This is a genomic window from Streptomyces sp. NPDC020362 (genome assembly GCF_040642095.1).
Lineage (GTDB): Bacteria > Actinomycetota > Actinomycetes > Streptomycetales > Streptomycetaceae > Streptomyces.
On sequence record NZ_JBFAET010000050.1, the window covers coordinates 1 to 52,742 of the forward strand.

General features: G+C 71.8%; 48 protein-coding genes and 1 tRNA gene. 25 read left to right on the plus strand and 24 right to left on the minus strand.

Annotation, left to right across the window (positions count from 1 at the left end; all coding sequences use genetic code 11):
• Positions 1-47: 47 nt before the first annotated feature.
• The 3 genes from AB0H32_RS19880 to AB0H32_RS19890 form a co-directional block, all read right to left on the minus strand.
• Positions 48-710: a response regulator transcription factor gene (locus tag AB0H32_RS19880; protein ID WP_361121923.1), complete on the minus strand. Its 663-nt coding sequence runs from the start codon at positions 708-710 to the stop codon at positions 48-50.
• Positions 695-2,020 (minus strand): histidine kinase, encoded by a 1,326-nt coding sequence (locus AB0H32_RS19885; RefSeq protein WP_361121926.1) that lies wholly within the window; start codon positions 2,018-2,020, stop codon positions 695-697. The genes AB0H32_RS19880 and AB0H32_RS19885 overlap by 16 nt, the downstream gene beginning before the upstream one ends.
• A 265-nt stretch (positions 2,021-2,285) precedes the next feature.
• The gene (locus tag AB0H32_RS19890; RefSeq protein ID WP_361122056.1) at positions 2,286-2,966 is read right to left on the minus strand and encodes a 4'-phosphopantetheinyl transferase superfamily protein; all 681 of its coding nucleotides are present in this window, start codon (positions 2,964-2,966) and stop codon (positions 2,286-2,288) included.
• 281 nt (positions 2,967-3,247) lie between these two features.
• Here AB0H32_RS19890 and AB0H32_RS19895 point away from each other — a divergent pair, with 281 nt between their 5' ends.
• Positions 3,248-3,565 (plus strand): hypothetical protein, encoded by a 318-nt coding sequence (locus AB0H32_RS19895; RefSeq protein ID WP_361121928.1) that lies wholly within the window; start codon positions 3,248-3,250, stop codon positions 3,563-3,565.
• A gap of 113 nt (positions 3,566-3,678) precedes the next feature.
• Here the strand turns inward: AB0H32_RS19895 and AB0H32_RS19900 are convergent, their stop codons facing one another.
• Positions 3,679-5,859, minus strand: a complete 2,181-nt coding sequence (locus AB0H32_RS19900) for an MMPL family transporter (RefSeq protein ID WP_361121931.1) — start codon at positions 5,857-5,859, stop codon at positions 3,679-3,681.
• Between the two features lie 175 nt (positions 5,860-6,034).
• Entirely contained in the window at positions 6,035-6,475 is a 441-nt protein-coding gene (locus AB0H32_RS19905; protein ID WP_361121934.1) for a hypothetical protein, read from the minus strand.
• Between the two features lie 279 nt (positions 6,476-6,754).
• On the opposite strand from AB0H32_RS19905, the gene AB0H32_RS19910 reads away from it, so the two are divergent.
• Together AB0H32_RS19910 and AB0H32_RS19915 are read left to right on the plus strand one after the other, a co-directional pair.
• Complete coding sequence (locus AB0H32_RS19910; RefSeq protein ID WP_361121937.1) at positions 6,755-7,597, plus strand: SDR family oxidoreductase; 843 nt, start codon at positions 6,755-6,757, stop codon at positions 7,595-7,597.
• Positions 7,598-7,631: 34 nt separating this feature from the next.
• Entirely contained in the window at positions 7,632-8,372 is a 741-nt protein-coding gene (locus AB0H32_RS19915; protein ID WP_361121940.1) for an alpha/beta fold hydrolase, read from the plus strand.
• Between the two features lie 88 nt (positions 8,373-8,460).
• Here the strand turns inward: AB0H32_RS19915 and meaB are convergent, their stop codons facing one another.
• From meaB to AB0H32_RS19935, 4 genes are all read right to left on the minus strand, one after another.
• Positions 8,461-9,465, minus strand: coding sequence for a methylmalonyl Co-A mutase-associated GTPase MeaB (gene meaB, locus AB0H32_RS19920; RefSeq protein WP_361121943.1), 1,005 nt, complete (start codon positions 9,463-9,465; stop codon positions 8,461-8,463).
• A 5-nt stretch (positions 9,466-9,470) separates the two neighbouring features.
• On the minus strand, positions 9,471-11,645 hold the full coding sequence (gene scpA / locus AB0H32_RS19925) for a methylmalonyl-CoA mutase (protein WP_361121946.1): 2,175 nt from the start codon (positions 11,643-11,645) through the stop codon (positions 9,471-9,473).
• Positions 11,645-13,453 carry a methylmalonyl-CoA mutase family protein gene (locus AB0H32_RS19930; protein ID WP_361121949.1) on the minus strand — a complete coding sequence of 603 codons (1,809 nt, stop codon included), beginning with the start codon at positions 13,451-13,453 and terminating at the stop codon, positions 11,645-11,647. The genes scpA and AB0H32_RS19930 overlap by 1 nt, the downstream gene beginning before the upstream one ends.
• Before the next feature lie 109 nt (positions 13,454-13,562).
• Complete coding sequence (locus AB0H32_RS19935; protein WP_361121951.1) at positions 13,563-14,075, minus strand: MarR family transcriptional regulator; 513 nt, start codon at positions 14,073-14,075, stop codon at positions 13,563-13,565.
• A 95-nt stretch (positions 14,076-14,170) separates the two neighbouring features.
• On the opposite strand from AB0H32_RS19935, the gene AB0H32_RS19940 reads away from it, so the two are divergent.
• Positions 14,171-14,686, plus strand: a complete 516-nt coding sequence (locus AB0H32_RS19940) for a YceI family protein (RefSeq protein WP_361121954.1) — start codon at positions 14,171-14,173, stop codon at positions 14,684-14,686.
• A gap of 110 nt (positions 14,687-14,796) precedes the next feature.
• Here AB0H32_RS19940 and AB0H32_RS19945 read toward each other — a convergent pair whose 3' ends face one another.
• Positions 14,797-16,437 carry a hypothetical protein gene (locus AB0H32_RS19945; RefSeq protein ID WP_361122058.1) on the minus strand — a complete coding sequence of 547 codons (1,641 nt, stop codon included), beginning with the start codon at positions 16,435-16,437 and terminating at the stop codon, positions 14,797-14,799.
• Between the two features lie 369 nt (positions 16,438-16,806).
• On the opposite strand from AB0H32_RS19945, the gene AB0H32_RS19950 reads away from it, so the two are divergent.
• The 4 genes from AB0H32_RS19950 to AB0H32_RS19965 all read left to right on the plus strand — a co-directional run bounded on the left by AB0H32_RS19950 (position 16,807) and on the right by AB0H32_RS19965 (position 19,810).
• Positions 16,807-17,196 (plus strand): cell division protein SepF, encoded by a 390-nt coding sequence (locus AB0H32_RS19950; RefSeq protein WP_361121957.1) that lies wholly within the window; start codon positions 16,807-16,809, stop codon positions 17,194-17,196.
• A gap of 215 nt (positions 17,197-17,411) precedes the next feature.
• The gene (locus tag AB0H32_RS19955) at positions 17,412-18,782 is read left to right on the plus strand and encodes an ATP-binding protein (RefSeq protein ID WP_361121960.1); all 1,371 of its coding nucleotides are present in this window, start codon (positions 17,412-17,414) and stop codon (positions 18,780-18,782) included.
• Positions 18,779-19,123, plus strand: a complete 345-nt coding sequence (locus AB0H32_RS19960) for a nucleotide pyrophosphohydrolase (RefSeq protein ID WP_361121963.1) — start codon at positions 18,779-18,781, stop codon at positions 19,121-19,123. The genes AB0H32_RS19955 and AB0H32_RS19960 overlap by 4 nt, the downstream gene beginning before the upstream one ends.
• 201 nt (positions 19,124-19,324) lie before the next feature.
• Positions 19,325-19,810: a DUF6099 family protein gene (locus AB0H32_RS19965; protein ID WP_361121966.1), complete on the plus strand. Its 486-nt coding sequence runs from the start codon at positions 19,325-19,327 to the stop codon at positions 19,808-19,810.
• Between the two features lie 647 nt (positions 19,811-20,457).
• On the opposite strand, the gene AB0H32_RS19970 is transcribed toward AB0H32_RS19965, so the two are convergent.
• The 3 genes from AB0H32_RS19970 to AB0H32_RS19980 all read right to left on the minus strand — a co-directional run bounded on the left by AB0H32_RS19970 (position 20,458) and on the right by AB0H32_RS19980 (position 23,077).
• Positions 20,458-20,643, minus strand: coding sequence for a hypothetical protein (locus tag AB0H32_RS19970; RefSeq protein ID WP_361121969.1), 186 nt, complete (start codon positions 20,641-20,643; stop codon positions 20,458-20,460).
• Between the two features lie 662 nt (positions 20,644-21,305).
• Positions 21,306-22,226 carry an LLM class F420-dependent oxidoreductase gene (locus AB0H32_RS19975; RefSeq protein ID WP_361121973.1) on the minus strand — a complete coding sequence of 307 codons (921 nt, stop codon included), beginning with the start codon at positions 22,224-22,226 and terminating at the stop codon, positions 21,306-21,308.
• A gap of 242 nt (positions 22,227-22,468) precedes the next feature.
• A complete protein-coding gene (locus tag AB0H32_RS19980; RefSeq protein ID WP_361121976.1) occupies positions 22,469-23,077 on the minus strand; it encodes a DUF4352 domain-containing protein in 609 nt (202 codons plus the stop codon).
• 234 nt (positions 23,078-23,311) lie between these two features.
• On the opposite strand from AB0H32_RS19980, the gene AB0H32_RS19985 reads away from it, so the two are divergent.
• Both AB0H32_RS19985 and AB0H32_RS19990 read left to right on the plus strand, forming a co-directional pair.
• Positions 23,312-23,806 carry a hypothetical protein gene (locus AB0H32_RS19985; RefSeq protein WP_361121979.1) on the plus strand — a complete coding sequence of 165 codons (495 nt, stop codon included), beginning with the start codon at positions 23,312-23,314 and terminating at the stop codon, positions 23,804-23,806.
• Entirely contained in the window at positions 23,803-24,009 is a 207-nt protein-coding gene (locus AB0H32_RS19990) for a hypothetical protein (RefSeq protein ID WP_361121982.1), read from the plus strand. Before AB0H32_RS19985 ends, AB0H32_RS19990 begins: the two co-directional genes overlap by 4 nt.
• Positions 24,010-24,099: 90 nt before the next feature.
• On the opposite strand, the gene AB0H32_RS19995 is transcribed toward AB0H32_RS19990, so the two are convergent.
• The gene (locus tag AB0H32_RS19995; RefSeq protein WP_361121985.1) at positions 24,100-25,020 is read right to left on the minus strand and encodes a serine hydrolase; all 921 of its coding nucleotides are present in this window, start codon (positions 25,018-25,020) and stop codon (positions 24,100-24,102) included.
• 178 nt (positions 25,021-25,198) lie between these two features.
• Here AB0H32_RS19995 and AB0H32_RS20000 point away from each other — a divergent pair, with 178 nt between their 5' ends.
• From AB0H32_RS20000 to AB0H32_RS20015, 4 genes are all read left to right on the plus strand, one after another.
• Entirely contained in the window at positions 25,199-26,137 is a 939-nt protein-coding gene (locus AB0H32_RS20000) for a hypothetical protein (RefSeq protein WP_361121987.1), read from the plus strand.
• Between the two features lie 76 nt (positions 26,138-26,213).
• Positions 26,214-27,680: a 3' terminal RNA ribose 2'-O-methyltransferase Hen1 gene (locus AB0H32_RS20005; protein ID WP_361121990.1), complete on the plus strand. Its 1,467-nt coding sequence runs from the start codon at positions 26,214-26,216 to the stop codon at positions 27,678-27,680.
• Complete coding sequence (locus AB0H32_RS20010) at positions 27,677-30,220, plus strand: polynucleotide kinase-phosphatase (protein ID WP_361121993.1); 2,544 nt, start codon at positions 27,677-27,679, stop codon at positions 30,218-30,220. Before AB0H32_RS20005 ends, AB0H32_RS20010 begins: the two co-directional genes overlap by 4 nt.
• Before the next feature lie 768 nt (positions 30,221-30,988).
• The gene (locus AB0H32_RS20015; RefSeq protein ID WP_361121996.1) at positions 30,989-32,431 is read left to right on the plus strand and encodes a RiPP maturation radical SAM C-methyltransferase; all 1,443 of its coding nucleotides are present in this window, start codon (positions 30,989-30,991) and stop codon (positions 32,429-32,431) included.
• Here the strand turns inward: AB0H32_RS20015 and AB0H32_RS20020 are convergent.
• Together AB0H32_RS20020 and AB0H32_RS20025 are read right to left on the minus strand one after the other, a co-directional pair.
• Entirely contained in the window at positions 32,373-33,260 is an 888-nt protein-coding gene (locus AB0H32_RS20020; protein WP_361121999.1) for a hypothetical protein, read from the minus strand. The two genes, AB0H32_RS20015 and AB0H32_RS20020, sit on opposite strands and share 59 nt — an antisense overlap.
• The gene (locus AB0H32_RS20025; protein ID WP_361122002.1) at positions 33,257-34,411 is read right to left on the minus strand and encodes an SPFH domain-containing protein; all 1,155 of its coding nucleotides are present in this window, start codon (positions 34,409-34,411) and stop codon (positions 33,257-33,259) included. The genes AB0H32_RS20020 and AB0H32_RS20025 overlap by 4 nt, the downstream gene beginning before the upstream one ends.
• A 130-nt stretch (positions 34,412-34,541) precedes the next feature.
• Between AB0H32_RS20025 and AB0H32_RS20030 the strand changes: the two genes are divergently transcribed.
• The 3 genes from AB0H32_RS20030 to AB0H32_RS20040 all read left to right on the plus strand — a co-directional run bounded on the left by AB0H32_RS20030 (position 34,542) and on the right by AB0H32_RS20040 (position 38,440).
• Positions 34,542-35,765 carry an arginine deiminase gene (locus AB0H32_RS20030; protein WP_361122005.1) on the plus strand — a complete coding sequence of 408 codons (1,224 nt, stop codon included), beginning with the start codon at positions 34,542-34,544 and terminating at the stop codon, positions 35,763-35,765.
• A gap of 87 nt (positions 35,766-35,852) precedes the next feature.
• Complete coding sequence (gene argF / locus AB0H32_RS20035) at positions 35,853-36,884, plus strand: ornithine carbamoyltransferase (protein WP_361122008.1); 1,032 nt, start codon at positions 35,853-35,855, stop codon at positions 36,882-36,884.
• 110 nt (positions 36,885-36,994) lie between these two features.
• A complete protein-coding gene (locus tag AB0H32_RS20040) occupies positions 36,995-38,440 on the plus strand; it encodes an amino acid permease (protein WP_361122011.1) in 1,446 nt (481 codons plus the stop codon).
• Here the strand turns inward: AB0H32_RS20040 and AB0H32_RS20045 are convergent.
• Positions 38,400-38,852, minus strand: a complete 453-nt coding sequence (locus AB0H32_RS20045; protein ID WP_361122014.1) for an ATP-binding protein — start codon at positions 38,850-38,852, stop codon at positions 38,400-38,402. The two genes, AB0H32_RS20040 and AB0H32_RS20045, sit on opposite strands and share 41 nt — an antisense overlap.
• 296 nt (positions 38,853-39,148) lie before the next feature.
• Here AB0H32_RS20045 and AB0H32_RS20050 point away from each other — a divergent pair, with 296 nt between their 5' ends.
• The 3 genes from AB0H32_RS20050 (at position 39,149) to AB0H32_RS20060 (ending at position 42,881) form a co-directional block, all read left to right on the plus strand.
• Positions 39,149-39,976: an enoyl-CoA hydratase family protein gene (locus AB0H32_RS20050; RefSeq protein ID WP_361122017.1), complete on the plus strand. Its 828-nt coding sequence runs from the start codon at positions 39,149-39,151 to the stop codon at positions 39,974-39,976.
• 90 nt (positions 39,977-40,066) lie between these two features.
• Positions 40,067-42,328, plus strand: coding sequence for a bifunctional salicylyl-CoA 5-hydroxylase/oxidoreductase (locus AB0H32_RS20055; protein WP_361122061.1), 2,262 nt, complete (start codon positions 40,067-40,069; stop codon positions 42,326-42,328).
• Positions 42,329-42,377: 49 nt separating this feature from the next.
• Complete coding sequence (locus tag AB0H32_RS20060; protein ID WP_361122020.1) at positions 42,378-42,881, plus strand: hypothetical protein; 504 nt, start codon at positions 42,378-42,380, stop codon at positions 42,879-42,881.
• A 22-nt stretch (positions 42,882-42,903) separates the two neighbouring features.
• On the opposite strand, the gene AB0H32_RS20065 is transcribed toward AB0H32_RS20060, so the two are convergent.
• Together AB0H32_RS20065 and AB0H32_RS20070 are read right to left on the minus strand one after the other, a co-directional pair.
• Positions 42,904-43,716: a PaaX family transcriptional regulator C-terminal domain-containing protein gene (locus AB0H32_RS20065; RefSeq protein WP_361122023.1), complete on the minus strand. Its 813-nt coding sequence runs from the start codon at positions 43,714-43,716 to the stop codon at positions 42,904-42,906.
• Positions 43,717-43,731: 15 nt separating this feature from the next.
• Complete coding sequence (locus tag AB0H32_RS20070; protein ID WP_361122026.1) at positions 43,732-45,324, minus strand: AMP-binding protein; 1,593 nt, start codon at positions 45,322-45,324, stop codon at positions 43,732-43,734.
• 182 nt (positions 45,325-45,506) lie between these two features.
• Here AB0H32_RS20070 and AB0H32_RS20075 point away from each other — a divergent pair, with 182 nt between their 5' ends.
• Both AB0H32_RS20075 and AB0H32_RS20080 read left to right on the plus strand, forming a co-directional pair.
• Entirely contained in the window at positions 45,507-46,643 is a 1,137-nt protein-coding gene (locus tag AB0H32_RS20075) for an acyl-CoA dehydrogenase family protein (RefSeq protein ID WP_361122029.1), read from the plus strand.
• On the plus strand, positions 46,640-47,038 hold the full coding sequence (locus AB0H32_RS20080) for a RidA family protein (protein ID WP_361122032.1): 399 nt from the start codon (positions 46,640-46,642) through the stop codon (positions 47,036-47,038). The genes AB0H32_RS20075 and AB0H32_RS20080 overlap by 4 nt, the downstream gene beginning before the upstream one ends.
• A 6-nt stretch (positions 47,039-47,044) precedes the next feature.
• Here the strand turns inward: AB0H32_RS20080 and AB0H32_RS20085 are convergent, their stop codons facing one another.
• The gene (locus AB0H32_RS20085) at positions 47,045-47,239 is read right to left on the minus strand and encodes a DUF5999 family protein (protein WP_361122035.1); all 195 of its coding nucleotides are present in this window, start codon (positions 47,237-47,239) and stop codon (positions 47,045-47,047) included.
• 234 nt (positions 47,240-47,473) lie between these two features.
• Here AB0H32_RS20085 and AB0H32_RS20090 point away from each other — a divergent pair, with 234 nt between their 5' ends.
• Complete coding sequence (locus AB0H32_RS20090) at positions 47,474-47,905, plus strand: DUF6299 family protein (RefSeq protein WP_361122038.1); 432 nt, start codon at positions 47,474-47,476, stop codon at positions 47,903-47,905.
• 71 nt (positions 47,906-47,976) lie between these two features.
• Here the strand turns inward: AB0H32_RS20090 and AB0H32_RS20095 are convergent, their stop codons facing one another.
• The 4 genes from AB0H32_RS20095 to AB0H32_RS20110 form a co-directional block, all read right to left on the minus strand.
• Positions 47,977-48,180, minus strand: a complete 204-nt coding sequence (locus tag AB0H32_RS20095; protein ID WP_361122041.1) for an acyl-CoA carboxylase subunit epsilon — start codon at positions 48,178-48,180, stop codon at positions 47,977-47,979.
• An 11-nt stretch (positions 48,181-48,191) separates the two neighbouring features.
• Positions 48,192-49,736: an acyl-CoA carboxylase subunit beta gene (locus AB0H32_RS20100; protein WP_361122044.1), complete on the minus strand. Its 1,545-nt coding sequence runs from the start codon at positions 49,734-49,736 to the stop codon at positions 48,192-48,194.
• A 253-nt stretch (positions 49,737-49,989) separates the two neighbouring features.
• On the minus strand, positions 49,990-50,775 hold the full coding sequence (locus AB0H32_RS20105; protein ID WP_361122047.1) for a BTAD domain-containing putative transcriptional regulator: 786 nt from the start codon (positions 50,773-50,775) through the stop codon (positions 49,990-49,992).
• Between the two features lie 294 nt (positions 50,776-51,069).
• Positions 51,070-51,166: transfer RNA gene (locus AB0H32_RS20110), tRNA-OTHER, on the minus strand.
• 176 nt (positions 51,167-51,342) lie between these two features.
• Here AB0H32_RS20110 and AB0H32_RS20115 point away from each other — a divergent pair.
• Positions 51,343-52,350, plus strand: a complete 1,008-nt coding sequence (locus tag AB0H32_RS20115; RefSeq protein WP_361122050.1) for a DUF2156 domain-containing protein — start codon at positions 51,343-51,345, stop codon at positions 52,348-52,350.
• A gap of 28 nt (positions 52,351-52,378) precedes the next feature.
• Positions 52,379-52,528 carry a hypothetical protein gene (locus tag AB0H32_RS20120; protein ID WP_361122053.1) on the plus strand — a complete coding sequence of 50 codons (150 nt, stop codon included), beginning with the start codon at positions 52,379-52,381 and terminating at the stop codon, positions 52,526-52,528.
• The last annotated feature ends 214 nt before the right edge of the window (positions 52,529-52,742 follow it).

The following is a 52,742-nucleotide window of genomic DNA, read 5'->3' on the forward strand; positions in this document are numbered from 1 at the left end:
GTGCCCCGCGCCCTTCGGGACACGGGGGACCGGCCCCGGGGAGGGCCCTACTGGTCGTTCTTCCCATCGGCGCCGAGGTAGGTGAGGACGGCCCGGACCCGGCGGTTGGTGTCGTCGTCGGTGGCGAGGCCGAGCTTGGCGAAGATCGTGGTCGTGTACTTGCTGATGGCGCCCTCGCTGAGGAACAGCCGTCCCGCGATGGCCGCGTTGGACAGGCCCTCGGCCATCAGGGCGAGCACCGAGCGTTCCCGCTCGGTGAGCGTGGCGAGCGGATCGGCGCGCATGGGCCGGCCCAGCAGCTTGGCGACGACCGTCGGGTCGAGCGCCGTACCGCCGTCGGCGACGCGCTGGACCGCGTCCATGAACTGGCCGGCGTCCAGGACGCGGTCCTTGAGCTGGTAGCCGATGCCGCCGTGCCCGTCGGCGAGCAACTCGCGCGCATACAGCTGTTCCACGTGCTGGGAGAGGATGAGCACGGGCAGTCCCGGCACCTTCCGGCGGGCGGCGAGTGCGGCCTGGAGGCCTTCGTCGGAGAACGTCGGTGGCAGCCGGACGTCCACGATGGCGACGTCGGGCCGTTCGCTGATCAGTGCGTCGAGCGTGGCGGGTCCGCTGTCGACGGCCGCGACCACGGTATGGCCGTGTGCCTCGACGAGACGGACCATGCCGTCGCGGAGCAGGAACAGATCTTCGGCTACGACAATGCGCATGGTACCGCCGCGGTGATGTGGGTGGGGCCCCCGGTCGGGCTGTCGATCTCCAGGCGGCCGCCGAACGCCTTCATCCGCCGTTCGAGCCCGTGCAGCCCGGAGCCTGGTGAGGGGGTGGCGCCGCCGATGCCGTTGTCGGTCACGGTCGCGGTCAGCGTGCCTTGCGCATATCCGAGTTCGACCGTCACTTGAGAGGCCTGGGCGTGTTTGGCGACGTTCGCAAGGAGTTCCGCGACGGCGAAGTAGACCGCCGACTCGACGGGGCGTTCGGGCCGGGCGGGTACGGAGCTGTGCACGGTGACCTCGACCGTGGCGTCGAGTGCGAGGGCCCGTACCGCGTCCACCAGTCCGCGCTCGGCGAGCACGGGCGGGTTGATGCCGCGGACCAGCGAGCGCAGCTCGTCGAGCGCGGTGGCCGATGTGGCGCGCAGGTCGGCGAGGAGCGCCTTGGCGGCGGCGGGGTCGGTGTCGACGAGCTGCTCGGCGGCCCCCATCGACATCCCCATGGCGACCAGGCGGGCCTGGGCTCCGTCGTGCAGGCCCCGCTCGATGCGCTCCAGTTCGGCCGCCTGTGTCTGGGTCAGGTCCGCCCGGATGGCCTCCAGCTGCTCGACCCGCTTTCCGAGCCGCGAGCGCGGGACCGGCCCGAGGAACCGCTTCGCCACGGGCCCGAAGATCCGCCACGCGAACGGGGCCCCGGCCAGGCCTGCGGCGATCAGGGCGATGCCGTACCCGACGAGACCCGGGGCAAAGGCCATGTACACGCCGCAGGCCAGGGCGAGCAGCGGCAGGGCCGCGACCGGCAGCACGGTCACCCCGGCCACCACGGCCCACAGCCCGTCCCAGTGCAACTGCGGATCACGGAATCGGGCGTGCACCTTGGCCCGGCGGCGGGCTTCCCGCTCGGACTTGTGGTACTCGTGACCGTCCCACCAGTAGCCCGTCGCCATGCGGGTGACCGGCGGAACGGGGCGGTAGCTCACCTCGATGTGCAGGCCGAGCCAGCGCTCCGCGCAGCGGCGCGCGGCCTTGGCGAGCGACCTGCTGGTCAGCGGGTGCACGATCCAGACGGCCACGGCGATCCACAGAACCACCACGAGGGTCTCCCCGAGGGTCGCCAGCGCCCGGACGAACCCGGGTGCGGTCAACCCGTCGGACCAGGAATAGGCCACCTGGGAGCCGCCCAGTCCGACGACCACGGCAACAGCTGCGACGATGCTTGTGAGTCCGACCAGCACCAGGGACCGGTACAGCCCCGACGCGATCTCGGCACACCGGCGCAGGGGACCGCCTCCCGCGGGCAGCCTCATTCGCCCATTCCTTTCGCCACGGCGACCATTGTGCCAGCCGGGACTTGGATCCCGGCGGCTACAGGCGAACGTACGGTGCCCGACCTGCGCCGGGTATCCCGCTACGCCCCGTGGCCGGTGGGTCTAGCCCCACCCATTTCCAGCCGCCCCCGGTGCCCCGCCCGGTGGCTCGTCGAGGCCGTCGGCGCCGGACGGCCGTGTACCGGCCCGGCAGCCCGAGCGAATTCCGGACAACCCGCCTGCACCGGGGTGACCGTGGGGCCGGTCAGGTGTGCGGGACCGTCACGGCGGTGGCGACCACACCCTGGCGGACGGTCCACCGTCCTTCGAAGTGCCCGAGCCGGTGGCTGCCCACCAGCGGCCCGGGGACGAGCAGTTCGGCGCGGAAGCGGCCGAGCGGCGCCGCTCCCGGGGCCGGGTACATCTCGATGTCCGCCTCGTCGAAGCCCAGCCACTGCCCGGTCAGGGGAAACCACGCCTTGTACACGGACTCCTTCGCGCTGAACAGAAGCCGGTCCCAGTGGACGGCCGGCTGCCGTGCTGCCAACTGCGCCAGGCGCTCCCGCTCGGCGGGCAGGGCGACGGGGCGCAGGACGCCGTCCGGGAGCGGGGCATGAGGTTCGGCGTCGATGCCGAGGGAGGCCAGGTCGGTGGCGCGGGCCAGGGCGGCGGCGTGGTAGCCGTCGCAGTGGGTCATGCTGCCGATCAGGCCCTTGGGCCAGCGCGGGGCGCCGTGCTCGCCGGGCAGCAGGGGCACCGGTGACACCCCGAGCTTCTCCATGGCACGGCGGGCGCAGCCGCGGACCACGGCGAACTCGCGGCGGCGCTTGTCCACCGCCTGCGCCACGACCGCCTGTTCCTCGGGGTACAGGGGCACCTGGTCGGCCTCGTCGTCACCGTGTGTCTCCACGGCCACCACCGAGTCCGGCAGCAGCTCCTCGATCACCGGGTACGGACCTCCATCGGCAGGATCGGACGCGCCGGCCCCGGCGGTTCCGGGGTGCTTGCGCCACTCGCGGGGACGTCCCACGGGCATCTCTTCGAAGCGTACGCCCTCGTGGCACGCGGTCCGCGGGATTTCGGGTGGGGCTAGGCCCACCGGCGAAGGGGCGTAGCCGGATACCGGGCGTGGGCCTGCCGCCCCTACGTTCTCCAGGGTCGGCATTCTCGTCTCTTCGCCAGGATCGTTCTCATGGCCGGGCGCCGCTCGGGGATCGGAATCATTCAATGCGTCGCTCCGCACGTGCCGTTGCCTGCGTTCTCGCTCTCGTTTCCCCGCTGCTCGCGGTGAGCGGCTGTGGCTTGCCCGATCAGGTCGATTCGCGCTGTGAGGGAAGCTCCTGCACGGTTCACGTGCGCTCCGGGACATCGATCAAGGTCGAGAACCTCAAGCTGGACATAGAAGAAGTCAGCGACGACTCCGTCACGCTCAGTTCGCACGGTGTGAGCCTGAAGCTGGGCAAGAAGCTGGATCTCAGCCTGGGGAGCCACAGGATTCACCTGGTGGGGACGCAGGACGGGGCGGCAGACATCCAGATCAAGTAGAGCGACCGTGCGCAGAACCGGCACGGGGCACGACATGACCGCCACCTCCTGGGAGGTGGCGGTCATGTCGTTTCGTCGTCCCTGCTCGGGACGGGACCTGTGCGAGGCCGGAGCTACCTGCCGAGCCCCGAGGTGTCGTGCGCGACCTTGTCCTGGTCCTCGTCGGCAACGGGCTCGTCGGTGGTGGTGGTGGGGGTTGGGTGGGTGGCTCGGTCGGCGTGTCCGGGCCACCAGGCGGCGTGGCCGATGAGTGCGGTGAGGCTGGGGGTGAAGAACATGGCCATGACGAAGGCGGCGATGGCGATGCCGAAGGAGACGGCGAAGCCCATTTCGGTGAGGAGGGCGTTGCCGGCGAGCATCATGGTGGCGAAGGTGGCGGCGAGGATGAAGCCGGCTGCGGCGACGGTGGGTCCGGCGTGTTTGAGGGCCATGCCGGCTGCTTCGCGGGGGGTGCGGCCTTCGCGGGCTTCTTCGCGGAGGCGGGCGATCATGAGGATGTTGTAGTCGGTGCCGATGGCGACGACGAACAGATACATGATCACGGGGAGGAGGAACATCAGGCCGGAGTGTCCCTGGCCCTTCTGGAAGATCCAGACGGTGGAGCCGAGGGTGGCGCCGAAGCCGAGGCCGACGGAGGCGATCAGGTACCAGGGGGCGACGATGCTGCGCAGCAGCAGTCCGAGGATGACCATGATCAGGAGGGCGGCGACGGGGAAGACGGTGCGGTAGTCGTGGTTGACGGCGGTGTCGATGTCTTTGTAGATCGAGGAGAGGCCGCCGACGACGGCGCGGGTGCCGGTGGGGGCGTCTGTGTGGGCGGTGTCGCGGACGCGCTGGACGGTGTCGATGGCCTGGTCGGTGGAGGCCTCGTATTTGAGGGTGACGGTGAAGTCGGCTGTGGTGCCCTGCTGGTTGACCTGGGCGAGGCGGGCGGCGGCGACGCCGTCGACGGCGGCGAGTTTCCTGGTGTAGGCGGTGAAGGTGTTCTTGTCGAGGGGGGTGCTGCTGGTGCTGGTGAGGTAGACGTCGGTGGGTGCGGCGGCGCCGGCGGAGTAGGCCTTTTGCATCTGGTCCTGGACGACCATGGACTCCTTGGTCTTGGGCATGGAGCCGGAGGCGAGGTCGAAGGTGGCTTTGTAGCCGAGGGTGCCCAGGGACAGGGCGAGGAGGATGAGGCCGGAGACGGCGGCGGTCAGGGCGGGGCGGTTTTGGACGCCGCGGCCCAGGGCGGCGAAGCGGGCGTTGGAGGGTTCGCTCTTCCAGGACTTGGAGGGCCAGAAGACCCTGGGGCCGATGAGGGAGACCACGGCGGGGATCAGGGTGAGGCCGGCGACGAGGGTGGCGCCGACCGCGATGGCCAGGGCGGGGCCCATCTGGCGCAGGAAGCCGAGGGTGGACAGGGTCAGGGCGAGGAAGGCGATGATGACCGCTCCGGCGGCGGAGGCGATGGCCTCGCCGACCCGGGCGACCGCTTCGGTCATGGCCTGCTTGGGTTCGTCGCCGGCGCGCAGGCGTTCGCGGTAGCGGAACATCAGGAACAGGAAGTAGTCGGTGCCCACGCCGAACAGGACGACGATGAGGATGGAGGAGATGGAGCTGTTGGCCTGCAGGTCGAACAGTTTGGTGGCGTAGGCGATCAGTCCGTTGGCGATGGCGGAGACCACGCCGATCAGGACCAGGGGGAGCACGGCGAGGATCGGTGCGCGGAAGATGATGAGCAGGGTGACCAGGATGATGGCGAAGGTGCCGATGCCGATCAGTGCGTCGCCGCGTTTGGAGGAGTCCTGCTGGTCCAGTGCCTGGGCGGCGGGTCCGCCGACCCTGACCCGGAGGTGGGTGCCGTGGGCGAGTTTCTTCGCGTCCTGGCGCAGGACTTTCGCGGCGTCGGCCTGTTTGGGCTGGCCGGCGGTGCGGTCGTCCATCTGGACCAGGGTCATCGTGTACTTGCCGTCCGCCGAGGGCGGGCCGGCCACGACCTTCTGTACCTGGTCGATGTGTTCCTTGCCCAGCTGCGCGGTGATCCGGGCGACGTCCTGCTTGTCACCGGCGGTCAGCGGGCTGCCGTCGGTGCGCTGGTAGAGGGCGATCGCGGACGGGGTGAACGCGGCCGGGAACGCCTTGTCCTGGACGGTGGCCGCTTTGATGGACTCGTAGCTCTTGGGCAGGAAGCTGCTCTCGTCGCTGTTCGAGGGAAGGCTCGGAGCCGTGGCGACGATGGCCACCGCCGCGATCAGCCAGGCGACTATCGTCCAGACGGGATGACGGACGACAGCTGTTCCAATACGTCGGAACATTCGGGGGGTCCTCCTGGGTGGGACGTTCACCGCGGTCCGGGGAGTGTCCCGGCGTCGGCGACTCCGACCGGCATACGCCAACAGGTCGGTCGAAAGGTTGTCTTGAGATGGGGTGCGTCGAGGCCTGATCGGTGTGACCCCGCAGGGAACGGAACTCCGTCGGGGGGAACTGCCCTCAGGCACCCTTGGGGAACACGGCGCGCAGCGTGGATCCGCGGGTGACGACAGCGGCGCGGATGACGGGCAGCGCGCAGACGCCCTGCAGCACGGCGAACCAGAGCGGGCAGACACCCGGGATCAGGTCGACGCCGATGATCGCGATGGGCATGATGGCACTCAGCGTCTCGACGCGGTCGAAAGCCTTTCGATTTCCCTGCGAGGCGGTGACGGCCATCCGGTGGATCACCACGGCGACCGCCAGCAGCACGACCGACCGGACCCACATGAACGTGGTCACCGAGTGACCGGTCATCGCGACCACGGCGATCACGACGATCGCCGCAGCGGTGAGCGCGCCGTAGAGCTTGATGGAGCTCTTCACCGTCTCGAACGCCCCCTGGACACGGGGGTCCGTGAGCTGCGTCGCATTCACCGTGGCGTCCTTGGTCTTGGCCATGTCTGTCTTCCTCCGTCTCGTGGTGATGCCGACGCTACGGAGTGCGGGAGGGCCACGGTATGGGCCTGGACGTACGGGTGGGTGGGGCCAGACCCACTCCCGGGCCGATCCGGCGGAAATGAGACAGACCGGTGCACGACGAGGCGAGTTCAGCCTGCCCCGCTGTGGGGCGCTCACACCTCGGACCGGCACGGGGCGGGTCCTGAAGTCGTCGGCGAAGGATCACCGGGTTCTAGGCTCGGAGGTGTCCGGTGATCTCGACGAAGGGGCTGAACTGCAGTGACGGACAAGCGGGTTGTCATCGTGACGGGTGGCGGTACGGGGATCGGTGAAGCCACCGTACGGCTGTTGCGCGAGCAAGGACACCACGTGGTCGCCTCCGGCCGGCGGGCCGAACCCCTGCAGCGGGTCGAGCGGGAGACCGGGGCGCTCACGTACCCGTCCGACATCGGGGACCCGGATGCGGCCGAGGGGGTCGTCCGCGCGACTCTGGCCGCGCACGGGCGACTCGACGGGCTCGTGCTCAACGCGGGCATCGGCCGCGGGGGAGCGGTCGGTGACATGTCGTTGCAGGACTGGGAGGAGGTGATGCGCACCAACGTCACCGGCCCGCTGCTGCTTCTGCGCGCGGCGATCCCGCACCTGCTGCAGGCCAAGGGGGCGGTGGTCGCCGTCGCCTCGGTGTCCGCCCTGCGCAACGGCACGAGCAACGCCCCGTACGCCACGTCCAAGGCGGCCCTGCTCCAGCTGTGCCGTTCCGTCGCCGTCGACTACGGGCGGCAGGGTGTGCGGGCCAACATCGTGTGCCCGGGCTGGGTGCGGACCGAGATGGCCGACCGGCGCATGGCGCGCTTCGCCGAGGAAGCCGGACTGTCCGGAGAACCGGGCGGCGGCGTGGCGGCCGCCTACGAGGAGGCGACCAGGCCCCTGCCCCAGGGCAGGCCCGGTGAACCGCGCGAGGTGGCGCAGGCCATCGGCTGGCTGCTCTCCCCGGCCGCGTCGTACGTCAACGGCGCGGTGCTCACGGTCGACGGCGGGGCGACGGCCCTCGACCCCGGGACGCTCGGGTTCGACTTCCGCATGACCCCGCGGGGAGACGGCCCGGCCGACGGCGGAGAATGACCTAAAGACAGAAGAGAAGGGACGCCACCCGCACATGACGGAGCCCACATCCCTGCGCCGCCCCCGGCCGCGCCCCGAGGCCCGCTTCCAGTTGGTCTGTCTGCCGCACGCGGGCGGCTCGTACAGCGTGTACACCGCATGGGCCAAGCGGCTGCCGCCCGAGGTGGAGCTGATCGTCGCCTGTTACCCGGGGCGGGTGCACCGGATCGGCGACCCCTGGCCCGCCTCCATCGCGGCACTCGCCGCGGATCTGGCCGCGGACCTGCGTACGGTGCTGGACCGCCCGTGGCTGGCCTTCGGACACAGCATGGGCGCCTCCGTGGCGTACGAACTGGCCCTGGCCCTGGGGGAGTCGGGAAACCTGCCCGAGCGGCTGTTCGTGTCGGCGCGGGAGGCCCCCGACTGCCCCGCGCCCCGGCGCCTGCATCAGCTGGACGACGACGAGTTGTGCAAGGCGCTGATCGAACTGGGCGGAACCGAACCGGAGTTGCTGGAACTTCCGCAGATGCGGAGCCTGATCCTCCCCGTGGTGCGCGGCGACTACCGGCTGCTCGCCGAGTACACGCCCCGCCCGGACGCCCGGCTGACCTGCCCGGTGACGGCGTTCACCGGTCGCGCGGACGACAGGCTCTCCCCGGACGGGGTCGCACGATGGCGCGAGTGGACCTCCGGTCCGTTCGACTCCGTCGAGTTCTCCGGCGACCACTTCTACCTCTTCGAGGAGACCGACCGGGTCATCGGCGAACTGACCGCCCGCCTCCCCGCCCGCGCCTGACCGGCGCCCCGCCGACGGGACCGGCACCGTCCCGCGACGTTCCCGGCCGGGGACCGCACCGCCCGGTGCGACCCCGGCCGCCGACGTGTCACGGGGCGGACGTGCCCCGCTCGCCGGCGCCGAACGCCCGCAGGATGCGCTCCGCGGCCAGGGTTGCCGTCAACGAGCCGTCCCTGACCTGCTGTTCGAGGGCGGGAGCCGTCTCGCGCACCGCGGGGTCCGCGTGCAGCCGGCCCAGGAGTTCGTCGCGGACCATCGACCAGGTCCAGCCGACCTGCTGGTCCCGGCGCTTGGCGGTCAGCCGCCCGGTGGAGTCGAGCAGGGTGCGGTGCTGCTCCAGGCGCTCCCACACCACGTCCAGGCCCATCGACTCACGGGCACTGCAACTGAGCACCGGCGGAGTCCAGAACGCGTCCTTGCCGTGCATCAGCCGCAGTGCGCCCGCCAGCTCCCGTGCCGCCGCCCGCGCGTCGCGCTCGTGCGGGCCGTCCGCCTTGTTGACGGCGATCACGTCGGCCAGCTCCAGGACGCCCTTCTTGATGCCCTGCAGCTGGTCGCCGGTGCGGGCCAGGGTCAACAGGAGGAAGGAGTCGACCATGTCGGCCACCGCGGTCTCCGACTGGCCGACGCCGACGGTCTCGACGAGGATCACGTCGTAGCCGGCCGCCTCCATGACCACCATCGACTCGCGCGTCGCCTTTGCGACCCCGCCCAGCGTGCCCGCACTGGGGGAGGGCCGTACGAAGGCGCCCGGGTCCACCGCCAGGCGCTCCATCCGGGTCTTGTCGCCCAGGATGGAGCCGCCGGTGCGTGTGGAGGACGGGTCCACGGCGAGTACGGCCACCCGGTGGCCGAGCGAGGTCAGCAGCGTGCCGAACGCGTCGATGAACGTCGACTTGCCCACGCCCGGCACCCCGCTGATGCCGATCCGCCGCGCCCGGCCGCTGTGCGGGAGCAACTCGGTGAGCAGCTCCTGCGCCAGCGCCCGGTGCTGGGGGCGGGTGGACTCGACGAGTGTGATGGCGCGGGCCACCAGGGCCCGCTTCCCGTCGAGCACACCTTTCACATACGTGTCGAGATCGATCGCTGCCATGCGGATCAGAGGTCGTGGCCGAGATCGGCCGACAGCCGCTGCACCAGGTCGTACGCCGCGTCCGGGATCACGGTCCCGGGCCCGAACACGGCCACGGCACCCATCTCCAGCAGCGTCGGCACGTCCTGCGGCGGGATCACCCCGCCGACCACGACCATGATGTCCTCCCGGCCCTCCTCGGCGAGTGCCTCGCGCAGCGCCGGTACGAGGGTGAGGTGACCGGCGGCCAGCGAGGACACGCCGACCACGTGGACGTCCGCCTCGACCGCCTGGCGGGCGACCTCCTCCGGGGTCTGGAACAGCGGGCCGACGTCGACGTCGAAGCCGAGGTCGGCGAAGCCGGTGGCGATCACCTTCTGGCCGCGGTCGTGGCCGTCCTGGCCCATCTTGGCGACCAGGATGCGCGGCCGGCGACCCTCGGCCTCCTCGAAGGCGTCCACCAGGGCACGGGTGCGGTCCACGGACGGGGACTCCCCTGCTTCGTTGCGGTACACGCCGGAGATCGTACGGATCTGGCTCGCGTGCCGGCCGTACACCTTCTCCAGGGCGTCCGAGATCTCACCGACGGTCGCCTTGGCGCGGGCCGCACGCACCGCCAGCTCCAGCAGGTTCCCGTCGCCGTCCGCGGCCCGGGTCAGCGCGTCCAGCGCGTCCCGGCACGCGGTCTCGTCCCGCTCAGCGCGCAGCCGCCGCAGCTTCTCGATCTGCTGGGCGCGCACCGAGGAGTTGTCGACCTTGAGGACCTCGATCTGCTCGTCGCTCTCCACCCGGTACTTGTTGACGCCGATCACCGGCTGGCGGCCGGAGTCGATGCGGGCCTGCGTGCGCGCGGCCGCCTCCTCCACGCGCAGCTTCGGAATACCGGCGTCGATGGCCTGCGCCATACCGCCGGCCTGCTCGACCTCCTGGATGTGCGCCCAGGCCTTGCGGGCGAGGTCGTACGTCAGCTTCTCCACGTAGGCGCTGCCGCCCCACGGGTCGATGACCCGGGTGGTGCCCGACTCCTGCTGGATGAGCAGCTGGGTGTTGCGGGCGATGCGCGCCGAGAAGTCCGTGGGCAGCGCGAGGGCCTCGTCCAGGGCGTTGGTGTGCAGCGACTGGGTGTGGCCCTGGGTCGCCGCCATCGCCTCCACACAGGTACGCGTGACGTTGTTGAAGACGTCCTGCGCGGTCAGCGACCAGCCCGAGGTCTGCGAATGGGTGCGCAGGGACAGGGACTTGGTGTTCTTCGGCTCGAACTGGGAGACCAGCTTGGCCCACAGCAGCCGCGCCGCCCGCAGCTTGGCGACCTCCATGAAGAAGTTCATGCCGATCGCCCAGAAGAACGACAGCCGGGGCGCGAACGCGTCCACGTCCAGGCCCGCCTCGCGCCCGGCGCGGATGTACTCGACACCGTCCGCGAGGGTGTACGCCAGCTCCAGGTCGGCCGTCGCGCCGGCCTCCTGGATGTGGTAGCCGGAGATCGAGATGGAGTTGTAGCGGGGCATCCGCTGCGAGGTGAAGGCGAAGATGTCGGAGATGATCCGCATCGACGGCTTCGGCGGATAGATGTAGGTGTTGCGGACCATGAACTCCTTCAGAATGTCGTTCTGAATGGTCCCGGCCAGCTTCTCGGGCGGTACGCCCTGCTCCTCCGCCGCCACGATGTAGAGCGCCAGCACCGGCAGCACGGCGCCGTTCATCGTCATCGACACGGTCATCTTGTCCAGCGGGATGCCGTCGAAGAGCTGCCGCATGTCGTAGATCGAGTCGATCGCGACGCCCGCCATGCCGACGTCGCCGGTCACCCGCGGGTGGTCGCTGTCGTAACCCCGGTGCGTGGGCAGGTCGAAGGCGACCGACAGGCCCTTCTGGCCGGCCGCCAGATTGCGCCGGTAGAACGCGTTGGACTCCTCGGCGGTGGAGAAGCCCGCGTACTGACGGATCGTCCAGGGCTGGTTGACGTACATCGTCGGGTACGGGCCGCGCAGATACGGCGTCATGCCCGGGTAGGTGCCGAGGAAGTCCAGGCCCTCCAGGTCACGGCCGGTGTACAGCGGCTTGACCCCGATGCCCTCCGGGGTCTCCCACAGCGGCTCCGCGGCGCCCGTCGCCCGCTCGACGGCCCGGCGCCACTCCCCGTCACCACCCTCGGTGACCGGGGCCCCCAGCTCGATGCCGGAGAAGTCGGGGATTCCCATCAGGACACTCCCATGCGGTCGAGGGTCGCGGAGAGTACGGCGACGGCGTCGCAGCCCGCGAAGACGTACGAGTCGATGCCGGCGTGGTCGGCCGGGCGCCCCGCGAGGAACACATGTCGGGCACCCGAGGCGCGCAGTGACTGGGCTGCCTGCCCGGCCTGTTCGGCGTAGAGCGCGTCGCTGGAGCACACCACGGCCTCGGGCGCGCCGCTGTCCTCGAAGCGGCCCTCGGTGACCGCCTCGATCCCGCCCGCCTGGAACAGGTTGGCGGCGAAGGTCGCCCGCGCGGTGTACTCGGCGGCCGAACCCAGGGTCGCCACGAAGATCCGGGGGCGGGAGCCGGTCGCCGCCCGGTGGGCGTCGGAGCGGGCGCGCAGCGCCTCGTACGCCTCGTCCCGGCGGACCCGGGGCAGCCCGCCGGAGGGCGGCTCGGGCGCCGGCTCGCGCTCGACCGGCTTCTCGGCGAGCAGCGGGAACTCGCTGACACCGGTGATGGGTTCGCGCCGCTTGGCGAGCCGCTTGGAACGCTCGGCCCAGGTCGTCGCCAGGTCCGTACGGAGGCGGCCGGAGCGCAGCACGGCCGCCTGGCCGCCGTCCCGCTCGATGGTGCGGAAGAACTCCCAGGCAGCATGGGCGAGTTCGTCCGTGAGCCGCTCGACGTACCAGGAGCCGCCCGCCGGGTCGATCACCCGGGCCAGGTGGGACTCCTCGACCAGGATCGTGGAGGTGTTGCGGGCGATACGGCGGGCGAACGCGTCCGGCAGCCCGAGCGCATGGTCGAACGGCAGCACGGTCACGGAGTCGGCGCCGCCGACCCCGGCGGCCAGGGTCGCGACCGTCGTACGGAGCATGTTCACCCACGGGTCGCGGCGGGTCATCATCACCGGCGAGGTCACCGCGTGCTGAACCTGCGCCCCCGCTCGGGGCGCCCCGGACACCTCGGCGATCCGCGCCCACAGCCGGCGCGCCGCGCGCAGCTTGGCGATGGTCAGGAACTGGTCGGCGGTGGCCGCGTAGCGGAACTCCAGCTGGGCGCAGGCCGCTTCGACCGTGAGGCCGGCCTCGGTCAGCTCGCGCAGGTAGGCCACACCGGTCGCCAGGGAGGCGCCCAGCTCCTGCGCGGCCGAGCCGCCCGCCTCGTGGTACGCCAGCGCGTCCACGGTCAGCGCGCGCAGGCCCGGGTAGCGCTCGGCGCAGCGCGCGGCGAGGGCGGCCACGGGCGCGAAGTCCAGCGAGGAGCCGGTGCGGGCCTCGTACCCGAGCGGGTCCGCGCCCAGGCTGCCGCGCACGGCCTCCGGGGCGACGCCCCTGTCCTCGTACAGCCGCAGCAGCTCGGCCGCCGCGGCCTCCACGTCACGCCCGGCGTCCAGGACCACCGGGGCCAGGTCGAGGTAGACGCCGTCGAGGGCGCGCGCGATGCCGGACACCGGGATGCCTCCCCGGCCCACGAGCAGCCACAGCGAGGTGACGCCGTTCTCCAGGTCGGCGAGGACCGCGCCGTCGGCGAGCGCCGCGTGCTGCTGCCGTACGTCCCAGCCGCCCGTGGTGTTGCCCTCGGGGCGGCTGCCACGCACGAACGGGGCGAAGCCCGGCAGGCCGGGGTCGGGCGCGCCGTCGCGCGCGGTGTACAGGGGCCGGGTGCGCAGCCCGTCCTCGAGCATCGTGGACAGGGCGTCCTCAGCTGCCGTACCCGAGACTTCCTTGCCCGACTTGCGCAGCACACCCTCGACCAGGCGTTGCCACTGCTCGTGTGTCGCGTCAGGGAACTCGGCGGCCAGTGTGAGCCCGTCGTCAGGCAGGACCGTCATGGCTCGGATGCTAGGGCAGCAGCAGTGAGTGACGGCACATCGCGGCCTGTGAGGTTTCCCTCCTTGCGTCAGTGACCTGGACCGCTCACGCCCTCAAGAGCCCGATTTCCTACGGTTCCTGCGGCTGCCGAGGTGCGTCGACGAGGTCGGGGACCAGCGCGCCCAGCGCCTCGCGCTGCTCGGGTCCGACGAACCGGGAGAGCGCCTCGCGCACCGTGTCCGCGAGCGTGCCCGAGGCCTCCCGCAGCCGCTGCCGGGCCTTGTCGGTGAGCGCCACCTCGATGCCCCGTCTGTCCCCGCACACGGACTCGCGGGTGACCAGACCGGTCCGCTGGAGGCAGGCGATCTGGTAGGTGAGCCGGGTCTTGGGGCGGCCGAGGAGTTCCGCGATCCGGGTCATGCGCAGGCCGCCCCGGGGCTGCTCGGCCAGCAGGCACAGGATGAGGAACTCGTCGTGGGAGACGTCGAGGGACTGCTTCACGACCGTGCGCAGCCGCTGCTCCACGGCGCCCGTGGCGGCCAGCAGGAGCATCCAGGCGCGCAGCTCGCCCGGGAGCAGCCCGCCGCCCCCGGCGGAGGGGCAAGGGGGCTGGTCGGCGGGGTTCTCGTCGCAGGCGGCCATGGATTCGAGTCTACCTGTTGTCCAAATTTGGATAGTGGGTTAGCGTGAGGTCATCCAAATTTGAACCATTGATCTCATCGAACAGGAGGACGGTCATGACCGTCGCCGTGGAAACAGGCACCTGGCAGCTCGACCCGACCGCGTCCACCGTGGGCCTGCGGCACAAGACCTTCTGGGGCCTGGTCACCGTCAAGGGCACCTTCGCCGCCGTCACGGGCGAGGGCGAGGTCCGTGCCGACGGCTCGGCCACCGGCACCGTGCGACTCGACGTGGCCTCCCTGGACACCGGGAACACCAAGCGGGACACCCACCTGCGCTCGGCCGACCTGCTGGACACCGGCAACCACCCGGAGATCACCTTCGCCGCCCGCTCCGCCGACCGCCTCGTCGGCGACAGCGTCCGGGTCGCCGGTCAGCTGACCGTGCGGGGCATCAGCCGGCCGCTGACCGTCACCGCGCGCCTGACCTCGGCGACGGCCGAGGCGCTCGCCCTGGAGGCCGAGTTCACCGTGGACCGGGACCAGTTCGGGGTGACCTGGAACCAGCTGGGCATGATGCGCGGCCTGACCACGGTGACGGCGGGGCTGCGGTTCACCCGCGCGGCGGCCTGATGCGGTGCAGCCTCGCGGCGGGCTGAGGAGCCGACCGCTTCCGGCCCGGCCTTCCGGCCCGGCCTTCCCGCTCGGCGTCTCCGCTCAGCCCTTTCGCTCAGCCCTTTCGATCAGCCTTGCCGGCCGGCCTTCCGGTCCAGATCGGCCGGTCCTACGTCAAGGGTGGAGAGCGTCTGCGGGTCCGCCGTGAAGGCACGCAGCCGGAAACGGGCGCTCTTCTTGGCGGACAGCGGGAACCGTCCTCCGGGCGCCCGGAGTTCCACGGTCGCCGTGGTGTGGGCGGGGATCGTGGCCGGACCGTGCCCCAGGGACCAGTACTTGCTCATGCCCTGGCCCGTCGTGAACATGTAGTGCGGGGTGAGCGGGGCGCTCCCGGTGTTGGTCACGCGCACGGTCAGTGCCGACAGCGTGTGCCCCGGGGCCCGGCGGGCCGCCGTGACGTCCATCCGCAGCGGCGGCCGACCCGACACCGCGAGGGTCGCGCTCACCAGCGCGGGCAGCACCAGCAGTACGACCGCACCCACCAGCGCCGGGCGGCGGCGCGGACCCGTGAGCCACCGGGGGCGCGGCTGCCAGGCGCGCGTGAAGTCCGACAGGGGCACGGTGACCGCCGCCGCGAGCCACAGCGGCGTCATCATCAGGTAGTAGCCGTCCTGGGAGCGGGTCGCCAGGTAGAAAGCGCACCACGGCAGCACGGTCGCGGCCGGGCCCAGCCGCCGTACGAAGAGCACGAACAGGCCCAGCAGGGCCGCGGCGAGCAGCACGCTCGCGTGGCCGTACCAGTCGAGCCGGTCGCTGCCGTGCGTGAAGTACAGGGAGATGTCCACCAGGCCCTGGCCGTGCAGCACCGCGCCCTGGGTCAGCGGCAGGGCGATCCCGCCGAGCCAGGGGCCCGGCTCGTGCACCACGAAGTACGCGTTGATCAGCAGCCAGGCCGCCGCAGCGATCCCGAGGATCCGCAGCACCACCGCCCAGGCCGCCCGCCCGCCCAGCTCCCCGCGGCGCACGGCGTAGATGCCGGCCAGCAGGAACGGTGTCACGAACCAGGGCAGTTGCTGGGTCGCACACGCGGCGCCCAGGCACACGGCCCGTGCGATCCCGGGGGCGCCCAGCCGGCCGCCGACGCCGATCCGCGGCCAGCGCACCACGACCGGCACCAGCAGGGCCAGGGCGACGATCGCCGGGTAGCCCTGGCGGGCGTACGTCGGCAGGAAGCTGAAGCCCAGGCAGAGCATCGTCGCCGCCGAGCGCCACGGCATCGGCAGCATCCGCCACAGCACCACCGCGCACGCGATCAGCGCGAGCGTCGCCGTCGCCGTCGCCGGGACGCCGCCGTGACCCAGCCACAGCAAGGGCGCGGTCAGCAGCGGGGCGAGCGGGGGATAGCCGTACGTGTAGTCGTAACCGCCGTCTATCGTCGCCGTCAGCGCCACACCCTTGGTGTGGAACAGCCAGGGCCACGGCTGCCCGTAGACCTGGTGACCGGCCAGCATCTCCCGCGCGGCCTGCGTGGTGAGGACGGCCTCGTCGCCGCCGGCGTGGTTCAGCGCCCACGTGCACAGGGCGAGCGTGACCGCGGTCAGCAGCACCACCAGGTCCAGACGGGCCAGCGAGCGCGCCCGTCGGACCGTCAGGGCGAGGACGCCGCTGATCAGGATCGAGACGTAGCAGACGGAGATCACCGCCGCGAGGGCCAGGCGGTGACTGGCCGCCTGGTTCCACACCGACCGGGTCCCGATGAACAGGCTCATGTCCGCGAGCAGGGTCAGCACCCGGTGCCACTGTGCGGGAGCCTCCGGGGCCGCCGCGGCCGCCGCGCGGGCTCCCGGGACGGCGGACACCGCCGACTGCGTCCGCCGGCCGGGTGTCACCTGCTGTGTTTCTGCCAAGTGCACGACACCGGACGCTAACGGTGGCCGGTGAGCGGGGCGTGGCGGCAGGTGAAGAGTCCGGTGTGAGGGCGGTAAGAAACGGGCGTATTTGTACATTGCCACTCGGCGGGGCGGACGGAGTGGCCGGCGAGCCCGTGGCGCTTCGTGTCGCTGTTGGGCCGAACGGGTGACTTGGCGTAAGAATTGGCTGGTGCAGGCATTGAGTGCGAGTCAGGTCGGGGGGAGCCGGTGAGCCGTTACGACGTCACCGATGAACAGTGGGAGGGGCTCGCCCAGGTCGTGCCGCTGCGGGGCCGGGACGCGTGGCCGTCAGCGGTGAACCACCGCTCGCTGCCCGACGCGGAGACCGAGACCCGCCGCCGGTTCGTGGTCCTCAGGGTCAACGTCTTCGCGGACGCCCGGGAGGTCGCCGAGACGCTGATGGCCGGGGCGCCGGTCCTGCTCGACCTGTCGAGCGCGGAGAACGAGGTCGCCAAGCGGGTCCTCGACTTCAGTACGGGCGTCGTCTTCGGCCTGGGCAGCGGGATGCACCGGGTCGACCGCAACGTGTTCCTGCTGACCCCGCCCGGTACGGAGGTCAGCGGACTGATGGAGGACGCGGGGGTGTCCGGCGGCTGATACGGGTGACGGCGCGGCCGGTGCAGGGGCACCGGCCGTCCCCCGATCGTAGGAAGGCCCGGCGGGCAAAACGGTTCACCGGTTCCGCGCAGACCTACGGTCCGCATATGGCTGTGCCTTCCGTGTCCGCCGGGCCCTCCGCGTCGTCCGGGTCCTCTGCGGTCCCCGCCCCCTCGACGCCCGCAGCGCCGACGTCCCCCGCCCCGGCTGTGACGATGTCCCCCGCCCCGGCGGTGGCCACGCCTCACGCCCCGGCAGCGACGACGTCTTCCGCCGTGCCGGCCCGGCCCGCCAGGGTGGCGGGCCCCTCGGCGCGGGTACCGCAACCGGCGGGTCCCTGTGACGACCTCCCGCCCGCGAGGACGCCGCGGACCGTCCGGGCGCCGGGGCACCCAGGGCACACGGCACCCCCGTCACCCGGGCTCCCTTCCCGGGCGGCCCCGCCCGCCACCGATTCCCCGGGTACCCCTGTCGACGTACGCGCCCGCATCACCGAGTTGCGGCTGTCCGCGTTCGCCGGGCACCGGCGCGCCGTGTTTCCACTGGACGCCGTCACCCTGTTCGCCGGACCCAGCGGGGCCGGGAAATCGACCGCGCTCGGTGCCTACGAGGCGCTCGCCAGTCTCGGGGGAGGGGCGGCGCTCGCGGAGGTGTTCCCGGACCCGCTCGCCTGTGTGCCGGAGCGGGCGCGGCCCGACGGCGAGGGGCGGCGGGGGTTCCGGATCGGGTGCACGGCCGACGGCGCCGAGGGGCCGGTCCGGCTCGACGTGGCCGTCCAGGCCGAACCCGAGCTGCGGATCGTGGGTGAACGGCTGACGGCCCGGGGGGTCGTCCTGCTGGAGACCGCCCTGCGCGATCCGGGGCGCCGGGCCGTCCAGGCCGCCTGGCACACCGCGGGCGCCTCCCCGGTGACCCGTGCTCCGCTGCCCGACGACCGCCTCGGCACCGCTCTGCTGCCGCTCAGGGTGGCGGGCAAGACGGAAGGGCAGCGGCAGGTGCTCGCCGCCGCCGAGCAGATGGTCGTCGCCCTGCGCTCCGTCTTCGCCTGCGACCCGCGCCCCGAGTACATGCGCATCCCCGTTCCGACGGGCTCGGGACGGCTGATGCCCGGCTGCGACAACCTCGCCGACGTCGTATGGCGCACCCGGTTCGAGTGCGGCCGCCGGCATGCCCATCTGGTCGAGACGCTGCGCGCGGGCTGCGCCGGCCCGGTGGCCGACCTGGTCGCCGAGCCGATGGCCGACGGCACCGTCCGGGCGCTGCTGGACCGTGGCGACGGCTTCCGTACCGATCTGGCCCGGCTCGGCGACGGAGAGTTGCGCTATGCCGCGCTGGCGCTGGTGCTCCTCACCGGGCCCGGCGTCCTGGACGTCGACACGCCGGGAGAGGTGCCCGATGCCCTGCGCAGCCTCACCGTGCTCGCCGACGGCTTCGACCGCGGCCTCGACCCCGGCCAGCGCCGGGAACTCCTGCGGACGGCGGTGCGGATGGGCGAGCGCGGGCACATCCGCTGCGTGGGCGCGGTGAGCGACGCCTCGTGGGCCAAGCGGGTCCGGGGCGTCACAGTGGTACACCTGAACCCGTGACGGAACACCCTGACCTGGCCGGACTCCAGCGCAGGCTGGCCGAGTTCGCCGCCGCGCGCAACTGGCAGCCCTACCACACCCCCAAGAACCTCGTGGCCGCGCTCAGCGTCGAGGCCTCCGAACTCGTCGAGATCTTCCAGTGGCTGACCCCTGAGGAGTCGGCCCGCGTGATGGACGACCCGGAAACCGCGCACCGCGTCACGGACGAGGTCGCGGACGTCCTCGCCTACCTCCTCCAGCTCTGCGAGGTCCTCGGCATCGACCCGCTGACCGCCCTGTCGGCCAAGATCGACCGCAACGAACACCGCTTCCCGGCTTCGGCACCGGACGACACCCCCTGACGCGCCAGCCGACCCCAACGGGCGGAGTGCCAAGCTCCGTTATTACTCTTCGCAGTCGAATTTCCCGCCGAATCCGAATTGTTGTCCGCAGATTTCCGTCTTCCTCTGGCTTTTCGTCCCACGGCACCTCACGCTGGGTAGTGGACAAGGGAGTTCGGACGGACGTGCGGGAACGCACGGTTGACGGGACGGGGGCAGCGCATGGATGCGGTGCGGCTCATACTGACCAGCAGGCGTGCCCTGGCGGGCGGCGCCGACGAGCCCGAGATCATGGCGGAGGTGTGGCAGGCACAGGCCCTGGCCCAGGCGATCGGCAGTCGGCTCGCGGTCTCCGGCCCGCCGGAGCTGCGGGGCGAGGCACTGGGGCTGACCGAGCTGGCGGGCCGCGGCTGCGGCGTCCTGGACCCTCCGGAAGTCGACCCCAAAGACCTGCGCGCCGCACAGCTCACCGAGCTGGCGGACGCCCGGCAGACCCTGCTCAGCCTCGACGGCCTGCTCGGCGAGGTCGGCATGGCCCTGGTCGGCATGGCCAGCACCGCGGCCGACGAGGCGACGTACTGGCAGTGCATGGAGGCCATCGACGCGGCGGACGAATCCCGGGACCGGGTCCTGGAGATGCTGCGCAAGCTGGCGGCGCGCGAGGAGGCGTTACCGGAGAACGCGAAGGACAGCCCGACCGGCGTCTGACACGAGCACCACGCCGCCGAGCCCGACGACCACCCGAGACGACGCCGGCCGCACCGGGACCTCGGAGGCGAACGGCACACGGCCCGGCCCTGCCGTCCCTGCCGACACTTGAGGACGAGCGGCCACATCACTCAGCCCGTGCGGTGTTCGAGGACGGGTGACCACACACCGTCCACCCCGTCCGGAGATCGAGGACAGGCGGCCACACCGCCCACCCGGCCCGTGCAGTGCTCGGGAGCGGCGACCACACCACCCGGCCCGTGCAGTGCTTCGGGAGCGGCGACCACACCACCCGGCCCACGCGGCCTTCGAGGACGGGCGACCACACCCCCGGCTCGCGCGGCATCCCATGGATGAGCGGCCACACCCTCGGCTCGCGCGGCGATTCGTGGACGGGCGACGACACCCCCGGCTCGCGGCGCGTCTCACGGATGAGCGGCCACACCCTCGGCTCGCGTGGCTTTTCGTGGACGGGCCACGACACCCCCGGCTCACGCGGCGTTTGTTCGGTGAGCGACCACATCCCCAGCCTGCTCGGCATGGTGAGGACGGGCGTCCACATCACTCGGCCCGTCCGGCGTTTGAGGACGAGGCCGTTCAGGCCGATGCGGGGGTCTGGGGGCGGCAGCCCCCGGTGCAACGGCACATCACCCCAGCTCAGCCTCTTCGGCCGGCCCCCACTTCGACCCCCCGGCCGACTGCAGATCCGCATCCAGCGCCGACAGATCCGCGTTCAGCGCCGCCATCAGCTCCTCCATCTGCTCGAGCAGCCCCTTCGGCCGACCGGCGGAGCCACCCTGAGGGGGAACGGACTCCACGGACTCTTCGGACATGACGGCCTCCTCGGCCCCCGGCCCCGGGGAGGACCGGGGCGATGACGCGCGAGGACGATGGCCGTCCGGCGCGGGTGCCGGACGGCCCGGCTCCGACCGCCCAACGATCACTGCGGTTGCCGGTCACTGGCCTGCCCGGCCCCCGCGGACACGGTTGACGATTTTCACCCCGACCGGGGATGGCCGCGCCTGGCGGTACCAGTGAGGTTGACGGGGCGCGAGCCGTGCAAAAAGGAAGCCAGGAAGCACAGCTCGACCACGTCCGGCAGAGCATGCAGGAGCTGCACGAGCACCGCTGCAAGGGGCTCTACCAGGGTGCCAAGGGCCCGCCGCGTTGTCGGTAGCGTCTTGAGGGAGCGACGAGGGCGGCTGTGCGGCTCGCTGCCGCCCCGCCCGTGCCTCGCGGACGTCGCCGCAGTCGCCTCGTCCTCCACAGGTCTTTGCGGTGACGGTGTGGGGTTCGATTCCCCCTGACCATGGTGGCGAAGAGGCAGGGGTGCCCCGACGATCCGCGCAGGTCGGTTCGACTCCGGCCCCGTTCGCCGACGAGCCGGAGCGCTGCGCATGCTTGCGCGGTGGCTGGTTGGCGCAGCGCCGGCCCTCGCATGCAGTGAGGACCTGCCGGCTCTGGGGTTCGAGTCCCCGCCGCGACGGTCCGTCCGTCAGACCTGCGGCATGACCTGCGCAGCGATCAGCTCCAGATGGGCCAGGTCGTCAAGGTCCAGGAACTGGAGATAGACGCGCTGCGACCCGACGGCCTTGTACCGCTCCAGCTTCTCGACCACCTCCGCCGGGGAGCCGGCCAGGCCGTTGGCCTTCAGCTCGTCCACGTCACGGCCGATGGCATCCGCCCGACGCTTCACCTCGGCGTCCGTCTTTCCGACGCACGCGATCAGGGCGTTGGAGTAGACGAGGTCGTCACCCTTTCGGCCGTGCGCCTTCGCAGCGGCGCGTACCCGGCCGAACTGCCGCTCACTGTCCTTCACTGAGGCGAACGGGATGTTGAACTCGTCGGCGTACTGCGCCGCCAGAGCCGGCGTCCGTGTCGCACCGTGACCACCGATGAGGACGGGCACCTTGGCCTGAGCAGGCTTCGGCAGCGCCGGTGAGTCCTGGAGCTGGTAGAACTTCCCGTCGAAGTCGAAACGCCGGCCGGTGGGAGTCTTCCAGAGCCCCGTGACGATCGCGAGCTGTTCCTCCAACCGCCCGAACTTCTCCTTCGGGAAGGGGATGCCGTACGCCTTGTGCTCCTCCTCGAACCACCCGGAGCCCAGACCGAGCTCAACCCGTCCGCCGGACATCTGGTCGACCTGGGCCACCTGAATGGCCAGGACGCCGGGGAGGCGGAAGGTGCCCGCCGTCATGAGCGTGCCCAGACGGATGCGGCTGGTTTCGCGTGCGAGGCCTGCAAGCGTGATCCACGCGTCCGTGGGGCCGGGCAGACCGGAGACGCTGCCCATGTGCAGGTAATGATCAGACCGGAAGAACGCCCCGTAGTGGAGTTCTTCAGCGGCCTTTGCGACGCGGAGGAGCGTCTCGTAGGTCGCCCCTTGCTGGGGCTCGGTGAAAACTCGAAGATCCATATCTCCATCATGCACGTCAGTGCTCCGGCGCAGATGCCCACGCATCCGCGGAGAGGACGTGGCTCCGTTGCCGCCACCATGGCGCGACGTCCGGCATCACCCGGGCCTCGAGGTCCGGACGTGCCTCCGTGGCTCGGCTGCAAGGCGAGCGTCCTCGTGAGGCGCAGGTCGCGCGATCGAGCCGCGCCGGGGCTCCGGTGCCGGGAGGAGGCGGCGGCACGGGACGCGAAGGGGGAGTGGCCCTAGTTCGGTAGCTTCACCATGAACGGTACTTCGCCGTTCGGGTCGTCGGTGTACGTGTAGCTCAGGAACCCGCCGCGCCGGGCGACGTCGAGGACGAGCGTCCCCGTCAGGCCCTGGCCCGGCTTGTACGTCGTGTCGAGGCCCGGTCCGTCGCCGACTCGTTCGAGCGTGGTCGCGTCCTGCGCGGCCGCCGACGAGTCCTCCCACAGCAGGTTGCCGTACGTCTCCACGTGCGCCGGCGCCTTGCCGACGTTCCTGAACGTGAGCGTCAGCTCGACGTACTGCCCCTTCGGCCTGTCGGTCGTGTCGATCTCCGCAGGCGTCACGTACTTCGCGCTCACGACAGTGACGGACATCTTCGTCATCACCTTGTGGTTCGCACCCGCACCGTCCGTCTCTCCGACGTCGTACGTGCCCGTCTGACCGACGCTCAGCGCCGACACCGGGGCGGACGGGGACGCCGACGGCGAAGGCTGAACGGTGGACCTCTCCTGCGTGTCGTCGACGACGGTCTTCGACGGCGAGGCTTCGGCGTCGCCCCCTGACGACGTGCACCCCGTCAGCACGACGGCAGTGACCAGAACAGCCGGCACAACGGCACGGCGCATACATGTGCGCATGGCGCAGTCCCCCATGAATCAGTGGCCTCCCCGGCCACGCAGAGAGGCCAGCGTAAGGACAGGTGCAGGCGGCATGTTCGGTAGCGAGGTACTCAGGTACCGAGCTGTGACACGGCGTCGCGCCCGAGGAGGCCGGGTGTCCCCGGAACCTGTGACCGTCCTGTGGCCGGAACTATGGCCTCCGCCACAGCCAGGCTCACCGGCTCCTGATGATCTCGTCCGATGGACGACTCCTGGCTCGGCACGTTCTTCACCTTCCTGTGCATTCCGGCCGTCTTCGCCGTCCCGGTCTGGCTGATCGCCGTCGCCGTCAAGCTCCTCTCCGTCGCCGCGCCCGGCCGGCGGCCGGACTGGCGGTCGGATCTGCTGCGCTGGTCCGCGTGGATGACCGGCTCGGGCGCCGTGATCCTGTATCTGCTCGGCGCCGGGGCGGTCGCGTTCGCCGTGCACGACTCCTCCTCGGGCGCGGACTCCACGCCGTCCCACGACTGCCGCGACGACTACCGGGCCGACCACCTCGTCGGGCAGACGGCCTCCTGGCTGCCGCTGCGCTTCGACTGCGTCCTGGACGACGGCGGCACCTATCCGAGCAGCCCTGCCTATTTCTGGATCAACACGCTGGTCACCGTGCTCGGCCTGGCCACGATCGCGCTGGTGGTGGCGCAGGGGTACGCCGCCGAGCGCCGGGCCCGGGCGAGCGCCGGCGGAGAGCGATGAGCCACCCCTTCCCCGTGCTGAAGTTCCGCGAGGGCGAGCCGGTTCCGATGAAGGAGGCGGCGATCCGTGAGGTGCTGGGTCCCGTCACCGTGGGCTGCCTGCCCGACCGGGGCCTGTCCGAGTGGTGGAACCTGCGGGCCCCGGACGGCGAAGGGGCGGAGGTGTACGGCGGCGCCACAGGCCTGGCGTTCACTCATGTCTGAGGCCGCCTCGTCCTCGACACTCTCGAGGCGGTGGGGGCCGAGGAGTCGGTGAGGGCGGACAGGTGTCCGCCCGGCCCTCACCGCCGTGCCTCAGCCGCGCTGCGCGAAGCCGTAGTCGAGGATGTTCTTCGCGTCCTTGAACCGTTCGTCGTCCGTCGTGTCCGCGAGCACCGTGCCCACGACCGTCCTGCCGCCCCGGGTCGCCGCGAAGACCAGGCAGAACTTCGCCTCGGGGCCCGATCCGGTCTTCACGCCGATCGCGCCCTGATAGGTGTTCAGCAGGGTGTTCGTGTTCTTCCACGCCTCCATCGCGTGCGTGCCGCCGCCGGGCCGGTACGACTGCATGTCGGGGTACACCTTGGTGCCGACGACCTTCTTGAACGTCTTGTTCTTCAACGCGACCCCGGCCAGCTTGGCCAGGTCCCGCGGGGACGCGTGGTTCTTCCCGTTGGACACCCCGTCGAACGAGTCGAAGTGGGTGTGCGTCATGCCCAGCTCGTGCGCCTTGCTGTTCATCTTCGCGATGAACGACTTCGTCCGCTGGGCCGTCGTCGATCCCGATCCGTACGTGTCCGCCAGCGCGTACGCCGCGTCGCACCCGGACCGCAGCATGAGCCCGTACAGCAGGTCGCCCACCTTCATCGAGTCGCCCAGGATCAGCTTCGCGGTGGAGTACCGCAGCTGGTGGGTCTTCGGGTCGACGACGTAGTCCGTGTACTCCTTCTTGATCTTCACCTTGCGGCCGAGGTCCACGTTCCGCTGCGACAGCACCACGAGCGCCGTCATGATCTTCGTCGTGGAGCCGGTCCGCAGCTCGGTGTCCGCCGCCTTCCCGAACAGCGTCCTGCCGGTGGCGGCGTTCATCGCGTACGCGCCCTGGGCCGACACGGTCGGCGCCGACGGAGCGGCCTGTGCGGGAGCGGCCGTGAGAACCCCCGTGGACAGCACGGCGCCGGCCGTCGCCGCGATCGCGGCCCGTCTGCCCATGCGCGTGCCTGTGCCGATGGTCATCGTTGTTCCCGTTCTGTCAGTGGTCAGTTGACGGTTCATCACTTCACCAGGAGCCGGACCGAAGGACCATGGTGGAGATCACAGATGGCCGAGCAATGTGGTCGGCCTGTGGACTTCCGGTGCCGGAACTGTGGGCTCCGTCACGGCGCACATGATGCGGGCCTGATCGGATGGCCGGGTGCGCAAAGGTCTCCCTCTCGTCGTCACCGGCCTGCTGGCTCTGACGGCCTGTCAGCTCGTCGGCCAGGACGATGCCGCCGCCGACACCCGCAGCCTGAACACCATGGAGGCGTTCCCGCTCCACCCCTACCTGACGGACTCGTCGTCGGACGGGGGGAAGGCCATCGGGACGGCGCAGTGGATCCTCGCGAAGAAGTGCATGGTCCGGCTCGGCTTCGCGGGCTTCTCGACGCTGAACACCAGGACCGTCGAGTCGACGTACCCGGTCCGGCGGGGAACCCTCGCGAGCCGCGCCATGATCGGTGACGACAGTCCTTACGGGGTCGACGATCCCGACCGGGCGGCGCAGCACGGCTACCACGACCGGAAGCAGGAGGAGTCCTCCCGGCCCCTGGAGTGGCCGGCCGACCAGTACGTCGCCCTCACCGGCTCGTTCGACTCCGGCGACAGCCACCGTGCCCACGGGCACTCCATCCCCGACGGCGGTTGCCTCGGGCAGGCCCTGCGGACGGTCTACGGCTCCGCGCCCAGGACGGAAAAGGTCAACGGCATCAGGGTCACCGGCTACTTCTCGCTGGCTCTCGAACTGTGGAACGAGTCCCGCGGGGCGGCACGCAAGGACCCGGCCTGGAAGAAGGCCGACCGCGCATGGTCGGCCTGCATGAAGGAGAAGGGCTTCCGCTACCCCGACCCGGACGAGGCATCGCTCGACAGCGCGTGGTTCGGGACGGAGAAGCCGTCGAGCAGGGAGCGGAAGACAGCGGCTGCCGATGCCCGGTGCAAGCTCGACACCGACTACATCGACACCGTCCACGCCGTCGAGGCCCGTACCCAGAAGAGGGCCGTCAGCAGGCGCAAGAAGGATCTGGACGCCCTGCGCGCAACACAGGAGCGGGGTGCCCAGAACGCCCGGACGATCATCGCGAAGGAGAAGTGAGCGGGGCGGTCCGCACACCCCGCGCCGCGTCTAAACCGGTGGTCACTGCGGTGCCGGCCCCTGGATACTGGGACATGTGTTCCTGACGATATCCACGAGCGGCACCGCCGCCCTCCCGGCAACCGACCTCGGGTTCCTGCTGCACAAGCACCCCGACAAGGCGCAGCGATTCTCCACCTCCTACGGCACCGCGCACGTCTTCTACCCGGAGGCGGACGCCGAACGCTGCACGGCCGCGCTGCTGCTGGAGGTCGACACGGTCGCGCTGGTCCGCCGGAGCAAGAGCAAGGGCCGTGGCGGAGCACCCGACGCGGCACTCGCGCAGTACGTCAACGACCGCCCCTACGCGGCCTCCTCGCTGCTCGCGGTCGCCCTGAGCGGCGTGTTCTCCAGCGCCATGCGGGGCGTGTGCAACGCCCGCCCGGAGCGGGCCGCCGCGCCCCTGCCGCTGCGCATCGAGATACCCGCACTGCCCGCCCGCGGCGGACCCGAGCTGGTGCGGCGGCTCTTCGAACCGCTGGGCTGGGCGGTGACCGCCGAACCCGTCCCCCTCGACACCGAGTTCCCGCAGTGGGGCGCCTCGCGCTACGTCCGCCTCGTCCTGGAGTCAGAGGCGCTGACCCTCGCGGACGCGCTGCGCCACCTGTATGTGCTGCTGCCGGTTCTCGACGACGCCAAGCACTACTGGGTCTCCTCCGACGAGGTCGACAAGCTGCTGCGGGCCGGCGAGGGCTGGCTGCCCGGGCACCCCGAGCAGAAGCTGATCACCAGCCGCTATCTCTCCCGCCGCTGGTCGCTGACCCGGCAGGCGATGGAGCGCCTGGAGCTGGTGCGCCTGGCCGAGGCGGACGACAGTGAGGTCGAGGCGATCGACAACGCGGTCGAGGGTGACACGGAGGCGGAGGAGAAGCCGACACCGCTCGCCGTGCAGCGCCGCGAGGCGATCGTCGCCGCCCTGCGCGCATCCGGTGCCGCCCGGGTCCTCGACCTCGGCTGCGGCCAGGGACAGCTGGTGCACGAGCTGCTGAGGGACGTGCGCTTCACCGAGGTCGTCGGTGTCGACGTGTCGATGCGCGCGCTCACCATCGCCTCCCGGCGGCTGAGGCTGGACCGCATGGGCGAGCGGCAGGCATCCCGCGTCCAGCTCTTCCAGGGCTCGCTCGCCTACACCGACAACCGGCTCAAGGGGTACGACGCGGCCGTGCTCAGCGAGGTCGTCGAGCACCTCGACCTGCCCCGGCTGCCCGCTCTGGAGTACGCGGTGTTCGGGCACGCACGCCCGAAGACGGTCCTCGTGACCACCCCGAACGTCGAGTACAACGTCCGCTGGGAGACCCTGCCCGCCGGCCATGTCCGGCACGGCGACCACCGCTTCGAGTGGACCCGCGAGGAGTTCCGCACCTGGGCGGCGGCGGTCGCCGAACGGCACGGATACGGGACGGAGTTCATACCTGTCGGGCCGGACGACCCCGAGGTCGGGCCGCCCACCCAGATGGCCGTGTTCCACCGCAACGACACCGAGAAGGAGGCGAAGGCAGCATGACCGAGACGCAGAACAAGGGACGGGTCCTCCCCGTCACCGACCTCTCCCTCGTCGTCCTCGTCGGCGCCTCCGGCTCCGGCAAGTCGACCTTCGCCCGGCGGCACTTCAAGCCCACCGAGGTGATCTCCTCCGACTTCTGCCGCGGTCTCGTCTCCGACGACGAGAACGACCAGAGCGCGTCCCGGGACGCCTTCGACGTCCTGCACTACATCGCGGGCAAGCGCCTGGCCGCCGGCCGCCGCACCGTCGTGGACGCCACCAGCGTTCAGCAGGACGGCCGCCGCCAGCTCATCGAGCTGGCCAAGAAGTACGACGTGCTGCCCATCGCCATCGTGCTCGACGTGCCCGAGGAGGTGTGCGCCGAGCGCAACGCGGCCCGCACCGACCGCGCCGACATGCCCCGCCGGGTCATCCAGCGCCACATCCGCGAACTCCGCCGCTCGCTCAGGCACCTGGAGCGCGAGGGCTTCCGCAAGGTGCACGTGCTGCGCGGGGTCGAGGAGGCCGACGGCGCCACCGTCGTCACCGAGAAGCGGTTCAACGACCTGACCCATCTCACCGGCCCCTTCGACATCGTCGGCGACATCCACGGCTGCTCCGCCGAACTGGAGGCGCTGCTCGCCAAGCTGGGCTACGCCGACGGCGTGCACCCCGAGGGCCGTACCGCCGTCTTCGTCGGCGACCTGGTCGACCGCGGCCCCGACACCCCGGCCGTCCTGCGGCGCGTGATGTCCATGGTCGCGTCCGGGAACGCGCTGTGCGTGCCCGGCAACCACGAGAACAAGTACGGCCGTTACCTCAAGGGCCGCAAGGTCCAGCACACCCACGGGCTCGCCGAGACCGTCGAGCAGATGGAGGGCGAGAGCGAGGAGTTCAGGGCCGAGGTGCGCCGGTTCCTGGAGGGGCTGGTCAGCCACTACGTCCTGGACGGCGGCAGGCTGGTCGTCAGCCACGCGGGCCTGCCCGAGAAGTACCACGGCCGCACCTCCGGCAGGGTGCGCTCGCACGCCCTGTACGGGGACACCACCGGCGAGACCGACGAGTTCGGGCTGCCCGTGCGCTACCCGTGGGCCGAGGACTACCGGGGCCGTGCGGCCGTCGTCTACGGCCACACCCCGGTCCCGGAGGCCACCTGGCTCAACAACACCATCTGCCTGGACACCGGTGCCGTCTTCGGCGGCAAGCTGACCGCGCTGCGCTGGCCGGAGCGCGAGCTGGTCGACGTACCGGCCGAGCGGGTCTGGTACGAGCCGGCCAAGCCGCTGCGCAGCGAGGCGCCGGGCGGGCAGGACGGGCGGCCGCTGGACCTGGCGGACGTGCACGGCCGCAGGGGCGTGGAGACCCGGCACGCGGGCCGGGTCGCGGTCCGCGAGGAGAACGCGGCCGCGGCCCTGGAGGTCATGAGCCGCTTCGCCATCGACCCGCGTCTGCTGCCGTATCTGCCGCCGACCATGGCACCGACGGCGACCTCGCAGGTGGAGGGCTACCTGGAGCACCCGGTCGAGGCCTTCGCGCAGTACGCGGCCGACGGGGTCGAGCGGGTCGTGTGCGAGGAGAAGCACATGGGCTCGCGGGCGGTGGCCCTGGTGTGCCGGGACGCGGACGCGGCACGGGAGCGGTTCGGGGTGGACAGCTCCACCGGATCTCTCTACACCCGTACCGGGCGCCCGTTCTTCGACGACGAGAAGGTGACCGAGGAGATCCTCGGCCGTCTGCGCTCGGCCGTCGGGGAGGCGGGCCTGTGGGAGGAGCTCGACACGGACTGGCTCCTGCTGGACGCCGAGCTGATGCCCTGGTCGCTGAAGGCCTCGGGTCTGCTGCGCAGCCAGTACGCGGCGGTGGGCGCCGCCTCCGGAGCAGTGTTCCCCGGCGCGCTCGCCGCGCTGGAGGCCGCCGCGGCCCGCGGAACCGACGTGGCCGGCCTGCTGGAGCGGCAGCGTGAACGCGCGACCGACGCGGCCGCGTTCACCGACGCCTATCGCCGCTACTGCTGGACCACGGACGGCCTGGAAGGCGTCCGCCTGGCCCCCTTCCAGATCCTGGCCGCCCGCGGACGCAGCCTGGCCGCGCTGCCGCACGACGAGCAACTGGCCCTGATCGACCGGCTGGTGGAGCACGACGGCACGGGACTGCTCCAGACCACCCGGCGGCTGTGCGTCGACACCGGTGACCCCGAGTCGGTCCGGGCCGGCGTGGACTGGTGGCTGGAGATGACCGGCCGGGGCGGCGAGGGCATGGTCGTCAAGCCGGTGGGTGCGCTGGTCCGCAGCCCGGAGGGCCGGCTGGTGCAGCCCGGCATCAAGTGCCGGGGCCGCGAGTACCTGCGGATCATCTACGGTCCCGAGTACACCCGGCCGGACAACCTCGCCAAGCTGCGGCAGCGGTTCCTGAACCACAAGCGGTCGCTGGCGATCCGTGAGTACGCCCTGGGCCTGGAGGCCCTGGACCGGCTCGCGGAGGGCGAGCCGCTGTGGCGGGTGCACGAGGCGGTGTTCGGGGTGCTCGCCCTGGAGTCGGAGCCGGTGGACCCGCGCCTGTAGACCGGCGCACCGGAGCCGGCGCACCGGAGCCGGTGGACCGGAGCCGGTGGACCGGCACAGAACACCCTTGTGTCCCTCGCGCACCTGTCCATGTGATGGACGGCTGTGCGGCACAAGGGTGTTCGCATGTGCGGAGTGAGGGTGGACATGGAGATCAGGAAGATCGTGGTCCGCGAGGAGCGGAGCACCAGCCGCCGGCCGGCGATCCTGGAGAAGCGGCCGACCCGCTGAGCATGCACGTTCACCTGGTCACGATGCCCTGGCATCCCCTCGACCTGCCCTCCCCGCAACTGGGCCTGCTGAACCGGATCGTGCGGCAGGCCCGCCCCGGCGACCGGGTGACCGAGTTCCACGGCTCCCTGCGCTGGGCGGAGTTCCTGCTGGAGCACTCCGGGGGCCGGCTGCGTCCCGGCGACTGCGTGGCGGTCGGCAGCGACGCGATCTTCCACGGCCTCGGCGACTGGGTCTTCTCCGGCGTCCTGTACGACGACCCGGGCTGGGGCCTGGCCCGGCTGCGGGACTACGCAGCCGACCGGGAGGTCTTCGTCGACACGGCCGTCGCCATGCGTCCCTACGCCGCCGGATTCATCGCCGCCCGCGCCGCCGAGGTGCTGGCGGCCGAGCCCGACGTGGTCGGGTTCACCACCACGTTCATGCAGAACGTGGCCTCCCTCGCGCTCGCCCGCGAACTCAAGCACCTCAGGCCCGGGTTGACGGTCGTCTTCGGCGGCAGCAACTGCGAGGGCCCTGCACCGCAACCACCCCTTCGTGGACCGTGTGGTGCGCGGCGAGGCCGAGTACGCCTTCCCCGCCCTGCTGGAGCACATGGAGGAGGGCACCCCGCCAACGGACGTGCCCGGCCTGTGCTGGTGGGACGGCCACGGGTCGCGGGCCAACACCGAGACCCGGCGGACCGTGGCGCCCGCCGGCATCCCCGCGCCCGACTACGACCAGTGGCAGGCCGCCCTGGACGCCTCACCGGTGCAGGAGTACGTCCACCCCAAGCTGGTGGCCGAGGGTGCCCGCGGCTGCTGGTGGGGCGAGAAGCACCACTGCGCCTTGTGCGGGTTCAACGGCTCCGCGATGGCCTTCAGGGCCAAGCCGGGCGAGCGGCTGTGGCAGGAGATCGACCGGCTGGTCCGCCGTCACCGCCTCCTCGACGTGGTCACCGTCGACAACATCATCGACATGGCCTACTTCCGCGACCTCCTGCCCCGCGTCGCCGAGAGCGGCTGGGACCTGCGGCTGCACTACGAGGTCAAGTCCAACCTCACCCCCGGGCAGCTCCGGCTCCTCGGCGAGTCCGGCACGGTCCACATCCAGCCCGGCATCGAGAGCCCGGGCAGCCGGGTCCTCGACCTCATGGACGAGGGAGTCACCGGCGCCCGCAACGTGCGCACCCTGCGCGAGTGCGAGAACCATGCCCCGACCTGCTCCTGGAACCTCCTCCACGGCTTCCCCGGCGAGACGGCGGACGACTACACGCCCGTCATCGACCAGCTCCCCGCCCTGGTCCACCTCCAGCCGCCGAGCGGCGCCCACCGCATCCAGCTGGAGCGCTTCAGCCCCCACTTCACCGACCCGGCGCTCGGCTTCGGCAAGCGCTGTCCGGCCGAGACGTACCAGCGCGTCCACGACCTGCCCGAAGGCGAACTCGCCGACCTCGTCTACCTGTTCGACACCGAGGACGCGGGCATCCGCGGCCCGGTCGAGCAGCGGCTCAGGGGCGCGCCGGCCGCATGGCGGGCCGGACACGCCGACTCACGGCTGCTGTTCGAGGAGTCCGGCGAGGAGCTGCTCGTGGTGGACCGGCGGCACGGCCGCCCACCCGCCACACACCGCTTCACCGGCCGGCGGCGGCCCTGCGCCTCCTGGAGGGCGGCCGCAGCGCCGCCGCCCTGCACCGGCTGCTGGCACAACGCGGCCATGACGTGCCGGACGGGCCGGGAGGCCGTCGGCCTGCTCGCGGCCGAGCGGCCGGCCCTGGTCGGCGGCGGCTGGGCGGTGGCCCTGCCGCCGCGCATCCGGCGCCGGCCGGTCCCCTGCACCGCGATCCGACCCGCGGCTCAGGCCGGCGGGAGCCGCTGTTCGCACGTCCCGACCCGGGGCTCGGGCCGGCCGGGGCCGGTCTCCGCGTCCCCCGCTGCGGGGTTCAGGCCAGCCGGAGCCGCTGTTCGCACACGCCGACCCGGACGGTCTGTCCCCAGGTGAGCTGGAGCGCGTCGCTCTCGATGCCGTCGCCGAAGGCGATGAGCCGGTCGGACTCCACGGTGACCGTCAGGGATGCCGAGGCCGCCAGTTCGCCCGCCAGCAGGGCCGTGCCCGTCGCCGGTGACGGCCAGGCCTCACGGACGAACCACACCAGCCGGTCCTCGGTGGGGGAGGGCAGCGGAAGCCGGCTGCCCCGCTCCTGCCACACCGAGCGCAGCCAGCCGGTCGCGCCGGTGCCGGTCCCCACCAGCACCCCGGAGGAGGCCTGGGCCTCGACGGCACCCCCGTCGTCGTCGAGGCCCAGGCGGTAGCGGGCGGTCTGGTGGCCCGGTGTGCCCAGGTAGATCTCGTTGAGCGCCACCAGCCGCTGGGTGTCGTCGGCGACGGCCTCCACCATGGTGAGTTCGTCCACCGTGCCGCCCCGCGCCGTCAGGATCTTCGCCGCGTCCTGCGGGCGGTGCCGTACGAGCACGCCGGGGTTGCGGCCCGGGTCGGTGTCGATGCCGATCACCGGCTGGCCCGTCAGGTACTTGGCGACGTTCGCCACCAGCCCGTCCTGGCCGACCACCACGACCACGTCCTCCGGCGCGAACAGGAAACGGTCCAGGTCGGACCGCTCCACCTGGGCCTGACGCCAGGTCAGCGGTACGGCGGAGACGACCTCGGCCAGGGCCCGGCGGGCGCGGCGGTGGCGTTCGGCGACCTCCTCGACGTCCCGGCCGCGGGAGGCGAGGAAGAAGGCGGCCTGGCCGTGTGTGCCGTGCCGGGCCACCAGCTCCTCGTACTCCGTCGTGCGGCGGACCAGGACGGCACGCGGCGCGAGGCTCACCGCGCCGCCTCGGGCGGGCCGCCGCCCAGCTTCGCGAGCAGCCCGGTCAGCACGTCCGGCGAGACGGTCACGCTGTCGATCCGCGGCAGGTTCTCCGCGAGGCGGGTGGCGGTGAGCGCCTGCAGGGTCACCGTCCCGTCGATGCCGGCCTCCGCGTGCACCCGCAGCCAGGCGGCCTGCGCCTGCGCCCGTGCCTCGCCGACCTCGCGCGCGCCCTCGGCCTCCGCGCGGGCGATGCGCTCCGCCCGGGCGGCCTCCGCCTCGGCGAGCTTCAGGGACCGCGCCGCCTCCGCCTCGGTGAGCTTCAGCGTCCTCGCCGCCTCGGCCTCGGCCAGTTCGACCGAACGGGCGGCCTCCGCCCTGGCCAGCGTCACCGACCGCTCCGCCTCCGCCCGGGCGCGCACCGCGTCCGCGGCCGCCTGCTCCTCGGCCTCGCGGCGGGCGTTGGTGCCCCGCTGCTCGACCAACTGCTCCTCGCGGCGGGCCAGTTCGATCCGGCTGGCCAGCTCGTTCTCGGCGATGGTGCGCTCCCGCTCGACCGCCACGGCCCGCCGTTCGTAGGTCGCCCGGTCGGCCTCCTGCTGGATCAGCTCGCGGGCCGGGGTGCGCAGCGCCCGCTCCACCTCCGGCTCCGGCCGCAGCGCCATCACGCGGACGGCCACCACCTCGATGCCGGTGGCGGGCAGCCGTGGTTCGGCGCCGAGGCCGGCCGCGACCCGTTCGCGCACCGCCGTGACTCCGTCGGCGAGGGCTGCCGACAGCGGCGTACGGGCCAGGACGTCCAGCGCGTGCTGCTGGGCCGTCTCGGTCAGCAGCGTGCCCAGCTGCTCCAGCGGGGTGCCCCGCCAGGCGCCGGTGTCCGGGTCGACCGAGAAGTCCAGGCGGGCGGCGGCGACGGCCGGGTCGGCGATCCGGTAGGTGACCGTCGCCTGTACCGACACGTCCTGGAAGTCGGACGTGCGGGCGTGGAAGGTCATCGCCAGCTCCCGGTCGTCGACCGGCACTTCGGACAGCGCGGCGGTCAGCGGACGGAACCAGAAGCTGAGCCCGGGACCGTCGTGCACGAGCGTGCCGGAGCGGTGGTGGCGGATGTGCGCCGTGGGCGCGCCGCGCAGATGGCGCCAGCCCAGGCGCCGGGTGATGTCGGCCATGGAACCCCTCGCTTTTCGTCATCGCGACGATAATCCGGAGGTCCTGTTCTCGTCAATAGGACGAAAACAGGAAGCGCCAGAAATGGCCGAGAAGCGCGTGAAGACGGGCGGGGATGGCCAGGATGGAGGCATGGCATACCACGTCGACTCCGAGGCCGGGCGGCTGCGCCGGGTGATCCTGCACCGGCCCGACCTCGAGCTCAAAAGGCTCACCCCCAGCAACAAGGACGCCCTCCTCTTCGACGACGTGCTGTGGGTGCGCCGGGCGCGCGCCGAGCACGACGGGTTCGCCGACGTCCTGCGCGACCGCGGGGTCGCCGTCCATCTCTTCGGCGATCTGCTCACCGAGACCCTGGCCGTCCCCGGGGCCCGCACCCTGGTCCTCGACCGGGTCTTCGACGAGAAGGAGTACGGCCCCCTCGCCACCGACCACCTGCGCGCCGCCTTCGACGGGATGGGCCCGGACGAGCTGGCCGAGGCCCTGGTCGGCGGCATGACCAAGCGGGAGTTCCTGGACGCCCACGCGGAGCCGACCTCGGTCCGCTTCCATGCCATGGACCTGGACGACTTCCTCCTGCGCCCGCTGCCCAACCACCTCTTCACCCGCGACACCTCGGCGTGGATCTACGACGGCGTCTCCATCAATGCGATGCGCTGGCCCGCCCGGCAGCGGGAGACGGTGCACTTCGAGGCGATCTACCGGCACCACCCGCTGTTCCGCGACGAAATGTTCCATGTCTGGTCCCGCGGGCAGGCCGACTACCCCTCCACCATCGAGGGCGGCGACGTGCTGGTGATCGGCAACGGGGCCGTGCTCATCGGCATGAGCGAGCGCACCACCCCGCAGGCCGTGGAGATGCTGGCGTACAAGCTGTTCGCGGCCGGGTCGGCGCGTACGATCGTCGCGCTCGACATGCCCAAGCGGCGGGCCCTCATGCACCTCGACACCGTGATGACCATGGTCGACGGCGACACCTTCACCCAGTACGCGGGACTCGGCATGCTGCGTTCGTACACCATCGAGCCGGGCGTCGGTGAGCGGGAGCTGAAGGTCACCGACCATCCGCCGGAGCACATGCACCGCGCGATCGCCGCCGCCCTCGGGCTCGGCGAGATCCGGGTGCTGACCGCCACCCAGGACGTGCACGCGGCCGAGCGCGAGCAGTGGGACGACGGCTGCAACGTGCTCGCCGTCGAGCCCGGTGTCGTCGTCGCCTACGAGCGCAACTCCACCACCAACACGCATCTGCGCAAACAGGGCATCGAGGTGATCGAGATCCCGGGCAGCGAGCTGGGCCGGGGCAGGGGCGGCCCCCGCTGTATGAGCTGTCCCGTCGAGCGCGAAGCGGTGTGACCGAACCGACCGCCGGCTCCTGAATATAAATGCCGACGGTCGTATAGAATTCCAAGGTCCTTTCAGTCGTACCCCTGGAGCGCCCTCATGGCGACAGTCCCGACCGCCCTCGCCGGCCGCCACTTCCTCAAGGAGCTGGACTTCACCGAGGAGGAGTTCCGCGGCCTGGTCGAGCTGGCCGCCGAGCTGAAGGCCGCCAAGCGGGCCGGGGCCGAGACGCAGTACCTGCACGGCAGGAACATCGCGCTCGTCTTCGAGAAGACCTCGACGCGCACCCGCTGCGCGTTCGAGGTCGCCGCCGCCGACCAGGGCGCCCACACGACCTACCTCGACCCGGCCGGCTCGCAGATCGGGCACAAGGAGTCCGTGAAGGACACCGCCCGCGTCCTCGGCCGGATGTTCGACGCCATCGAGTACCGCGGGCACGGCCAGGGAGTCGTCGAGGAGCTGGCCACCTACGCCGGGGTCCCCGTCTACAACGGCCTCACCGACGAGTGGCACCCCACCCAGATGCTCGCCGACGTGCTCACCATGACCGAGCACACCGACAAGCCGCTGACCCGGGTCGCCTTCGCCTACCTCGGCGACGCCCGCTACAACATGGGCAACTCCTACCTGGTCACCGGCGCGCTGCTCGGCATGGACGTCCGCATCGTCGCGCCCCGGCTGCTGTGGCCGGACGAGACGATCATCGAGTTGGCCCGGCAGCTCGCCACCGCCTCCGGCGCCCGGATCACGCTCACCGACGACGTGAAGGAGGGCGTGCGCGGGGCCGACTTCATCGCCACCGACGTCTGGGTGTCGATGGGCGAGCCGAAGGAGGTCTGGGACGAGCGGATCGCCCTGCTCGGCCCCTACGCCGTGACCATGGACGTGCTCCGCGCCACCGGCAACGACCGGGTGAAGTTCCTGCACTGCCTGCCGGCCTTCCACGACCTCGGCACCGCCGTCGGCCGCGAGATCCACGAGCGGCACGGACTGACCGAGCTGGAGGTCACCGACGAGGTGTTCGAGTCCGAGCACTCCGTCGTCTTCGACGAGGCGGAGAACCGGATGCACACGATCAAGGCGATCCTCGTGGCCACCCTCGCCCGGCCTGCGTCACACAGCATTGTCTGACCTGCCTCACCAGGCCTTATCCTGACCGGCGGCCCGGCACCACCCCGGCCGAGGCCGCCATTGCGACCCACCGATGGTCGCCCGCACCACCAGAAACGAGCACCACCCGCATGCCCGCTCCCCGCATCAAGTCCCCTGGCGCGCTGATAGCCGAATCCGGCGCGGACCGTGAGGGCCACGGTCTCAAGCGCACGATGGGCCTCTTCCAGCTCATCTGCTTCGGCGTCGGCGCCATCGTCGGCACCGGCATCTTCGTCGGTCTGTCCGACTCCGTCGCCCAGGCCGGCCCGGCCGTCGTGGTCTCCTTCGTCCTCGCCGCGATCACCTGCGTCTTCACCGCCCTGTCCTTCGCCGAGCTGGGCGGCGCGATCCCGGTCTCCGGGTCCTCCTACTCCTTCGCCTACGCGGGCCTCGGCGAGTCCACCGCCTTCCTGGTCGGCTGGTGCCTGCTGCTGGAGTACGGCATCTCCATCTCGGCCGTCGCGGTCGGCTGGAGCCAGTACGTCAACGAACTCCTGCACAGCCTCACCGGCTGGCAGCTCCCGCAGGCGCTGTCCGCCGGTCCGGGCGACGGCGGGGTCGTGAACCTCCCCGCCGTGATCGTCATCGCGATGGCCTCCGTGCTGCTGGTGCGCGGGGTGCGCGAGAGCGCCCGGGCCACCGCCGCCATGGCCGCCGTGAAGCTCGTCATCCTGCTCGCCTTCTGCGCCATCGGCTACAGCGCCTTCAAGGACGGCAACCTCACCCCGTTCTCCCCGGCCGGCCTCGGCGGCATCGGCGCGGGCACCACCGCCGCGTTCTTCTCCTACATCGGCTTCGACGCGATCACCACGGCCGGCGAGGAGGCGAAGAACCCGCGCCGGGACATCCCCGTGGCGATCCTCGTCTGCATGGGCCTGGTCACCCTCCTGTACTGCGCGGTCGCGGTCGCCGCGATCGGCGCCATCGGCGGCGACCAGGTCGCCGGCCGCCCCGCGGCGCTGTCGTACGTCGTCAACGAGGTCACCGGCTCCGCCGTCGGCGGCGGGGTCATCGCCTTCGGCGCGGTCGTCGCCATCGCATCCGTCGTCCTCGCCGTGATGTACGGCCAGACCCGCATCCTGATGTCGATGTCCCGGGACGGCCTGATCCCGCGCGTCTTCGAGAAGGTGTCGCCGCGGACCTCCACCCCGGTCGCCGGCACGCTGATCGTCGCGGTGGTCTTCGCGGTCCCGGCGGCCTTCGCCTCCCTGGACGCCGTGATGAACCTGTGCACCATCGGCACGCTCGCCATCATGGCCGTCGTCAACATCGTCGTGATCGCGCTGCGCCGCCGCGAGCCGGGCCTCGCCCGCAGCTTCCGGGTGCCGCTCTACCCCGTCGGCCCGCTGCTCGGCGTCGGTTTCTGCCTCTACCTGATGTACGAGACCGGCTGGCAGACCTGGATCCAGTTCGCGGTGTTCCTCGCGGTGGGACTGCTGATCTACGTCGCCTACGGGCGCCGGCACTCCACGCTGGCCAAGGCGTCCCGCGAGGTCACGCCGGACGCCGCTGAGCAGGAATTGCAGGCAGTCTGAACCACACCGCCTTGCCCGACGGGGTGGGGCGGTGACCACAGGACGAACTGAGGGCGCGGATCAGCAGCAGACCGCGCCCTCCCTCCTGCCAGGGGTCGGGCTGCTCGATCACCGGACGGGTCAGATGGCCGGGTGGCGCCGGGTCCGGGTCGTGCACCTCGACCTGGCAGCCGCTGGGCTGCAGCTCCACCACCAGCTCTATCGGGCCGCGCCCCGCGGTGTGCTCCACCGCGTTGGCGACCAGCTCGGCCGTGAGCAGCTCGGCGGTGTCGCTGCACGCCGCGTGCTCCACCTCGGCGAGAGCCGTCCGCACCAGGGCACGCGCCACGGGCACGGCCGCGGTGGTGTGCGGCAGTGCGATGCGCCAGGAGGCCGATTCGGCGGGGCGTTCGTGCAAGGCGAGTCCGTTCATGGAGCAGGATGTCCTGCTTTCAGCTGTAGGAATGGTACGGGCCCGGCCACGGAGGCCGTCGTCGGGTGCCGCCCGGGACCTTCCGCCCCGGTACCGGGCGGCTTACCCCGGACAGCGCCCCGCCTCGCACGGCCGTCCCCACTGTTACCGCGCTGTGGACGATCGGTGACGCGCGTGACGGGACCCGGCCGTCCCGGCAGGCTGCTGTCGCGCCCTCGTGACGACAGTCACAAACAAGTGATAGCGTCATGGGACAGCGCAACGTGAGGCACCGCCCCCCTAGGAGGCCGCACGTCATGAGTCCCTTCACCGGCTCCGCCGCCCGTACCCCCGAGTGGGAACACCTGCGGGTCGAGCTCGCCGACGGGGTCGCCACCATCACCCTGGCCCGCCCCGCCAAACTCAACGCCCTCACCTTCGGTGCCTACGCCGACCTGCGCGACCTGCTCGCCGAGCTGTCCCGGGAGCGGTCGGTCCGCGCCCTGGTGCTGGCCGGCGAGGGGCGCGGCTTCTGCTCCGGCGGCGACGTGGACGAGATCATCGGTGCCACCCTCGCCCTGGACACCGCCCAGCTGCTCGACTTCAACCGGATGACCGGGCAGGTGGTTCGCGCGATCCGGGAATGCCCGTTCCCGGTGATCGCCGCCGTGCACGGCGTGGCGGCCGGCGCGGGCGCCGTACTCGCCCTCGCCTCCGACTTCCGGGTCGCGGACCCCTCGGCGCGGTTCGCCTTCCTCTTCACGCGCGTCGGCCTGTCCGGCGGCGACATGGGGGCGGCCTACCTGCTGCCCAGGGTGGTCGGCCTCGGCCACGCCACCCGCCTGCTGATGCTCGGCGAGCCGGTACGCGCGCCCGAGGCCGAGCGGATCGGCCTGATCAGCGAGCTGACCGAGGAGGGCGGCGCGGACGAGGCGGCCGCCGCCCTGGCCCGCCGCCTGGCCGACGGCCCGGCCCTGGCGTACGCCCAGACGAAGGCCCTGCTGACGGCCGAGCTGGACATGCCCCTGGCCGCATCGGTGGAACTGGACGCCTCGACCCAGGCCCTGCTGATGAACGGCGAGGACTACGCGGAGTTCCACGCGGCGTTCACGGAAAAGCGCCCGCCGAAGTGGCGGGGGAGGTGACCTACTGTGCCGACCTCAGGGGCGCGGGGAACTGCGCGACGAGCCGCAACGCACCCGCACCCGCAGAACGACGCAGGCCACCCCCAACGCATCGCGATCATCGGCGGCGGCCCGGGCGGCCTCTACGCCGCGGCGCTCCTGAAACGGCTCGACCCCGCCAGGGAGATCACCGTCTGGGAACGCAACGCCCCCGACGTGACCTTCGGCTTCGGAGTGGTCCTCTCCGACGAGACCCTCGGCGGCATCGAGCACGCCGACCCCGTGGTCTACGAGGCACTGCAACGCGACTTCGTCCGCTGGGACGACATCGACATCACACACCGGGGAACCTGCCGGACCTCCGGCGGACACGGCTTCGCCGCACTCGGCAGGAAACGCCTCCTGGAGATCCTGCACGAGCGCTGTCGCACCCTCGGCGTGGAGCTCCGCTTCCGCACCGAGGCACCGGACCCCGAGCAGCTCTCGGCGACCCACGACCTCGTCATCGCCGCCGACGGAGTCAACAGCACCACCCGGGCGGCCTACGCCGAGGTGTTCCGCCCGCAGGTGGCCGCGCATCGCTGCCGTTACATCTGGCTCGCCGCCGACTTCGCCTTCGACGCCTTCCGCTTCGAGATCGCCGAGACCGAGCACGGCGTGATGCAGCTGCACGGTTATCCCTATGCGGCCGGCGCCTCCACCGTCATCGTCGAGATGCGCGAGGAGGTCTGGCGGGCGGCAGGCTTCGAGGACCTGGACGAGGCCGAGTCGGTGGAGCGCTGCGCCAAGATCTTCGCGGAGGCCCTCGGCGGACGCCCCCTGCGCTCCAACAAGTCCGCCTGGACCACCTTCCGCACGGTGGTCAACGCGCACTGGTCGCACGGCAACGTCGTCCTCCTCGGCGACGCCGCCCACACCGCCCACTTCTCCATCGGCTCCGGCACCAAGCTCGCCGTGGAGGACGCGCTCGCGCTGGCGGCGTGCCTGGAGGAGCAGCCCGACGTCCCGTCGGCACTGGCCGCCTACGAGGAGGAGCGCAGACCCGTCGTCGCCTCCACCCAGCGCGCCGCCCGGGCGAGCCTCGAATGGTTCGAGAACCTGCGGCTGTATCTCGAACAGCCGCCGGGCCAGTTCGCCTTCAACCTGCTCACCCGCAGCCGCCGCGTCACCCATGACAACCTCCGGCTGCGCGACGCCCGCTTCACGGAGGCCGTCGAGCGCGAGTCCGGCTGCCCGTCCGGCACGCCCCCGATGTTCACGCCGTTCCGGCTGCGCGGACTGACCCTGCGCAACCGGGTCGTCGTGTCCCCGATGGACATGTACTCGGCCGTGGACGGCGTCCCCGGTGACTTCCACCTCGTCCACCTCGGCTCCCGTGCCCTCGGCGGGGCGGGGCTGGTGATGACCGAGATGGTGTGCGTGAGCGAGCAGGGCCGGATCACGCCCGGCTGCACCGGCCTCTACACCGGACGCCAGGGCGAGGCCTGGAAGCGGATCACCGACTTCGTGCACGCCCAGGCACCCGGTACGGCGATCGGCGTGCAGCTCGGGCACTCCGGCCGCAAGGGCTCGACCAGGCTGATGTGGGAGGGCATGGACGAGCCGCTGCCCGACGGCAACTGGCCGCTGGTGGCCGCCTCTCCACTGCCGTACGGACAGGGCAGCCAGACCCCGCGCGAGCTCTCCCGCGCCCAGCTCACCGACATCCGCGAGCAGTTCGCCGCGGCCGCCTGGCGGGCCGCCCGGTCCGGCTTCGACCTGCTCGAACTGCACTGCGCCCACGGCTACCTGCTCTCCGGCTTCCTGTCCCCGCTCACCAACCACCGCACCGACGCCTACGGCGGCTCGCTGGACAAGCGGCTGAAGTTCCCGCTGGAGGTCTTCGACGCGGTGCGCGGGGTGTGGCCGGACGAACGGCCCATGACCGTCCGGATCTCCGCCACCGACTGGAGCGAGGGCGGCACCACGGCCGAGGACGCGGTGGAGATCGCCCGGGCGTTCGCCGCGCACGGCGCCGACGCGATCGACGTGTCCACCGGACAGGTGGTGGCCGAGGAACAGCCCGAGTTCGGCCGTTCGTACCAGACACCGTTCGCCGACCGCATCCGCAACGCGGCGGGCATCCCGGTGATCGCGGTCGGCGCCATCTCCTCCTGGGACGATGTCAACTCCCTGATCCTGGCCGGGCGCACCGACCTGTGCGCCCTCGCCCGCCCGCACCTGTACGACCCGCACTGGACCCTGCACGCGGCCGCCGAGCAGGGCTACGAAGGTCCCGCAGTGGTCTGGCCCGCGCCCTACCGGGCAGGCAGCCGCCGCCCCCAGACCGGCCGCACCGACGCCCCCAAGCCCCGCCTGACGCTCGGCGGCTGAGGCCCGTCTGCTGTACTCGCGTGCGAGACGGCGAGACGACGGAGAGACCATGAGCACGCTGTACGACTATTTCTGGGCGGCCGACCGGGCCACGGCGGTCGACTGGGCCATCGGCCCGGACGGGGACTGGCTGAAGGGAGGGTCGCTGGACAAGGAGTGCGCGGACCGGCTGGAGGTGAAGCGCCTGGACCCGAACCTCGTGCTGGGCAAGCTGGTCTCCTTCGCCGCGGGCATACCGTTCGGCAGCGTCGTGGATCCGGAACTGGTCTGGCCCGACCCGGAGGAGTGGCCCTACGGCCGGCAGCCCGCGCCCGGCACGGCGTACCCCTGGGACAGCGGTCTCGTCCTCCAGGAGCTTCCCGAGAGCTGGCTCGACACACTCGCCGGGGTCACCGAGGACGCGGTGCCCATGCTCGCGCTCCAGTGGCTGGACATCGAGGAGATCCGCTTCGCCGACTACCTGGACGCGGAGGACCACGTCCGCACGTTCGTCGGAATGGCCCGCCGGGCCAAGGCGGCCGACGGGCGGCTCTACTGCTCCTTCTGTGTGTGACCGACCCGGACCCTGGGCCTCCTCACACCCCCACGAACTCCGCCCCCGCGTCCCGCAGCCGCGCGTGCAGGGTGCGGAACACCTCCGCCGAGCGGACGCCGGGCCAGTCGGCCGGGAGGAGGGGGGCGGGGAGGCCGGGGTCGGAGTACGGGAGGTGGCGCCAGGAGTCCAGCGCGAGGAGGTAGTCGCGGTAGGCCTCCTCGGGCGGGGTGTCCGTGCGGTGCTGCCAGGCGTGCAGGACGGGGGCGTGCGCGTCCAGGAAGCGTTCGTGTTCCTTGGCGATCGCCGTCAGGTCCCACCACCGGGCGACGGCCTCGGGGGTGGGGGCGAAGCCGAGGTGCTCGCCGCGGAAGAAGTCCACGTACGGGTCCAGGTGCAGGCGGCCCAGGGTGTGCCGGGTCTCCTCGTAGAGGCGGGCCGGGGCGATCCACACCCCGGGCGCCGCCGTGCCGAAGCCCAGACCGGCCAGCCGGGAGCGCAGCACGTGCCGCTTCTGCCGCTCCGACTCGGGGACGGAGAAGACCGCGAGGACCCAGCCCTCGTCCCCGGGGGGCGCCGTGGCGTAGATGCGGCGGTCGCCGTCGTCCAGCAACTGGCGTGCCTCGGCGGAGAGTCCGTAGCCGGCCGCGCCGGTCTCGGTGCGGGCCGGCAGCAGCAGGCCGCGCCGTTTGAGCCGGGACACCGAGGACCGCACGGACGGCGCGTCCACGCCGACCGCGGCCAGGAGCCGGATCAGTTCGGCGACGGGCACCGGGCCGGGCATGGAGCGGCCGTACGCCCCGTAGAGCGTGACGATGAGGGACCTGGGGGCGTGCTGCTCGGACACGTTGATCATTTTAGGTCGTCGGCATCACTGCTGGTCACCTTGGGTGCGCAGACGGAACCGCTGCAGCTTGCCGGTGGCCGTGCGGGGGAGTGCGTCGAGGAAGACGAACTCGCGCGGGCATTTGTAGGGCGCCAGTTGCGAGGTGAGGAAGGCGCGCAGGGCCTCGGGGTCGCGCCGGGCGCCGTCCCGGAGCACGGTGTACGCCACCACCACCTGGCCGCGCGCCTCGTCGGGCCGTCCGATCACCGCCGTCTCGACCACGTCCGGGTGGCGCAGCAGCGCGTCCTCGACCTCCGGTCCGGCGATGTTGTACCCGGACGAGATGATCATGTCGTCGGCGCGGGCCACATAGCGGAAGTAGCCGTCGCTCTCGCGGACGTAGGTGTCGCCGGTGACGTTCCAGCCGCCGCGCACGTACTGCCGCTGCCGGGGGTCGGCGAGGTAGCGGCAGCCGACCGGGCCGCGGACCGCGAGGAGGCCCGGCTCGCCGTCCGGTACCTCCTTGCCGGTCGCGTCCTGCACACGCGCCTGCCAGCCCGGCACAGGGACGCCCGTCGTGCCGGGTCTGATCCGTTCGTCGGCCGCGGAGATGAAGATGTGCAGCAGCTCGGTGGCGCCGATGCCGTTGATGATGCGCAGACCGGTGCGCTCGTGCCAGGCCCGCCAGGTGGTTGCGGGCAGGTTCTCGCCGGCCGACACGCAGCGCCGCAGCGACGAGATGTCGTGTCCGGTCAGCTCGTCGAGCATCGCCCGGTAGGCCGTCGGCGCGGTGAACAGGACCGAGACCCGGTGCTCGGCGATCGCGGGCAGCAGCTGCCGGGGGCCGGCGTGTTCGAGGAGCAGGGAGCTGGCACCGGCCCGCATCGGGAAGATCACCAGTCCGCCGAGGCCGAAGGTGAAGCCGAGCGGGGGACTGCCGGTGAAGACGTCGTCCGCGTGGGGGCGCAGCACGTGCCGGGAGAAGGTGTCGGCTATGGCCAGCACGTCCCGGTGGAAGTGCATGCAGCCCTTCGGGCGGCCGGTGGTGCCGGAGGTGAACGCGATCAGGGCGATGTCGTCCGCGGCGGTGTCGACCGCGGCGAACGGGGTGCCGGGCGCCGGACGGCGCAGCAGGTCGTCGGGGCCGTCACCGCCGTACGTCGTGATGCGCAGCCCGGGTGTCTCGGCCTTCGCCAGGTCGTCCACGGCCCGGATGTCGCACAGCGCGTACCGGACCTGGGCGATCTCGCACACCGTGGCCAGCTCGTGCGGGCGCTGCTGGGCCAGCACCGTGACCGCGACCGCGCCCGCCTTCAGCACGGCCAGCCAGCATGCGGCGAGCCAGGGGGTGGTGGGGCCGCGCAGCAGGACCCGGTTGCCCGGTACGACGCCCAGGTCACCGGTGAGGACATGGGCGATGCGGTCGACGCGGGCGCGCAGCTCGCCGTAGGTCCAGGCGGGGCCGTCCGGGGTGTGGAAGACGGGGCGGGCGGCGTCGGCGTGGCCGAGGAGTTCGGCGGCGCAGTTGAGCCGTTCGGGGTAGTTCAGCTCCGGCAGGTCGAAGCACAGCCGGGGCCACTCGTCCGGCGGAGGCAGATGGTCGCGCGCGAAGGTGTCGACGTGGGCCGAGACATGCATGGCGGTTCGTTCGCCCCCTTGCCGTGACAAGCGTCGAGACGGGCGTCCTGATGACCACGGGCGTCCTGGTGGGCTCGCACATCGAGCGTATCGTGTTGGTGACGGCAGTCAACTGTGCGCGATAACGTCGGAGGGTGACGAGAGCGGATCACGACGGTCCGTCTCGGAGGGAGGACCGGCAGATGACCGCATTCTCACTCGAACCGGAGCAGGTCGCCTGGTGTGCCGAGCTGCGCTCCATGGCCGCCGAACGGCTGCGCCCGCTCGCCGACAAGGGCGAGCCGGGCCGCGTCAACCGGCCGCTGCTCGCCGAACTCGGCCACCTCGGGCTGCTCGCCCGCCTGTTCACCTCCGGTGCCCTGGATCTGTGCCTGATGCGGGAGTCCCTGGCCCAGGACTGCACCGAGGCCGAGACCGCGCTCGCCCTCCAGGGCCTGGGCGCCCACCCGGTGCACGCGCACGGCAGCGCCGCCCAGCGCGAGCGCTGGCTGCCCCGGGTGGCCGACGGCAGCGCGGTGGCCGCGTTCGCGCTGAGCGAGCCGGAGGCGGGCTCGGACGCGGCCGCCCTCGCCCTCGCCGCCGAGCCGGACGGCACCGACGGCTGGCGGCTCACCGGGGCCAAGTGCTGGATCTCCAACGCCCCCGAGGCCGACTTCTACACCGTCTTCGCGCGCACCACCCCCGGCGCCGGAGCCCGCGGGGTGACCGCCTTCCTCGTCCCCGCCGACCGGCCCGGACTCACCGGCTCCGCCCTGGAGATGATCTCGCCGCACCCCATCGGCGCCCTCGGCTTCGACGCCGTACCCGTCACCGCGGACGACGTACTCGGCGAGACCGACCGCGGTTTCGCCGTCGCGATGGGCACCCTCAACCTCTTCCGGCCCAGCGTCGGGGCCTTCGCCGTCGGCATGGCCCAGGCGGCGCTGGACGCCACCCTGGAACACACCCGCGGGCGGGACGCCTTCGGCGGCAAGCTGATGGACCTCCAGGCCGTCGCCCACCAGGTCGCCGAGATGGCCCTGCGCACCGAGGCGGCCCGGCTGATGGTGTACGCGGCGGCGACCGCGTACGACGACGGCGCCCCCGGTGTGCCGGGGCGGGCCGCGATGGCCAAGCTGCTCGCCACCGAGACCGCGCAGTACGTCGTCGACACCGCTGTCCAGCTGCACGGCGCCCGCGCCCTGCGTCGCGGCCACCTCCTCGAACACCTCTACCGCGAGGTCCGCGCCCCACGGATCTACGAGGGTGCGAGCGAGGTCCAACGGGGCATCATCGCCAAGGAGTTGTACGCCATGTCACGCAACGGGGAGGCCCGGTGACGACCGAGCGCATCAACCCGCCCGAGCTGTCCCCGCCCACGGGCTTCTCGCACGCCGTCGTCGCGGCCGGCTCCCGCGTGGTCTTCCTGGCGGGTCAGACGGCCCTCGACACCGACGGCAAGGTCACCGGCGCCACACTGCCCGAGCAGTTCGAGAAGGCGCTCGCCAACCTGCTCACCGCGCTCGGCGCGGCCGGCGGCACCCCCGCCGACCTCGCCCGGGTCACCGTCTACGCCACCGACGTCGCCGACTACCGCCTCCACGCCCGCCAACTGGGCCGGATCTGGCACAGGTTGGCCGGACGCGACTATCCCGCGATGGCCGTCGTGGAGGTCGTACGGCTGTGGGACGAGCAGGCGCTGGTGGAGCTGGACGGCTTCGCGGTGCTGCCGTAGCCGGTGTCAGGCCGCCACGGCGAGCCGCTCGGCCGGGACCCGGCGCGGCGGGACCACACTGCCGTCCGGGTGCAGCTCCCCGGTGTCGTCGAAGACGATCGAGCCGTCGCACAGCAGGGTCCAGCCCTGCTCGGGGCGGGCGGCCACGGGGTGCGGGGTACCGGCGTCGGACGCGGGGCACGAGGTTCGGTAGCAGCACATGGCGCACCTCCACATCGGATGTGAGGCGGGTCGGCGGGATCGGCCGCCGCCCGGCATACCCAGACCATCCTCCTGTCGTGAACGGCCCGGAACCGCCTGCGGTGAAGCGTGACAACTTGCGGACAACTCCCGGACGGTTCCATGACGCGCCACCGATGGAGTGACGGTCACGTCCGGCGCCGCGGCCACCCGGTACCAGTGGAGGCCCCACCCCACGGAACCGGGAGATATCCCATGCCTGTACGCCCCGCCCTCGCCGCCGTGTTCGGCGCCACGGCCCTGCTGTGGACCGCCGTCGGCCCGGCCGCCGCCGACCCGGCCGAGACCGAGACCGTGAGCGTCGACCCGGCCGGCCGTATCGCCCCGGACGGCACCATCACCCTGTCCGGCACCTACCGCTGCACCGGGACCACCGGGCCGGCCTTCGTCAGCTCCTCGGTCGGGCAGGACGAACCCGGCGTGCAGCACGGCATCGGCGGCAGCGTCGCCCGGTGCGACGGAGCCGAACACCGCTGGGAGAACTCGGGCAGGATCACGCCGAACCCCATCAAGGCCGGAAAGGTGCATGTGCAGGCCACGATCACGGAACTGCGTCCCGGCGACCTCCTGCTGCTGCCGGCCTTCCACGCCGTCAAGGACCAGGACGTGAAGCTGACCCAGCAGTGAGGTGCCCGTGTCCGCCCGGTGACCCGGCACACCGGTCGGTGCCGGGCCGTCCCGTGTGCGGCCGTGAGGCGTCAGGAACGCTGCCAGCTGTGCGGAGCGTGGAAGGCGTGCGGTCGCCAGGAGGTGGTGCCGGGGGACACGGCCTCGGCGCCGTTCCCGGCCAGGGCACTGCGGCTGAGCAGCAGCACCGCGATCGCGGCCAGCTCCTCGTCCGTGGCTTCGCCCTTCTCGACGCGGATGGGGGCGGTGAGGGACGCGGGGGCTGTGGGGGACATCGGGACCTCCGTCACTGAGGGGGATTGCCGTGCTTGCGGGCGGGGCGCTCGGCGTGCTTGGAGCGGAGCATCGCCAGTGCGGCGATGAGGGTGGACCGGGTCTCGGCCGGGTCGATGACGTCGTCCACCAGACCGCGCTCGGCCGCGTAGTACGGGTGCATCAGCTCGGCCTTGTACTCCTTGACCAGCTCGGCCCGCTTGGCCTCCGGGTCGTCGGCCTCGGCGATCCGGCGGCGGAAGATGACGTTTGCGGCGCCCTCCGCGCCCATCACGGCGATTTCGTTGGTGGGCCAGGCGTAGGTGAGGTCGGCGCCGATCGACTGGGAGTCCATGACGATGTAGGCACCGCCGTAGGCCTTGCGCAGGATCAGGGAGATCCGGGGGACGGTCGCGTCGCAGTAGGCGTACAGCAGCTTCGCGCCGTGCCGGATGATGCCTCCGTGCTCCTGGCCGACGCCCGGCAGGAATCCGGGCACGTCGAGCAGGGTGACGATCGGGATGCTGAACGCGTCGCACATCTGCACGAAGCGGGCCGCCTTCTCGGACGCCTCGATGTCCAGCACGCCGGCCAGGGCCTGCGGCTGGTTGGCGACGATCCCGACGACCTGGCCGTCCAGGCGGGCCAGCGCGCAGATGATGTTGCGCGCCCAGCGCTGGTGCACCTCCAGGTACTCGCCGTCGTCGACGACCTCCTCGATGACCCCGGCCATGTCGTAGGGCCGGTTGCCGTCGACCGGCACCAGGTCGGCGAGCGCCTCGCAGCGGCGGTCGGCCGGGTCGTCGCAGGGCACCGCGGGCGGGGTCTCCCGGTTGTTGCGGGGGAGGAGGGACAGCAGGTACCGGACCTCCTCCAGGCAGGTCTCCTCGTCGTCGTGGGCGAAGTGGCACACACCGCTGGTCTCCGCGTGGACGTCGGCGCCGCCCAGGCCGTTCTGGGTGATCTCCTCGCCGGTGACGGCCTTCACCACGTCCGGGCCCGTGATGAACATCTGGGACGTCTCGCGGACCATGAAGACGAAGTCGGTGAGCGCGGGACTGTAGGCGGCGCCCCCGGCGCACGGGCCGAGCATCACGCTGATCTGCGGGATGACCCCGGACGCGGCCGTGTTGCGCCGGAAGATGCCGCCGTAGCCCGCCAGGGCGGTGACCCCCTCCTGGATGCGGGCGCCCGCACCGTCGTTGAGGGAGACCAGGGGCGCGCCCGCCGCGATGGCCATGTCCATGATCTTGTGGATCTTCGTGGCGTGGGCCTCGCCGAGGGCGCCGCCGAAGATCCGGAAGTCGTGCGCGTAGACGAAGACGGTCCGGCCCTCGACCGTGCCCCAGCCGGTGACGACGCCGTCGGTGTACGGCTTCTTCTCCTCCAGCCCGAAGCCGGTCGCCCGGTGCCGGCGCAGCGGCTCGACCTCGTGGAACGAGCCCTCGTCGAGGAGCAGGCCGATCCGTTCGCGCACGGTGAGCTTGCCCTTGGCCTGCTGGGCGGCGGTCGCCCTGGCGCTCGGGCCGGCGAGTACGCGTTCGCGTATGCCGGCCAGTTCCTCGACGCGGGACCTCATGTCTCCCCCTGGGTGGGTGAAGTGATGGAACCTCGGTTGGTGAGCCGGCGCGGTCCGCTCGTCCGGAGCGAGGCGCACGCCGCCACGACGGCCGCCTGCGGCACGGTCCACACCGTGCCGACGGCGGTCGTGCCGAGCCGGCCGACGCCCGTCGGGTTCCGCCGGTGTTCGCGTTCCGCTGGCCCGTCGAGCGTGACAAGGCCTGCTGACCGGTGGCTGACGGACCGCTTACGCGCACCGGCCCGGCCGCACGTCAGACGGGCTGGAGGTGGAGGTCGCCGGTCAGGGCGGGATCGTGGGCGAGGATCGCGTTCTCGACCCGGCGCAGCGCGGGGGAGGGCTGGATGCCCAGCTCGTCGTCGAGGAGGCGGCGCATCCGGCGGAACACGTCCAGGGCGTCGGCCTGCCGTCCCGAGCAGTACAGGGCGATCATCAGCTGCTCGCAGAATCGTTCCCGCAAAGGGTGGTTGGTGTGTGCCTCGGCCAGCTCGGCGAGGACGGGGGCGTGCCGGCCGAGCCGCAGTTCGGCGTCGAAGCGCAGCTCCATGGCCCGCATCCGGTACTCCTCCAGCCGGGCGCCCGCCAGCTGGCACAGGGTCCCGGCCGCGAACCCGCCGAAGACCGGGCCGCGCCACATCGCCAGCGCCTCGCGCAGCAGTCCCGCGGTGTGGACGGCGTCGTCCGGTCCGGCGGATTCTGCGAGCCGCACCGCGCGGATGAACTCGGCCGCGTCCAGCTCGCCCTCGCCCACGCTCAGCCGGTAGCCGGACGGGTGGATCGTCAGCCGGGAGGCCGGCCGGTCCGGCTCCAGGTCGCGCAGCCGCCGGCGTAAGCGGCTGACGTGCGCCTGCAAGGCGTTGGCCTGGTGGTCGGGGGCGGCGTCCCCCCACATCTCCTCGGCCAGGCTCTCCCCGGAGACCGGCTGGCCCTCGCTGACCAGCAGGGTCTGCACCAGAGTGCGCTGCAGATCGCCGGAGATGTCCGCCGGGCCGACCGTGGTGAGTATCTGAAGTGCCCCGAGAATGCTGAACCTCAGCATGTCTTCCCCCCTTGGTGGCAATTCCTTGGCGAGATGTTTCTTTCTGGTTGCGCAGCGGTGAAATAAAGAGTGACCGAACGCGCCGCGCCCCGGCGGGCTCGACTCCTGGACGGCCCGCCGGGGCGGTTGCTCCGCCGGGACGGGGGGCGCCGGCGGTTCCTGGGAATCCGGTACTGAGTCGCCTTCGGCGCAGTCCCGGTATGGGTTGGTGCATTCCGTGCGGTGGGTCGGTGAATCAGAGGTCACCGTGCACGGAATTCCGGTCCGACGATGCTCCGGCCAGCGCTCCGCCGGTGGCGGAGAGGGCAGGATTTGAACCTGCGTGGGCCCTTGCGGGCCCGACCTAGAGGCGTGCTCATGGTCCCCGATCAGCCACTCCGGGCACCTCTCCTCGCTCCCGGCTCCGGGATTACCGCGCCGTTCACGAGAACCACAGTGGCAGCACCCGCTGACGGAATGCTGACACGCTTCTGACGCAGGCAATGAATTCCTTTCGGCCCTTTTCCAGGACGTCCACTCGGTGCTGTACTCCCCTCGTTGGAAAACGCTCCCGAAAGGGGTACGGGAATGACCGCGACCACCACCGAAACCGTCACGAACAGCCCGGTTCTCGACGCCATACGCACCCACACGGCAAGCGAGAACCCGAGTTCGTTCCTGACGCTCAACAGCGGAAACAGTACGTTCACCGTCCCGGGTGCGGACGGTGTCGTCGTCTACCGCCGCACCGGCCGCTTCGCCGTGCAGTTCGGCGGCCCTTTCGCCGCCGAGCAGGACTACGGCACCCTCCTCGACGCCTTCCGCAGCCACGTCCGCGCCGAGGGCCTCACCCTGGTCGGCGTCCAGCTGCAGCGCGCCGACGCCGAGCGCTACGCCCGGCTCGGCTTCACCGTCAACCAGGTCGGCGCCTCCTGGGCCGTGGGCCTCGCCGAGTTCACCCTGCGCGGCACCAAGTTCATGCAGCTGCGCAACAAGATCTCCCGCGCGCTGCGCAACGGCCTCGTGATCAAGGAGGCCGACGCCTCCGAGGTGCAGGACGCCATCGACACCATCGACCGGGCCTGGCTCGGTTCCAAGGGCGGCGCCCAGCAACTGGAGTTCCTCGTCGGCCAGATCGGCGGCGCCGCCCAGGCCCACCGCCGGCTCTTCGTCGGCAGCATCGACGGAGCCCCGGTCGCGTACATCTCGTACTCGCCGGTCTACGGCAGCAGGGCCGGCTGGATGCACGACCTCAGCCGTCGCATCCCCGAGGGCTCCCCGGGCCTGATGGAGGCCATCAACGCGCACGCCATCGAGGTGTTCCGGGCCGAGGGCGTCGAGTGGCTGCACTTCGGGTTCACGCCGTTCACCGGCCTGGACGCGAGCCACGAACTCGACGGCCACAGCCCCGCGTTCCAGTGGCTGATGCACGCCCTGTGGGCCGAGGGCGCGGCCCTGTACCCGGCGCAGACGCAGCTGTCGTACAAGCAGAAGTGGGCCCCCGACGTGCTGATTCCCGAGTACGTCGCCTTCGACGGACCGCAGGCCTCACTGCCCGGCTTCGCCCACGTCTTCCGCGCCTGCAACGCCTTCTGATCCCTCGTCACCGACAGGAGAGCACGACATGAGCCAGTCCACCGAAGAACTCCAGCACGCCATGGTCGAGCAGCTGATGGCCGTCATCGGCGCACCCGACGACGAGGCGGTCGCCGAGGCCGCCGACACGGTCGTGCGCGCCCTCGACGAGCGGCTGCGCACCGGGGCGGCCGCCTGAGCCGAGCCGTCGAAAGCGCACCGCGCACCCGATCAGACCGGCATCAGTGTCACATCAGCGTTCCACGGAACGCTGGACGCACGTTCGCCCGGCGGTCCGGGCCCGGGAGCACCGCACTGTGCCCCCGTCGCCCGGGTCCGCCGGGCGGACCCGCCCGCGACGGTGACCGCACGCGGGAGCCTTGTCGACGCGCGGCGCCCGCAGGGCCGCGGGG

Coding starts and splice junctions, on each gene's coding strand:
- AB0H32_RS19995 (WP_361121985.1), bottom strand. CDS start 25,020: ATGACCATCGGCACAGGCACGCGCATGGGCAGACGGGCCGCGATCGCG.
- AB0H32_RS19965 (WP_361121966.1), top strand. CDS start 19,325: ATGGATGCGGTGCGGCTCATACTGACCAGCAGGCGTGCCCTGGCGGGC.
- AB0H32_RS20090 (WP_361122038.1), top strand. CDS start 47,474: ATGCCTGTACGCCCCGCCCTCGCCGCCGTGTTCGGCGCCACGGCCCTG.
- AB0H32_RS19945 (WP_361122058.1), bottom strand. CDS start 16,437: ATGAGCCTGTTCATCGGGACCCGGTCGGTGTGGAACCAGGCGGCCAGT.
- AB0H32_RS19905 (WP_361121934.1), bottom strand. CDS start 6,475: ATGGCCAAGACCAAGGACGCCACGGTGAATGCGACGCAGCTCACGGAC.
- AB0H32_RS20045 (WP_361122014.1), bottom strand. CDS start 38,852: ATGAACGGACTCGCCTTGCACGAACGCCCCGCCGAATCGGCCTCCTGG.
- AB0H32_RS19885 (WP_361121926.1), bottom strand. CDS start 2,020: ATGAGGCTGCCCGCGGGAGGCGGTCCCCTGCGCCGGTGTGCCGAGATC.
- AB0H32_RS20040 (WP_361122011.1), top strand. CDS start 36,995: ATGCCCGCTCCCCGCATCAAGTCCCCTGGCGCGCTGATAGCCGAATCC.
- meaB (WP_361121943.1), bottom strand. CDS start 9,465: ATGGCAGCGATCGATCTCGACACGTATGTGAAAGGTGTGCTCGACGGG.
- AB0H32_RS20010 (WP_361121993.1), top strand. CDS start 27,677: ATGACCGAGACGCAGAACAAGGGACGGGTCCTCCCCGTCACCGACCTC.
- AB0H32_RS20100 (WP_361122044.1), bottom strand. CDS start 49,736: ATGAGGTCCCGCGTCGAGGAACTGGCCGGCATACGCGAACGCGTACTC.
- AB0H32_RS20025 (WP_361122002.1), bottom strand. CDS start 34,411: ATGGCCGACATCACCCGGCGCCTGGGCTGGCGCCATCTGCGCGGCGCG.
- AB0H32_RS20075 (WP_361122029.1), top strand. CDS start 45,507: ATGACCGCATTCTCACTCGAACCGGAGCAGGTCGCCTGGTGTGCCGAG.
- AB0H32_RS20105 (WP_361122047.1), bottom strand. CDS start 50,775: ATGCTGAGGTTCAGCATTCTCGGGGCACTTCAGATACTCACCACGGTC.
- AB0H32_RS19930 (WP_361121949.1), bottom strand. CDS start 13,453: ATGACGGTCCTGCCTGACGACGGGCTCACACTGGCCGCCGAGTTCCCT.
- AB0H32_RS20060 (WP_361122020.1), top strand. CDS start 42,378: ATGAGCACGCTGTACGACTATTTCTGGGCGGCCGACCGGGCCACGGCG.
- AB0H32_RS19880 (WP_361121923.1), bottom strand. CDS start 710: ATGCGCATTGTCGTAGCCGAAGATCTGTTCCTGCTCCGCGACGGCATG.
- argF (WP_361122008.1), top strand. CDS start 35,853: ATGGCGACAGTCCCGACCGCCCTCGCCGGCCGCCACTTCCTCAAGGAG.
- AB0H32_RS19975 (WP_361121973.1), bottom strand. CDS start 22,226: ATGGATCTTCGAGTTTTCACCGAGCCCCAGCAAGGGGCGACCTACGAG.
- AB0H32_RS19985 (WP_361121979.1), top strand. CDS start 23,312: ATGGACGACTCCTGGCTCGGCACGTTCTTCACCTTCCTGTGCATTCCG.
- AB0H32_RS19990 (WP_361121982.1), top strand. CDS start 23,803: ATGAGCCACCCCTTCCCCGTGCTGAAGTTCCGCGAGGGCGAGCCGGTT.
- AB0H32_RS20115 (WP_361122050.1), top strand. CDS start 51,343: ATGACCGCGACCACCACCGAAACCGTCACGAACAGCCCGGTTCTCGAC.
- AB0H32_RS19970 (WP_361121969.1), bottom strand. CDS start 20,643: ATGTCCGAAGAGTCCGTGGAGTCCGTTCCCCCTCAGGGTGGCTCCGCC.
- AB0H32_RS20085 (WP_361122035.1), bottom strand. CDS start 47,239: ATGTGCTGCTACCGAACCTCGTGCCCCGCGTCCGACGCCGGTACCCCG.
- scpA (WP_361121946.1), bottom strand. CDS start 11,645: ATGGGAATCCCCGACTTCTCCGGCATCGAGCTGGGGGCCCCGGTCACC.
- AB0H32_RS20070 (WP_361122026.1), bottom strand. CDS start 45,324: ATGCATGTCTCGGCCCACGTCGACACCTTCGCGCGCGACCATCTGCCT.
- AB0H32_RS19955 (WP_361121960.1), top strand. CDS start 17,412: ATGTCCCCCGCCCCGGCGGTGGCCACGCCTCACGCCCCGGCAGCGACG.
- AB0H32_RS19935 (WP_361121951.1), bottom strand. CDS start 14,075: ATGGCCGCCTGCGACGAGAACCCCGCCGACCAGCCCCCTTGCCCCTCC.
- AB0H32_RS20030 (WP_361122005.1), top strand. CDS start 34,542: ATGGCATACCACGTCGACTCCGAGGCCGGGCGGCTGCGCCGGGTGATC.
- AB0H32_RS20120 (WP_361122053.1), top strand. CDS start 52,379: ATGAGCCAGTCCACCGAAGAACTCCAGCACGCCATGGTCGAGCAGCTG.
- AB0H32_RS19940 (WP_361121954.1), top strand. CDS start 14,171: ATGACCGTCGCCGTGGAAACAGGCACCTGGCAGCTCGACCCGACCGCG.
- AB0H32_RS19915 (WP_361121940.1), top strand. CDS start 7,632: ATGACGGAGCCCACATCCCTGCGCCGCCCCCGGCCGCGCCCCGAGGCC.
- AB0H32_RS19895 (WP_361121928.1), top strand. CDS start 3,248: ATGCGTCGCTCCGCACGTGCCGTTGCCTGCGTTCTCGCTCTCGTTTCC.
- AB0H32_RS20065 (WP_361122023.1), bottom strand. CDS start 43,716: ATGATCAACGTGTCCGAGCAGCACGCCCCCAGGTCCCTCATCGTCACG.
- AB0H32_RS20095 (WP_361122041.1), bottom strand. CDS start 48,180: ATGTCCCCCACAGCCCCCGCGTCCCTCACCGCCCCCATCCGCGTCGAG.
- AB0H32_RS19980 (WP_361121976.1), bottom strand. CDS start 23,077: ATGCGCCGTGCCGTTGTGCCGGCTGTTCTGGTCACTGCCGTCGTGCTG.
- AB0H32_RS19900 (WP_361121931.1), bottom strand. CDS start 5,859: ATGTTCCGACGTATTGGAACAGCTGTCGTCCGTCATCCCGTCTGGACG.
- AB0H32_RS20050 (WP_361122017.1), top strand. CDS start 39,149: ATGAGTCCCTTCACCGGCTCCGCCGCCCGTACCCCCGAGTGGGAACAC.